Origin of the sequence: Aromatoleum sp., assembly GCF_032027225.1 — a bacterium.
GTDB lineage: Bacteria > Pseudomonadota > Gammaproteobacteria > Burkholderiales > Rhodocyclaceae > Aromatoleum.
Genome location: NZ_JAVSMM010000005.1, coordinates 1 through 57,671 on the forward strand (window position 1 = coordinate 1; position 57,671 = coordinate 57,671).

Below are 57,671 nucleotides of genomic sequence, written 5' to 3' on the forward strand. Positions count from 1 at the left end.
CTACGGACGGTCGGATGCGACGCTGAACCCGGGCGGCGTGCGCATCGGCACCGCCGAGATCTACCGCCAGGTCGAGAAGCTGCCGGAAGTGCTCGAATCGATCGTCATCGGCCAGGACTGGCCGCCCACGGACCCGACCGATGTGCGCGTCGTGCTGTTCGTGCGCCTGCGCGAAGGGCTCACGCTCGACGACGCGCTCGTCGCGCGGATCAAGCAGGCGATCCGCGACAACGCGACGCCGCGCCACGTGCCGGCCCGCGTCGTCCAGGTCACCGACATCCCGCGCACGAAGAGCGGCAAGCTCGTCGAACTCGCGGTGCGCAACGTCGTGCATGGGCGGCCGGTGAAGAACATCGAGGCGCTCGCGAACCCGGAGGCGCTCGCGCAGTTCGAGCGGCGGGAAGAACTGGCGAGCTGAAGGCGGCGGCGCGAGGGCGGTTTCCCAGCCGCCCTCGACCGCGCGGGGGCGTCCGCGCAGTGTCGGGTGATATCGGACGGGTAATGCGGACCCGACAGGCGTGAACGGGCCCGCCCGTCCCCGGATCACTGCGCAGGGGTCACGCAGTCGCGTCGGGAAAGTCCGCGAGCGGCGCGATGTCGTGGCTGCGTTCCATATCGCTCAGGCGGTCGCGGATCGATTGAATCGCGCCGGTATAGGCTTGCCGGCCGAGGATCAGGCGCAGCGGCGGATCGTCGGCCAGCACGGTGTCGACGATGAGCGCCGCGGCGCGCTTCGGGTCGCCGGCCTGTTTTCCGTCGAGGCTGCCCGAGTACGCACGCATCTGGACGGCACTTTCGTAGGCGTCGATCGGCGTTGCCGGCGCGGCGATCGAGCGCCCGGAGAAGTCGGTGCGGAACGGCCCCGGCTCGACGATCAGCACGCGGATGCCGAAGGGCGCGACCTCCTTCGGCAGCGCCTCCGACATTCCTTCGACGGCGAACTTGGACGCTGCGTAGTAGCCCACGCCGGCGCTTCCGCGCGTGCCGGCGGTCGACGACAGATTGACGATGCAGCCGCTGCCGTCCGCCCGCATCGCGGGCAGCACCGCGCGGGTCACGGCCGCGAGCCCGAACACGTTGACGTCGAACTGCCGCCGCACCTCCGCGTCGCTCGCTTCCTCGATCGCGGCGAGGAAGCCGTAGCCGGCGTTGTTCACCAGGACATCGATGCGCCCGAAGCGCTTGCGCGCGTCGTCCACGGCGGCGCGGACCTCGTCCTCGCGCGTCACGTCGAGTTTCGGCGCGAACACGCGCTCCGGCGCGCGCGCGACGAGATCGCCGACGCTCTCCGGATTGCGGGCCGACGCGACGACTCGTCCGCCGCGCGCCAGGACCTCCTCGGCGATCGCGCGCCCGAACCCGGACCCCGTGCCGGTAATGAACCATGTCTTGCCAGTCAGATCGCTCATCCGCTTCGTTCTCCGTTGGTCGTTGCGGTTGGCCGGGCAGGGCGGTGGGTGTGGCATCCTGGCCGCCGCCTCTCCCGGCTTGCTGCGCACAGGCGTGCGCAGGCGTCACTTCAGATAGCGGCGCCCGAGCACGGACAGTTGCAGTTCGGTTGCGCCGGCCCAGATCCGCTGCAGCCGCGCAGCGGTGAACATCTGCGCGATCGGGTGCTCCTCCATCCAGCCGCTGCCGCCCCAGAACTGCAGGCAGGTGTCGATGACGCGGCCTTCCATTTCCGGCAGCCAGATCTTGAGCATCGCCCCGTCCGCGATGCCGAATTCGCCGCTGCGGTAGGCGTCGATGCAGCGGTCGATGAAGGAGCGGGCGACGGCGAGCTCCGTCTCGACCATGCCGAGCCTGAACTGCGTGTTCTGCATGTCGATCAGGCGCTGGCCGAACATCCGCCGTTCGCGCGCGTGTTCGAGCGTCATCTCGAACGCGGTGCGCGAGGCGGTCCACGAGCGCGACGCGATGTGGAAGCGGTCGAGCGTGACGGCGGTGTCGAAGAGCTTGAACGCCTGGCCTTCCTCGCCGACGCGGTCGCCGACGGGCACGCGCACGTTGTCGAGGAAGAGCTCCCCGGTGTCGCCGCCGCGGTAGCCGAGCGTCGTGTGCTTGCGCCGCGTCAGGCCCGGTGCGTCGGCGGGGACGATGAAGGCGGTCATGCCGCGCGTGCGCTCGCTGCCTTCGGTTTTCGCGATCACGTAGATGACGTCGGCGATCGTGCCGTTGGAGATGAAGCACTTCGTCCCGTTCAGCACGTAATGGTCGCCGTCGCGCCGCGCGCTGGTCAGGATCGCGCCGGCGTCGCTGCCCGCGCCCGGTTCCGTCATCGCCAGCGCCTGGATCGCTTCGCCGGCGAGGATTTTCGGGAACCACTTGCGCTTCTGCTCCTCGCTTCCGGCGTCGATCAGCACCGAGGTCGCGATGTCCGACGTCAGCGACGGGCCGGCCACCGCGCCGGCCGGCAGGCGCCCGAGTTCTTCGGCGAGCACGACGATAGACAGGCGGTCGAGGCCGGGTCCGCCGTATTCCTCCGGAATCGCCGCGCCGAGGAGCCCGAGCGCGCCGGCTTCGCGCCAGAACGCGCGCAGCTCCGCGTCGGTCGCGAATGCGCCGCCGCGCGGCACCAGCTCCCGGGCGAGAAACTTCCGCACGGTATCCCTGAACATTTCCAGTTCTTCGCCGAACCTCGAGCCCATCCTTGTCTCCTTGTGGTGTTGTTTGGCCGTGGTAGGCCAGTCGAGATGAACTTTGAAGCGGCCGCTGTCGCATCCCTTCGACGTTCGCGCTGCGCGGGCTGCGCAGCGCGAACGGTGGGGCCGCTCAACGGCCGAGAAGGCAAAAATCCGTTCGACCGGACCCTGTCGAAGGACGGGTGGGATTTGCCCGGTGCAACGGCTGTTTTCGGAATCGATCGAGCCCCGACCCGCGCGTCGCTAACCCCCTCCGCAGCCGCAGCCGCGCCATTGGCCGATGTCGAAAAGTGCGTTCAACTCGTCGTCGGGCGAGAGTCCCTGCTGGAACGCCGCGAGGTGTCCTTCCTTGCGCGGCGAGACGAGCCACGACAGGCCGCGCTCGCCGGCGATGCGTTCGAGCTCGTCGCACCACGCGTCGAAATCGTGTTCGTTCGTCACCTGCCGATCTCCCGGGAGCGGAGGACAAAGGAGTCGAGAGGAACTCCGCCCCGCGCCCCCTGTGATCCGCCACCCGGGGGCTCAGACGACGCAAGGCGTCGCGGCGCCGTCCAGCGTGATGTTCGTGCCGGTCAGGTAGCGTCCGCGCGGTGATGCGGCGAACGCGACGATGTCGGCGATTTCCTCGGGTTCGGCGAAGCGTCCGAGCGGCAGCGGCGCGACCATGTGGGCGAGCGCTTCCTGTTCGCCGATTCCAAGCCGCCGCGCTTCGGCCTGGATGCCGTGTGCGATCCGTTCGGTATTCGTCGCCCCGGGGCTCAGGCCCACCACCCGCACGCCTTGCGCCGCGTAGGTGTTCGCGAGCCCGGCGGTCGCGAGCATCAGCGCCGCGTTCGCCGCACCACCGGCGAGATGACTGCGACCGGGCACCTTGCCGCCAGTGCCGATGATGTTGACGATCGCGCCGTCGCCGCGCGCCGCCATGCGCCGGATCAGCGGATCGATGACGTTGATATAGGTGAAGTACTTCGCGTCCATCGCCGCGCGCCACTTCTCGGGCGTCAGTTCGTCGGGCGGCGTCATGCGGGCGGCGCCGGCACTGTTCACCAGGACGTCGAGCGGGCCGAACTCGGCCTCGACGCGCTCGACCATCTCCGCCGCCGCCTGGGCATCGGTCAGGTCGGCCGCGATCGTGAACGCTTCGCCGAGCACGCGGCGCGCGTCGTCGAGGTTTTCGCGCGAGCGCGACACGATCGCGACGCGCGCGCCCTCGTCACGAAATACCCGTGCGCAGGCGAGGCCGATGCCTTTGCTGCCGCCGGTGATCAATACGTTCTTGTTGCGCAGTCCGAGATCCATGTCCGTTCTCCCCTCAGGTTTCGACGAGCACGCCCGATTCGAGCAGCGCGTCGATCTCGCTTCCCGAAAATCCGGCGTCGGTGAGCACCGCGCGCGCCGTGCCGATGCCGGCGCGACGCGGCTGCGGCGTCTGTGATGGGGTGCGACTGTAGCGCGGCGCCGGCGCGGGCTGCGTGGTTTCGCCGACGGTGACGAAGGTCTCGCGTGCCGCGTGATGCGGATGCGTCGGCGCTTCGGCGATGCCGAGCACCGGTGCGAAGCAGACGTCGGTGCCTTCGAGCAGGTCGCACCATTGCGCGCGCGTGCGTTCGAGGAAGCGGCGTTCGAGTTTCGCGTGCAGGCTCGGCCAGTGGTCGCGGTTCGAGCGCTCGCGGAATTCCGGATCGTCGATCTCCATCAAGGTCAGGAACGCGTCGTAGAACTGCGGTTCGAGCGGCGCGATCGAGATGAAACCGCCGTCGGCACAGCGGTAAGTCCCGTATTCGGGCGCACCGCCGTCGAGCGTGTTGTCGGCGCGCTGGTCATGCCACGAACCGTTCGCGACCATCGTGTAGAAGGGCGCCATCAGCAGCGCGGCGCCGTCGCTCATCGCGGCGTCGATCACCTGGCCCTTGCCCGAGCGGCCGGCCTCCCACATCGCGGCGACGATGCCGAACGCGAGCATCATGCTGCCGCCGCCGAAGTCGCCGACGAGGTTCAGCGGCGGCAACGGGCGGTCCGGCGCGCCGATCGCGTGCAGCGCGCCGCTGAGCGCGATGTAGTTGATGTCGTGGCCGGCGCTCTGCGCGAGCGGACCGCTTTGGCCCCAGCCGGTCATGCGGCCGTAGACGAGCCGCGGATTCGCCGCGAGGCAGGGTTCGGGGCCGAGCCCGAGCCGTTCCATCACGCCGGGGCGGAAGCCTTCGATCAGCGCATCCGCGCCGGCGACGAGGCGCAGCGCCGCGGCGATGCCGTCCGGATGCTTGAGGTCGAGCGCGATGCAGCGGCGGTTGCGCAGCAGCGGGTCGGCCGCGGGGTCTCGCTTGCCGACGAGCGCCGCCGGCGCCTTGCGCTCGATGCGGATCACGTCGGCGCCGGCGTCCGCGAGCATCATCGCGCAGAACGGCGTCGGGCCGATGCCGGCCATCTCGATCACTCGTGCGCCTTTCAGTGGTCCCATTGCTTTCTTCCCTTGTCGTTTCGTCTTGTCGTCGGGGCGGTCTGCGTCATGCCGTCGTCGTCGCGCGCACGCGGTCGAAGTGCGCGCCGGTCGAGATGCGTGCGATCACGAAGAGCAGCGCGGACGCGATCGCGAAGCCTTGCGCGGCGGTCAGCGCCCACTGCAGGGCGGCGTTGCCGGCGGTGTTCATGAAGGCGTCGCTCATCAGCCCGACCGACAGCGGCAGCGCGCCCTGGCCGACGATCGCGATTGCGACGTTCGACACCGCGGCGCCGGTCGCCCGCAGGTGCGGCTCGCAGACGTTCTGGATCGCGGCCTGATAGGCCGGCGCGAACAGCACGCTGGTCGCCATCGCGATGAAGGTCGCGACCAGCGCGAGCGTCAACGACGGGTGCCACAGCACCAGCAGGTACATCGGGATCAGCGCCAGCGTCGCGCCGATGCAGATCGACACCGGGCTCGCGAGCGAGCGCAGCGCGAGCCGGTTGCCGAGCCAGCCGCCCGCGATCATCCCCGCGCACAGCCCGAGCGCCGCGGCCGGGCCGAACAGCAAGCCCACTTCCTGCACCGACAGCCCGTGCGTGCGGATGAAGAACTGCGGCAGCCACACCATCATGCCGAGGCTGCTGAACGCGCCGAAGGACGCGGCCGCGGCGAGCCACACGAAGGCCGGGTTGCGGACGAGCCGGCCGAGCCCCGCGAGATAGCCGATCTGGCGCGGCGCGGCGATCTCGAAGCGTCCGCGTTGCGGCTCGCCGACGAAGATCACCGTCGCGAGCGCGAGCAGCAGCCCGGGCAGGCCGGCGATCAGGAACACCGCGCGCCAGCCGTAGTGCTCGTTGATCCAGCTCCCGAGCACGAAGCTCAGGAACAGCCCGATCATGCCGCCCGCGGCGAAGATCGCCAGCGCCATCGAGCGCCGCTGCGGCGGAAAGTGATCGCTCAACAGCGACATGCCGGCCGGGTTCGAGCCGCCTTCGCCGACGCCGACGCCGCCGCGCGCGAGCGCGAGGGTCAGGAAGTTCGACGCCGCGCCGCACAGCGCGGTCGTCACGCTCCACAGCCCGACGGCGATCGCGAGCACGTTGCGCCGGCTGCGGCGGTCGGCGAGATAGCCGAAGTACAGGCTCGCGAGCGCATAGACGAGCACGAACACCGGGCCGGTCAGCAGCCCGTACTGCGTGTCGCTGAGACCGAACTCGATCCGTAGCGGCTGCGACACCACGACGACCAGCATGCGGTCGTAGTAGTTGAGGAGGTTGATCAGCGCGAGGATGAACAGCGCCGTGATCGCGCTGCGTTGGCCGGTGGCGGGCGTGGTCGCGGAGAAGGCGCTGTTCATGGGCTCGCTCCGTTCGTCAGGCGACGCGGGCGGTGCCGCGGTCGAGGACCACGAGATCGCGCGCGGGGACGACGGCGCGGAAGCGGATCAGCCCCGGCTCCGGTTGCCAGAAGTCGAAGCGGATGCAGTCGCCGGGCAGCACCGGGCGGCTGAAGCGCAAGGCCATCGACTTCAGCCGCGTCGCGTCGAAGTCGCAGTACGCCTTCAGCAGCGCGTAGCCGGCGAAGCCCTTCGTCGCGAGGCCGTGCAGGATCGGCCGTTCGAAGCCGCCGACTTTCGCGACCGCCGGGTCGATGTGCAGCGGATTGAGGTCGCCGCTCAGGCGATAGATGATCGGCGCGATCTCGAGCGTCTGCACTTCGAGCGAGAGTTCCGGTGCGCCTTCGGGCAGCTTCTGCAGCTCATCCGGCGCGTCGCCCCAGTCGCCGCAGCCGCCGTCGCCGCGCAGCATCAGCGTCGTCACGACGGACGCGATCGGGTTGCCGGTCGCCGCGTCGATGACTTCCTTGCGCTGGTGCAGGAACGCGCCCGACTCCTTGCCCTTGTCGCGCACGCCCATCACGTCGTGCCGGCCGATGACCTTGCCTTCGGCCGGCAACGGGCGGTGCAGCGTCAGCCGCTGCTCGGCGTGCAGCAGCTTGCGCCAGTCGATCGCGTAGTCCGGATCGCGTGCCCAGAAGCCCGGGTGGCCCAGCACGTTGGCGTACGTCGGCGCGGCGATCAGGCCTTCCTCGAAGAGAAAGCGCAGGTGCTTGGGATCGAGCGGTTCGGCGCCGAAGCCGACGCCGAGCGCGTAGAGGATCGTGTCCTTGAAGTTGTAGCTCGCTTCCGTGTCGGGAAAGCGGCGATTGACGACCTTCTCCAGATTCATCGTGGTCTCTCTGCGGGATTGTTTTTTTCAGGCACGCGCCGACAGCGCGACGATCTTTTGCGCCTGCACGAGGTGCGGCATGTCGAGCATCTGGCCGTCGAGGCCGAGCGTGCCGACGCCGGGATTCGCGCGGAACAGCTCGATCACGCGGTTCGCATGCGCGACCTCGTCGTCCGACGGCGTGAAGGCCTCGTTGATGACTTCCACCTGGGCGGGGTGGATCGCGATCTTGCCGCCGAAGCCGTCGCGACGGGCGCGACGCGACGCCGCAGCGAGGCCCGGGCCGTCGCGGAAGTCGGCGTACAGCGTGTCGATCGCTGCGACTTTCGCGGCGGACGCGGCGAACAGGCACAGCGAGCGGGCGAGGGCGTAGGGCTCGCTCCAGTAACCGTCGTCGCCCTTGTTGCTGATCGCGCCGATCGCGGCGGCGAGATCTTCCGCGCCCCAGGTGATGCCGGCGAGGCGCTCGCCGACTTGCGAATAGCCGCCGAGCGCGAACAGCGCTTCGGGTACTTCGGTCGCGACCGGCACGATGCGGGTCGCGCCGCGCGGAAGTCCGTGCTGCGCCTCCAGCGCGTCGAGGTAGTGCGCGAGGCGCTGCACTTCGAGCGGCGACGCGGCCTTCGGCTGGACGATGCCGTCGGGCGCTTCGGCCATCACGGCGGCGAGATCGTCGAGCGCTTCGGGCGTCGACAGCGGGTTGATGCGGACGAACAGCGCCGCACGGCGGTTCCCGCGCGTCGCCTTCAGGTAGCTCGCGACGAGCTTGCGCGCAGCGGCCTTGTTCGCCGGCGCGACGGCATCCTCGAGGTCGAGGATTACCGCGTCGGGGCGCACTTGCTCGGACTTGGCGATCTTCTTCTCGTTGTCGCCGGGCACAAACAGCATCGAACGATACATTTCGGGTCTCCGGTTTGCGCGCCGCCCGGGTCGGGGGCCGGGCGGAAGTCGAACCTCATCGAACGCGGCCGATTGCCCGGGCCACGTCCAAGAAGGGTCGTCAGTCGTTGTGACGGCCGACGATCGTGACCGCGGACACGCCGTTGAACGGCACGCCGCCGAGGTTGTGGCTGAGGCCAAAGCGCACGTTCTTGAGCTGGCGCTCGCCGGCGCGGCCCTGCAGCTGCAGATAGTTCTCGTACACCATCCGCAGCCCGGACGCGCCGATCGGGTGGCCGAAGCACTTCAGGCCGCCGTCGATCTGGCACGGCACCTTGCCGTCGGCGTCGTAGAAGCCGTCGAGGATGTCCTTGACCGCCTCGCCGTCCTTCGAGATGCCGAGATCCTCCATCGTCACCAGCTCGGTGATCGAGAAGCAGTCGTGCACCTCAATCAGGCTCAGCTCCTCGCGGGGATTCCGGATGCCGGCTTCCTCGTACGCGCGCCGCGACGCGTTGCGCGTGTTCGGCACGTAGCTGCCGTCCCACTGGTTCGTGCCCGATTCGCGACCGGCGCTGATCGACAGCTGCATCGACTTGATCGTGACGAAGTCGGTCTTGCCGAGCGCGCGGGCGATCTCCGGGGTCGTCACGATCGCGCACGCGGCGCCGTCGGACACGCCGCAGCAGTCGAACAGGCCGAGCGGCTCGGCGATCATCGGCGCGTTCAGGATGGTCTCAAGCGAGACTTCCTTGCGGAGATGAGCCTTCGGGCTCTTCACGCCGTTGACGTGGCTCTTCCAGGATACGTGCGCCATCGCGGCCTTGAGGTCGCCCTGCGAGATGCGGTACTTCGCCCGGTACGACGACGCGAGCTGCGCGAACCCCGCGGGTGCGGAGCCGAGCGGCATCCAGGCGCTGTTCAGCGTGCCCTTGAACGGCACCGGCAGACCGCCGTATCCGGTGTCCTTCAGTTTCTCGGCACCGATCGCGAGCGCGAAGTCGACCGCGCCCGCCGCGACCGCGTACGCGGCCCCGCGCAGTGCTTCGGTGCCGGTCGCGCACATGTTCTCGACCCGGCTCACCGGGATACCTTCGAGGCGCAGCGCCATCGCGGCGGGGATCGCAGAGTTGCCGACGTTGACCCCGTCCATGCAGGAGCCATACCACGCCGCGCCGATCTGGCTGCGCTCGATGCCGGCGTCCGCGAGGGCCTCGCGGAAGGCTTCGACGAGCAGGTGTTCCGTACCCGCATCCCAGCGCTCGCCGAACTTCGTGCAGCCCATGCCGATGATCGCGACCTTGTCTCTGATTCCAGTGGCCATGCTCAAGCTCCTTGCACCGTGGCGGGTGTTGCTTTCCAGAAATAACGGACGTTGTGGCGTTCCTTGTCCTTGCTCTTGATGCGGAACACCATGCGCAGCGGCGTGCCGACGTCGAGCTGGCCCGGTTCGACATCGACGATCTCCATCATCACGCGTGCGCCGCTGTCGAACTGCACGAGGCCGAAGTGAAGCGGCGGGGACGGCGAGAACTGGAGCCAGTCGGCGGTGTAGCTCGCGACTTTCGCCGCCTCGTCGACGAGCGGATGCGGTGTCAGCGTCTCGAACGAGCCGCAATTGACGCAGCTCGCGAGCTGCGGGAACTGCACCGTGCCGCAGCTCGGGCACTCGCCGGCGACGAAGTGCGCGAGCTGTTCGCGTGCCCGGTACTGCTGCGTCAGCGGGATCTTCTCGCTGCCTTCGGCGCGCATGCCCCAGTCGAGCTGGAGCTCGCCCTGGAAGGACAGCAGCTTGGTGTAATGCGCTTCGGCGCGACCGCCGGCGACCGCGGCGGCGACGGACAGACGCGGCTTGTAGTTCGCGAGTTCGGGCGTCGCCTCGAACACCAGCACGTCGCAGCCGGTGCCGAAAGCCGCGACCACGATCCGGTCGCCCGGCTCCGCCCGCTCCAGCGCGGAGGCGAACATCATCAGCGGGTGCGCGGTGCCGGTGTCGCCGCAGCGCGCATGCAGGTTATCGACGACGGCCTCGGCGGCGATGCCCGACTTCTTCGCCATCGCCGCGGCGATGCCCGACATCGTGCCGGGGAGGCAGAAGTGCCTCACATCGGCGGCGTCGATTCCCGCGTCGGCGAGCGCCGCCTTGATCGCGGCGGGGACGATCTTGCCGTAGCCCTCGTCGCGCACCCAGCGCTCTTCCCAGTAGTAGTCGTAGCTTTCGCCGCTCGCGCGGAAGTGGTCGATGAACGCGTCGGAGCGGCTGGCCGTGCCGATCAGCTTCGCGATCACCTTGCCGCTGCCGACAGTCATCGCGACTGCGCCGGCCCCGTACTGCAGTTCCTGCGCGCTGCCGGGCTTGGTGTGCCGCGCGTCGGACGCGACGATGAGCGTCGGCGTGTGGACGGTGCTGCGCAGCGCGCTCAGTAACGCCGACACGCCGGCGCGCAACGAGCCGCCGTTGTCGCTGGTAGCGACGGTTTCGGGCAGTCCGAGCGCCGCGGCGACGAGGGTCGCGTTCTGCAGGTCGGCGAAGGGCGGCGTCGTCGACGCGAAGATCAGCGCGCCGACGCCGTCGGTCGACACGCCGCGCGCGGCTTCGACGCTCATCGTCACGGCGTCTTCGTCCCAGTTGGCGAGTGCGCGGACGCCTTTGGCGCGCGCCTTGAGCTCGGGGAAGGCCCAGCCGTGCGCGTCGGCGATCGCCGAGCGCTCGATCCGGAGGTTCGGGACGTAGGCCCCGAACGAGATAATGCCGCGTTCAGTCATGGTTTTCCTTGCAGCGGAAGCGGCCGCGGGCGGCCGCATGTCGATGGGAGCGGATTCGGATTCGGACGGAGGCCGCGCGTTACGCGAACACCTTGCGGCTGATGATTTCGCGCATCACTTCGGACGAGCCGCCGGCGATGCGACGGATGCGCGCGTCGAGATACGCGTGCGCGATCTGGTACTCCATCATGTAGCCGTAACCGCCATAGAACTGCAGGCATTCGTCGGCGACCTTGCACTGCAGCTCGCCGGCGATCATCTTCGCCATCGCCGCGACGGTCGAATCCAGCTTCTTTTCGACCGCGAGTTCGATGCAGCGATCCACGAACACGCGCGCCGCCTGCACGTGCGCGGTCAGCTCGGCGATCTTGAAGCGCGTGTTCTGGAAGTCGGCGACCGTCTGGCCGAAGACCTTGCGCTCCTTCGTGTAGGCGACCGTGTATTCGAGGATGCCTTCGCACGCCCCGACCGCCGACACGGCGATGCTCAGCCGTTCTTCGGCGAGGTTGTGCATCGCGATCGAGAAACCCTGGCCTTCCTCGCCGATGCGGTTCGACACCGGCACGCGGACGTTGCTGAAGAAGAGCTCCGACGTGTCCTGCGCCTTCAGGCCGAGCTTCTCGAGGTTGCGGCCGCGCTCGAAGCCCGGGCGGTCGGACTCGACGATGATGAAGGTCATGCCTTTCGCGCCGGCCTCGCGGTCGGTCTTGCACGCGAGGATCACGATGTCGCACAGCTGGCCGTTCGAGATGTAGACCTTCTGGCCGTTGATGACGTAGTCGTCGCCATCGCGCACCGCCATCGTCGAGATCGCCTTCAGGTCGCTGCCGGCACCGGGTTCGGTGAGGCCGATCGCGGCGATGACTTCGCCGGAGGCCATTTTCGGCAGCCACTTGCGCTTCTGCTCCTGGGAGCCGAAGTTCGTCAGGTAGGTCGCGGCCATGTCCGAGTGCACCGAGAAGCCCGGACCCGTCGCGCCGGCACGGCCGAGTTCTTCGGTGAAGATTGCGTTGTACTTGAAGTCGGCCCCCACGCCGCCGAATTCCTCGGGGACGTTCGAGCACAGGAAACCCGCGGCGCCGGCCTTCAGCCACACGTCGCGCGACACCTTGCCGTCCTTCTCCCATTGACGATGGTAGGGCGTGATTTCCGTCGCAATGAAGCGGCGCACCGAGTCGCGGAACTGCTCGTGCTCCTCGGAAAAGATATTTCTCGGGACCATCTTGTCTCCACTCCGGTTATTGCAATGGTTATTCTGGGTCGCAACGCTCGCCGCCGCGAAGGACCCGCGCTGCGTAGGTATTTAAAACATACCTTATCCTATAATACGATCTAGTCGATCCGCAAGCTCCCCACAACCGAGAACGCCGATGCCGATACTCAAACGCCTCGCCGAAGCCCATCGCGACAAGGTCGCGATTCGCATGGCCGATTCAGGCGAACAATTCACTTACGCCGAGCTCGATGCACGCGCTGACCGTGTCGCGCGCTGGCTACTGTCGATGGACCTGGCCGCGGGCGACGTTGTCGCGCTGCTGCTCGAAAACCATCCCCGCAGTTTCGAACTGTGGTGGGGCGTGCGCCGCGCGGGCCTGTACTACACGCCGATCAGTGTGCACGCGTCGGCGGACGAAGCGGCGTACCTGCTCGAAGACTGCGGCGCCAAAGTGCTGGTCACGAGCCGTGCGCAGGAGGAAGTCGCCGCGCGCGTGCGTGATCGCCTGCCGGCGTCGCGGCGATTCATGCTCGACGGCGCGGCAGAGGGGTTCGACGCTTACGAGGATGCGGTTGCTGCAGCCGATCCGTCGGCCGTTTTGCCGGAGCGGCCGATCGGCCGCGAGTTCTTCTACTCGTCGGGGACGACCGGGCGCCCGAAAGGGATCCGGCGGCCGATGCAGGCTTTCGACCAGCGCTACGAAGTCCCCGCGCTCGAACGGCAGCTGCGCTCGATCTTCCGTTTCGATGCCGACACCGTCTACCTCTCGCCGTCGCCGCTGTACCACGCGACCTCGCGTTTCATCATCCGCGCGGTCGAGTGCGGCGGCACGGCCGTCGTGATGGACAAGTTCGACGCGGAGAAGGCGCTCGAAGCGATCGACCGGTATCGCGTCACGCACTCGCACTGGGTGCCGACGATGATGATCCGCATGCTCGCGCTGCCCGACGAGGTGCGCGCGCGCTACGACGTTTCGAGCATGCGCTGCGCGCTGCACGCCGCGGCGCCGTGCCCGCCGCAGGTCAAGGACCGGATGATCGAATGGTGGGGGCCGGTGATCGAGGAGTACTACGGCGGCTCGGAGAACGCCGGGGTCACCTACATCGACTCGCGCGACTGGCAGGCGCACCGCGGATCGGTCGGCCGCCCGATCTGGGGCGCGGTGCATATCCTCGGCGACGACGGCGAAGAGCTGCCGCCGGGCGAAGTGGGTGCGATCTACTTCTCCGGCTCGGGCGACTTCCGTTACCACAACGATCCGGACAAGACCGCGTCGGCGTTCTCGCGCCAGGGCTGGAGCACGTACGGCGATATGGGGCACGTCGACGCGGAAGGCTACCTGTATCTGAGCGACCGCCGCGCCGACCTGATCATCTCCGGCGGCGTGAATATCTATCCGGCCGAGATCGAGAATGCGCTGAGCCTGCACGAAGCGGTCGAGGACGTCGCGGTGATCGGGGTGCCGCACGAGGAGTTCGGCCAGGAAGTGAAGGCCGTCGTGCAATTGCGGGAGCCGCTGCGCCCGTCGCCGGAACTCGAGCAGGCGTTGATCGAGCATTGTCGCGAGCGGATTTCGCGCATCAAGTGTCCGCGCAGCATCGACTTCGTCGACACGCTGCCGCGCAGCGAGAACGGCAAGCTTCTGCGACGGGTGCTGAAGGAGCGCTACCGCAGGCGGAAGCAGCCTGATACCGGGTGAGGCGGTCGTCGCGCGGGCCGCGTCCTGGTGGCGACCCGCGCGAACGACAGGATTCGCGCCGGGCGCTATGCCTTCGATTCGGTGCGCGGCAGCCCGGCGAGATCGGTGAAGTAGTGGATGTAGGTCATCGTGTCGCGGCCGGCCGGCCCGGAGGCGATGACCGTCTGCTGGATCGCGGAGATCGCGTCGGCGACCGGCGTGCCCGCGCCGAGGCGCTGGGCCTCCTCGATGAAGAGCTTGACGTCCTTCGCGCCGATTTCCATCGTCCCCGTGCCGCCGAGCCGCCCTTTAAGCATGTAGTTCGGCGCGACGCGCTGCGAGAAGAAGTTCGCGCCGCTGCCCTGGTTGATGATGTCGAGCGTCGTGCCCATGTCGATTCCGGCCTTCATGCCCATCGCGACCGCCTCGCAGGTCGATAGCAGGCAGGCGTAGGACACCGCGTTGCTCATGACCTTGCCCACCTGTCCCATGCCGGCCTGGTCGCCGAGGTGGAACAGCCGGCCGGCGAAGGTCGCGAGCATCGGTTCGACCCGCTCGAACGCGTCGCGCGGGCCTGACGCGAGCACCCCGAGCGTGCCGGCCTCGAGCGCCATGATCGCGCCGACCACGGGCGCGTCGATCAGCATGATGCCGCGCGCCGCAAGACCTTCGGCGATCTCGACGGCGGCAGGTCCGCCGATCGTCGATGTCTCGACGTAGATCTTCACTTTCCTGCCGTCGACGACGCCGTCCGGACCGAGCGCGACCGTCCTGCAGATGTCCACGGTCGGCAGGCACGCGATCACGATTTCGCATTCGTCCACGATCTCCCGGCTCGACGAGGCGACCGCGCAGCCGCGTCGGCCGGCCTCCGCGAGGGCTTCCGAGTTGCGGTCGTAGGCGAGCACCGGAATGCCGCGTTCGACCATTCGAGCCGCGATCGGTCCCCCCATCGCGCCGACGCCAATGAATCCCACTCTCTGCATTTCTCTCTCCCTAGGGGTTATCGCCGCTTTCGCGTACCGGGTCCGAAAACTACCCGTTTGTGACTAGCAAAAATAATCACTATCCGTTATCGTCGCTTCGTATGCGTTTCACTAGCATACGATCTCATACAATAACAATCCAGCGCGACTGATCACGCGCTAAGCCGTTTCACTTGCGGCAGCGAGCCGCACATTCTGCGCCGGAAATCCGGCGCTCACCGACGGCGGCTTCCGCTGTGCGGCCACCGGCAAGGTTGCCGCAGCGGCGGAACCAAAAGAACTCGTACCTAACGAGACACACCAGTGACAGGAGACAGCGGCATGCATTCGATCAACAAAGCCCTTATTCCGCTCGCCATTGCAGCGGCAGGCGCCAACGGCGCGTTCGCCGCGGTGTCGGCCGAAGAGGCGGCGCAACTCGGAAAGACCCTGACGCCCTGGGGCGCCGAAGCGGCCGGCAATGCCGACGGCTCGATTCCTGCCTACACCGGGGGATTGACGACGCCGCCGCCGAACTTCGACAAGGGCAAGCCGACCTGGCGACCCGATCCCTTCGCCAACGAGAAACCGCTGTTCCGCATCGACGCGAAGAACTTCCAGCAGTACAAGAATCGACTCACGCCGGGCACGATCGCGCTGCTCGAAAAACACCCCAACACCTTCTTCATCGACGTCTACAAGACGCACCGCAGCGCGTCGTACCCGCAGGAATGGCTCGACAACAGCGTGAAGAACGCGACGCGCTGCAACCTGATCAACGACGGCGAGGGCGTCGATGTCGCCAACGGCTGCGGCGGCGGCATGGTGTTCCCGATCCCGAAAAGCGGCCTCGAGATGCTGTGGAACAAGGAGGCGACGTACCGCGGGCCGGCCTTCTCGACGCTCGACCTGACCGGGCGGTACGTGAAGCCCTCCGGCGAGGTCGTGCTGACCTCGGGCCCGTCGACCAAGCTCGCTGCTTACCCGCTCGGCGATCCGGCGGCGACGTCGCGCGACATTTCCTACGCCTACCGCATCGAATGGCGCGCGCCGACGCGGCTCAACGGCTCGGCGTCGATGCTGATCGACAAGACCGCGGATCTCGAACGCCGCGCCTGGAACTATCAGCCTTCGACGCGGCGGGTGCGGCTCGCGCCCGACTACGCAGCCGACACCCCGATCAGTTCGGCCGGCGGCGCCATCGTCTATGACGACGACGTGCTCTTCACCGGCAAGCGCGACCGCTACGACTGGAAGCTCGTCGGCAAGAAGGAGGTCTACCTGCCTTACAACACCTATCGCATCTCGTATCCGGAAGCGAACGGCGGCTGCAGCGACAACGCGCTGCTGACGCCGAACCACCCCAAGTCCGAGTGCGTGCGCTGGGAGCTGCACCGCGTGTGGGTGGTCGAGGCGACGCTGAAGGACAACAAGCGTCACGTCTATCACAAGCGGGTGCTGTTCCTCGATGAGGACATTCCGTCGAACGGCGTTGCCGACAACTACGACCAGGCCGGCGATCTGTGGCGGGTCAACTGGAACGCCCCGATTCCGGCGTATGAGGCGAAGGTTCCCGGGCTCGGCGAGCAGTTTTCGATGGATCTGCTGACCGGCATCTACTTCAACATCACGGCCTTGAAGGGGACGCGCATCGAGCCGGAATTCGACCGCTCGGTGCTCAACTCCGCAAACCTTCAGTCGCACATCCTTCGCTGAGCGGGCGGCGAAGACGCTCCACGGCGCGCGCCTCGTCGGATTGGACATTCCGACTGGGCGAATCGGCGCCCGCTACGTCATGGCGGGCGGGCGGCGATCCTGCGCCGACCGCCTCGACAACAACACAAGGAGACAGCGATGTTGGCGACCCAGCCGAGAAAGGTTTTCACCCCCGAGCACGAGCAGTTCCGCAAGACGGTCAAGCGATTCTTCCGCGACGAAGTCGAGCCGCACATCAAGGAATGGGAGAAGGCCGGAGCATTCGACCCGGCGATTTTCCGCAAGGCGGGCCAGTACGGGCTGCTGCAGGCCGGCATTCCCACCGAGTACGGCGGCATGGGCGGCGACTTCATGCACCACGCGATCCTGCATGAGGAGCACGGCTACTCGCTCGGCGGCGCGAGCATGGGCGGCGGCTTCGGCACCGACGGCTCGAGCTATCTGATTTACGCCGGCGGTACCGAGCAGCAGAAGAAGGACTGGCTGCCGCGCTACGCGTCGGGCGAGCTGATCGCGGAAGTGTGCTTCACCGAGCCGCACTGCGGCAGCGACCTCGGCGCGATACGCACCGTCGCTAAGCAGTCCGGCGGTGACTACATCATCAACGGCTCGAAGATGTGGGTGACGAACGGCTCCCTGTGCACGATGCTGCCGGTCTTCGCCAAGATCGACCGCCCCGACGGCAAGCCCGCGACCGGCATCTTCCTCGTCGACGCGGACATGCCGGGCGTGCAGAAATCGAAGCCGATCCGCACCATCCACCAGGGCTGCGCGGTCGAGGCGGAAGTCTTCTTCGAGGACGTGCGCGTGCCCGCCGATCGCCTGCTCGGCGAAGACCCGAACGGCAACGCGCTGAAGAACATCGTGCCGGTGCTGATCAACATGCGCGCCGCGCAGGCGCTGCGCTTTCAGGCCGCCGCCGAGACCGGCTTCGACCTGACCGTCGAGTATGTGAAGAACCGGCCCGCGTTCGGACAGACGGTGTTCGACTTTCAGAACACCCAGTTCCAGCTCGCGGACGTGAAGACCGAGCTGACGGTGATGCGCGCCTTCCTCGACCAGTGCCTGCTGAAGATGCGCGAAGGCACGTTGACGGCCGAGGAGTCGGCGATGGCGAAGCTCGCCGCGTCGGAGACCGAGTTCAGGGCGCTCGACCGCTGCCTGCAGCTTTACGGCGGCATGGGCGTCGCCCACGAAATGCCGATCTCGCAGTTGTGGACGGCGGCGCGCATCCACCGGATCTATCTCGGCACCTCGGAGATCCAGCGGCAGGTCATCGCCCGCACGATCTGATACGCAACGCGCCTCCTGCAACCCGAACCGGCCCGCGGGACTCCGGGCCGGACTCCTCGTCACGCCAACACGCCCGCGCGCATTTCTCGCATGCGCGCGGCTGCGATCACTTCGACCATCGGGAGAGACCATGCTGCTGAATACCCACGACGATCTGCCGCATCCCGTACCGCCGGCAGCCTTTCTGCGTTACAAGGAAAACTATTTCTTCATCCTGTTCTCGCCCGCGACCGGCGTGTTCGGGCTGTCGCATCTGAACTTCGAGCCGGGATTCGACCGCGGGCGCTTCTCGTGCACGCTGTCGGTGCGCGGCAAGCTGATCAAATACGCGAACCAGATCCCGTTTCCGCAGGACTTCGCGCTCACGCGCGAAATCGGCGACGGAAGGCTGTCGGTCGCGTTCGTCGAACCGCACGGGCGCTTCGACATGCGGCTGGAATCCGACGACGTCGAGCTCGACGTCGTGTTCACGCGCCGCCAATCGACCTTCGATTTCGGTGCCTGCCGCAGCGCCGCGCCCGACATGCCGACCTTCCAGGAAGTCATGACGCTCGGCCTGAACCTGCCGTACAACCACCATCAGCAGGGCCTGTCGGTGAAGGGCAGGCTGCGGCTGAAGGACGGCGGCGAGACGATCGCGATCGAAGGCTACGGCTACCGCGACCACAGCTGGTCGATGCGCTCCGACAACCTCGTCAAGGAGCACACCTGGTGCGGCTTCAACTTCCCGAGCCTGACGATCGGCTCGAAGACGATCCAGACGCTGCACCGTCCGGGCCTCGTCGCGCGCGAAGGCTACGTCGCCGATGCCGACGGGCCGCGGGCCTTCCGCGCGATCGCGACACGCGCCGTCGGGGACGGACCGGACGGGCTGCCGGCGAAGCTCGTGCATGAGCTCGTCGACGTATTCGGCCGTGCCTACACGATCGAAAGCGACGTCGCCGAGCGGCTCGCGCACGTGCCGCTGTATTCCGAAGTGCCGTCCTCGAACGGCGACGTCTATCACGTCGTCGAGAACTTCTGCCGCTGCCGCCTCAAGGAGACCGGCGAGGAAGGCATCGCGCTGATCGAGCTCGGCCGCAGCTCGCGTGTCGGAGGAGCGTTCCAATGAGCAGCACCGCAAACCGCACGCCGATCGACCTCGTCCGCCAGACCTGCGCCGCAATCCGGGCAACGCTCGACGACGACCGGGCGATCGCGCTCGATCGCGTCGACAGCGTGCTCGCACTGCTTGCGGCCGAACAGCGCGAGCTGCGCACGCTCGGCGAACAGACGGCGCACCGCTACTACGGTCTGCAGGAGAGGCCCGAGCCGCTGCCGTTCGACCAGGCGCTTCGCGCGGTGAACGACCGCATCGCGTCGGGGCCCGCGTTGTCGACGCCTGCGGCCCACGCGGCGGCGTCGCGCGCGCTCGCGATCGAAACCGACTACTGGCGGCACTACACGGATCTCGTGCACGCGCAGGTGCGCAAGTCGGCGGCGAAGCGCGAGGGGCCGAAGGACGATGGGTTCGACGTCGCGCGGCTGCAGCGCTACCTGCGGGAGACGTTCGGCGAACCCGAGCTCGAGATCGAGGCGACGTCGCTCGCGTCGCGCGGCTTCTCGAAGAAGACCTACTTCGCGTCGTTGCGCCACGCGCCCGGCCTGCCGCGCGAGCTCGCGCTGCGCGTCGACCAGCCGTTCAACTATCTCGGCACGACGGTCCGCGACGAGTTTCCGGTGCTGTGCCACCTGTGGGAGCACGGCGTCAAGGTGCCGCAGCCGCTCGCGCTCGAGTCGAGCGGCGACGTCCTACGCCAGCCGTTCATCGTCTTCCCGCGTGTCGGCGGGGTGCTCGTCGGCAACAACTTCGACTACCCGAAGCCTAACGACGCGCTGATCGAAGACATCGCCCGTCATTTCGCCGCGCTGCACGCGGTGCCGATCGCCGGCAAGCCCGGGGCCGACGAACACCTGGTTGCGGCAAACCTCTCGCGCCTGGTCGACAAGTTCTACGCCGACTGGAAGGCGACCGGGGCGGCGTCGCCGATCGTCGAGGCGGCGTTCAAGTGGATCCGCGAAAACCTGCACCTCGGCATCACCACGCCGAGCTACGTGCATAGCGACATGAACTTCAACAACATGCTGATCGACGGCGACCGGGTCGAGGCCATCGTCGATTGGGAGTTCGTGCACGTTGGCTCGGCGGCGTGCGACCTCGGCTACTTCCACTATGCGGCCGAGGCCGTCGCCGGCTTCGACCGCTTCCTCGCCGCATACGAACGCGCGGGCGGCCGGCGCTTTCCGCGCGAGACGCTCGATTTCTACATCCTGTGGGGCCAGTTGAAGCTGACGATCATGTCGTTCCAGGTCGTCACGGGCTTCAACGCCGGGCAGTTCGACGACATCCGCTACGGCCTAGCCGGCATTCACTTCCTACCGGTCACGCAGCTGCGTGTCGGCAACAAGCTCGCGGAACTGCTCGGTAGCGCGGAGTAGGGCGGTCGGCCGGGAACGGAGCAGGGGCGGCGGCGGCGGGCGTCGCTCCTGCCGGCGCCGATCGTTTGCAGCAGCGCACGCAGCGCATCGCGTGGATGGAACGCTGTCCCGCTGCGGGCCGACACGCGCCTTTTCCCCGTCCTCACAACGATACGAATTCCACTAGGGGTGTGGCATGACCGATTCAGTGAAGTTGCTCGAAGGCATCGTCGCGGTCGACCTCGGCGCGGGCATGGCGCCCGCGCTGGTCGCGAAGTTCCTCGCCGACAACGGCGCGCGCGTGATTCGCGTTGAGCCCGCGGGGGGCGATCCCTTTTACGCGCATTACCCCGCCTATGAAGTGTGGCGCCGCGGCGCCGAACGCAACGACGAGGCGGGGCGCGATCCGGCGGCCCTCGACCAACTGCTCGCGGGCGCGGACCTGTGCATTACCGGCGGCGAGGACTTTCCGGGGCTCGAACACCGCCGCGACGCCGACGCGCTCGCTGCCGCGCATCCGCGGCTCGTGCTGCTCGACCTCGGCGGCAACCCGCATGGCGTGGCTGGTGCGGAGCGGCCGTCGACCGATCTGCTCGCGCAGGCGAGGACCGGCCTGTGCTACGAGCAGTACAGCGACCGGCCGCTGGCGATGAGCTTCGAGCCGGCGACTTACGGCGCCGCGCTGCAAGGGCTGTGTGCGCTGCTCGCAGCGCTTTACGAGCGCGAGTCGAGCGGGCGCGGGCAGATCGCGCGCACCTCGCTGTTCGAGGGCGCTCTGTCGTGGCTCACGATGTACTGGGGAGAGTTCGAGCGGCCGACGCCGGGGTGCGGAGTGAACCCGAAGGATCCGTATCCGCTGATCTTCCGCTGCGCCGACGGACAATACATCCACCTCGTGATGGGCGGCGCAAACTCGAAATACAAGCTGTATCAGCTCCTCGGGATCGATGATCCGTCCGTAAAACCCGGCGACAACGGCCTGCCGAACCCGGCGGCCGAGCCGCGCAATTTCTACGGCGACATCGATCTGCTGTCCGAGCACGTCGGCCGGCACGACAGCGCGTCGCTGCTCGCCGCGCTGTGGGATGCGGGCATTCCCGCGGAGCCGGTGCTGCAGCCCGGCGAATGCTGGGACCACCCGCAGGTCGAGCACAACGGCATCGTGGGGCGCGGCGCCGACGGCACGCGCCACCTCGCCAGCCCGATCATCGCGCGCCGGAACAAGGCGCGCGGAAAGTCCGAGTCGCGCGCCGGCAGCCGTCCGCTTGAAGGGGTGCGCATCGTCGATCTCGGCGCGTTCATGGCCGGTCCGCTGGCGTCGCTGGTGCTGTCGGACCTCGGCGCCGACGTCGTCAAGGTCGAGCCGATCGGCGGGGAAGCGAGCCGTGCGCTGGTGCGCGGCTACCTCGCGCCGAACCGCGGCAAGCGCGGCGTCGCGATCGACCTGAAGTCGCCGAAGGGGCTGGAGATCGTGCAGGCGATGGCGAAGGGCGCCGACGTAGTAGCAAGCAACTTCCGCAGCGGGGTCTCGACGCGCCTCGGCGTCGATCCGGCGTCGCTGCATGCGCTGCGGCCGGACCTCGTGGTACTCGAAAGTCCGGGCTACGGCGCCGAAGGGCCGCTCGCGCAGCGCGGCGCGTTCGACCTCGTGATGCAGGCGCTGTGCGGCCACGAGGCGCGGGGAGCCGGGCCGGGGAACGACCCGTTCTGGAACCGGACCTTCATGGTGGACGCGACCGGCGGACTCCTCGGCGCGATCGGTCTGCTCGCGGCGCTGATCTACCGCCGGCGCAGCGGCAACGGCGTCGGACTGACCGTGCCGCTGCTCAACGCCGGCATCTTCCTGCTTTCCGAACTGGTGCAGCGGCCCGATGGGCGCTTCGAAGGCGCGGACCCGGTCAATGCGACGCGCACCGGCTACCGCCCGACCGAAGCGATGTACGAGGCGAGCGACGGCTGGCTCGCGATCGTTGCACGCGACGACGCGCAGAGGCGGGCGCTGGTCGAAGTGCTCGGCATCTCCGGCCGGGTGGCGCCGGATGCGCAGGCGTGGGGCGAGACCGAAGCGTCGCTGATCGCGGCGGTGGTGTCGGGGCGCAAGGTCGCGGAGCTTGCCGCGGCGCTCGAAGCGTTCGGTGTTTGGGCCGAGCCGTGCAGAAAGGACGGCGGGGCCGCCGTGATTGCGGACCCCGCGTTCGAGACACGCGGCACCGTGCGCGTCAGCACGCATCCGCGGTTCGGCCGCATCCGCGAACTCGGCAGCCTGTACACGCTGTCGCGCTCCCGGGTCGGCAACGCCCGACCCCTGCACGAGATTGGCGAGCACACGGGCGAAGTGCTGCGCGAGTTGGGTTTCGATGATGCGGCGATCGACGCGTTGCTCGCCGAGGGCGTCGTCAGCGACGGCCAGCCGGCGAGGGCCGAAGCGTCGTAACGCACCTTCCCGTCCCCCCCGTTTGAACCGGCGGCGCGGAAATCCAGCGTCAATAAATAGTCAGGAGGAAACGATGAGCTTGGAATTTTCGGCGGACGATCGCGCGTTGCAGGATGTCTTGAGGCGATTTCTCAACAAGGCGTGCCCGACGAGCCGCGTGCATGCGGTGCTCGACGGCAGCGCGGGCGAAGCGCGCGCGCTGACGTCCGCGCTCTCGGAAGGTGGCTGGATGGCGGCGGCACTGCCCGAGGAATATGGTGGGCAGGGCTTGGGATATTCCGCGCTGTGCACGATCGCCGAGGAACTCGGCAGGACGCTCGCGCCGACATCGTTCGGCTCGACGGTGTTCCTCGCCGCCGAGGCGATCCTGCACGGTGGCAGCGACGCGCAGAAGCAGCGGCTGCTGCCGGGACTGGGCGCCGGAACCCTCGGCGGGGCGCTGGCGCTGTGTGAGCGCGACGGCCCGATCGTCGAGCGGGCAACGCAATGCACGGTGCGGGACGGAAAGCTGTCGGGCACCAAGACGCCGGTCGTGGACGGGGGCGAAGCCGACGTTGCAGTCGTCTCGGCACGCTCGGAGGCCGGCGTTCGGCTCTACGTCGTGGACCTGGCGCAGACCGGTGTGACGCGGACCGCGCTGACGAGCATGGATCCGACGCGGCCCCTGGCGGCGATCCGCTTCGAAGACGCTGAAGCTGAGCTGCTCGGCGACGGCTGCGACTGGGATTTCGTCGAACGGCTGCTCGACCGCGCCGCGGTGCTCTTCGCATTCGAGCAGGTCGGCGGCGCCGACGCCGCGCTCGCGATGGCGCGTGATTATGCGTTGAGCCGCTACGCCTTCGGTCGGCCGATCGGCTCGTTCCAGGCGATCAAGCACAAGCTCGCCGATGTGTACATCGCCAACTCACTGGCGCGCGCGAATGCCGAGGAGGCGGCATGGGCGCTGACGATCGGTTCTCCCGATCTTCCGCTCGCCGCCGCCACCGCGCGCGTAGCCGCGTCTGAAGCCTACGAGCGGGCCGCGCGCGAAAACATGCAGACCCACGGCGGCGTCTCGGCGACGTGGATCCACGACTGCCATCTGCATTACCGCCGCGCCCGGCACCTGAACACCTGCATCGGAGCGCTGCCCCAGTGGCGCAACCGTGTGGCCGAACGGCTCATCACCCAATCCGCAGCGTGAGAGGAGATACGAGTGAATACCTTCGATCAACCAGAAGCCGAAGCCTTTCGCGCCGAAGTGAAACAGTGGCTGGCGCAGAACGCGCCTGCCTACATCTGGGGGCCGGGTACCTCGGACGAGGAGCGCTTCCGCCTGTGCCGCGGCTGGATGGCGGCGAAGGCCGCGGCCGGCTACGCGGGCATCACGCTGCCGAAGAAGTACGGCGGGCGCGGCGGCACGCCGCTTGAGGACGTCATCTTCCGCGAGGAGGAGATGAAGGTCATGAACGGCAGTTGCGACGAGTCGTTCGGCGGCAACCTCGTCGGCATGGCGGTGCCGACGATCCTCGAGCACGGCCAGCCCGGCTGGGCCGAAAAGCTCATTCCGAAGACGCTGAGCGGCGAGTACCTGTGGTGCCAGCTGTTCTCGGAGCCCGGCGCCGGCTCGGACATGGCGGGCTTTCGCACGCAGGCCGTGCGCGACGGTGACGCATGGGTCGTCAATGGCCAGAAGATCTGGACGTCCGGCGCCCGCCATGCCGATTGGGGGCTGCTGCTCGCGCGAACCGACCCGTCGCTGCCGAAACACAAGGGGCTGACGTTCTTTCTCGTCGACATGAAGACGCCGGGTATGGAGGTGCGTCCGCTGAAGCAGATCTCCGGCCGCGCGGACTTCAACGAGGTGTTCTTTACCGATGTGCGCATTCCCGACAGCGCCCGCGTCGGCGAGGTGAATGGCGGCTGGAAGGTCGCGCTGACGACGATGATGAACGAGCGCCTGACGCTGTTGAGCGACCCGTCGACCTGCCGCGACGTTCTCGAACCGCTGATCCGCCTCGGCAAGCGCATCGAGGGCGTCGCCGGGGGCACCGTCGCCGACGAGTCGGCGTTCCGCGAGAAGATCGCCGGCTACTACGTGGTCATCGCCGGGATGCGCCGCATCCGCGCCCGCCTGCGGGAGGCGCTCGGCAAGGGCAACGATCCCGGCCCCGAACCGACGATCGGCAAGGTGACGGTCGCCCGCTGGCTGCAGGAGATCGCCGCTTACGCGATGGACCTCGCAGGACCGTCGGGGCAGGCGATCGACGTCGAAGGCAAGCACGACCTCGCAATCATTCAGGAAGCCTACTTCCTCGTCATCGGCTACAGGATCGGCGGCGGCACCGAGGAAATCGCGAAGAACATCATCGCCGAACGCCTGCTCGGCCTGCCGCAGGATCCGCGGCCGGACAAGGAGGTGCCGTTCAACCAGGTGCCGTCCGGCGAAAGTTCGCGCGGGCGGGCTCCCGCGCACTAGCGGTACGGCGACGGAGCGGCCGGGGCGCACGGCCGCAGCGCCGACGCACGGCCCGTAACTCATTACGACAACGACTGGAGAATCGAATGCCTTCTGAAAGCATCCTGTTCGACAAGCGCGACGGCATCGCACGCCTTCGCTTCAACCGGCCCGAGGCCAAGAACGCGCTCACGCTCGCGATGTGCGACCGACTGGTCGAGGTCGCCGACGAACTGCGCGCCGATCGCCGGGTACGCGCGCTGCTGATCGAGGCCGCGGGCCCGGACTTCTGCACCGGCGCCGACATGGGCGACCTCGCGACGATGACGGGCGGCACGCCCGCCGACCGCGCCGGGCTCGTCCGGCAGTCCGCGCTCACGTACTCGGAGGGCATTTTTCTGTCGCTCGCGACGCTCGACATTCCGATCGTCGCGGCGGTGCGGGGTTACGCGGTCGGCGCCGGTTTCCAGTTCGCGCTCATGGCCGACCTCGTCGTCGCGTCGGAAAACGCGCGCTTCTTCGCGCCGATGGTCAACCTCGCCCACTCGCCCGACCACGGCGAATCCTGTCTGCTGCCTCGCAAGGTGGGCGAAGCCCGCGCCGCGCAGATCCTCCTGCTCGGCGAGCGCCTCGCCGCCGCCGAGGCCGAGAAGTGGGGAATCGTGAATTGGGTCGTGCCGGACGGCGAGCTCGAGGTGAAAGCGGATGAGATTGCAACGCGCCTGGCGTCGCTTGCCCCGCTGGCCGTGCGCAACACGAAAGCGCTGCTGCGCAAGTCCCGCTCGAACGACATCGCGTCGCAGTTCGAAGCCGAGCGCGATTGCGTCGCCGAGTGTGCCGCGAGCGCCGATTTCGTCGAAGCGATCATGGCCTTCACGGAGCGCCGTAAACCGGTGTTCGGCGGGTAGGGGGAAGAGGGAACGCACCAGGCCTTGAACGAGCAATCCGGATATCGATGTGGCGACAGGAGACAGCGGTATGAAAATGACAAGAAAGGCGGGTCTCTCGGCGGCGCTGTTTGCGGCCGGCCTCAACAGCGCGTTTGCCGCGGCATCCGCCGAAGAGGCGAAGCAGCTCGGCACGACGCTGACCCCGTGGGGCGCGGAGATCGCCGGCAACGGGGACGGGTCGATTCCCGCCTATACGGGAGGGCTGACGAAGCCGCCGGCGAGCTATGACCGGAACAGGCCCGATTGGCGCCCGGATCCGTTCGCGGACGAGAAGCCGCTCTTCCGGATCGACGCCAAGAACTACCGGCAGCACAAGGACCGGCTGACCCCCGGCACGATCGCCCTGATCGAGCGCTACCCGGAAACCTTCTTCCTCGACGTATTCAAGACGCACCGCACTGCTGCGTACCCGAAGGACTGGCAGGAAAACAGCGTCAAGAACGCGGGCCGTTGCACGCTCACCAATGACGGTGACGGGCTCGATACGAGCACCGGCTGCGGCGGGGGATTGCTGTTCCCGATTCCGAAGACGGGCCTCGAGGTGATGTGGAACAAGCTGTCCGCCTACAAATCGACGGGCATTCTGGTCAAGGACACCATCGCGGAATACATCAAACCCAGCGGCGAGGTCGTCACGACCGCACACGTGGCGTCGTCGTTCTTCTATCCGCTCGGCGACCCGAACTCGACCGTCAAGAATCTCTCCTTCGCGCAGCGCGCCGAATACAAGGGGCCGACGCGGACGAAGGGCAACACGGTCGTCTATTACGACGACGTCGAGGCCACGAACCGCACTTCCTACACCTACCTGCCATCGACCCGCCGCGTGCGGCTGTCGCCCGACACCGCTGCGGACACGCCGATCGCCGGCATGGGCGGCGCCTCGACCTATGACGACGACAGCCTGTTCTCGGGCAAGCGCGACCGCTACGAGTGGACGCTGATCGGCAAGAAGGAAATCTATCTGCCGTACAACAACTACAAGTTCTCGTATCCGGATCCGGCCGGCGGCTGCACGCCGGAGAAATACACGACGCCCAAACACCCCAAGTCCGACTGCCTGCGCTGGGAACTGCACCGCGTCTGGCATGTGCAGGCGACCCTGAAGGAAGGCAAGCGCCACATCTATGCCAAGCGCGATTTCTTCTTCGACGAGGACGCCTGGTCGGCGGGGCTCGCCGAGAACTACGACCACGCCGGCAACCTGTACCGCTACAACGTCGCTGCGGCGATTCCGATGTACGACGCGCTGATCCCGGGCTTCACCGAGATGATCAACATCGACCTGATCTCGGGCGTATATGTCGTCAAGCGCAACATGACCGGCATCAAGACGATGGCGCTCAAGCCGCAACTCCTGATCCCCGAGTCGACCACGCGGCTATTGCTCGAATGACGGTTCGCCTTGCCCGCTCCGCCCCGCGGGAACACAGCGCGGGTGCGGTGTCGGCGGGCGGCGTTCGAGAGGCGGGCTTGCCCGGCCCAACGCTGCGGGCAATAACAAACGCGAGCTGAAACTCGCGCAACCGCAAACCAAAAGGAACAGGAGCAGACCATGAACTCGTATCAGGGACCGTTGAAGGGATTGCGGATCGTCGAACTTGCCGGCATCGGGCCGGGGCCGTACTGCGGCATGCTCCTGTCCGATCTCGGCGCCGAGGTCGTGCAGGTCGACCGCCCCGGTGGGGCGGCTGCCGCGTACGGCCTCGATCCGTCGCGCGACATTCTCAATCGGGGGCGGCGGTCGATCGTGCTCGACCTGCGAAACCCCGAATCGCGCGACGAACTCCTGGCGCTGGTCGATCACGCCGACGGCTTCATCGAAGCCAACCGGCCCGGCGTCGCCGAGCGGCTCGGGATCGGGCCGGAGGCGTGTCTCGCACGCAATCCGCGCCTGGTCTATGGGCGCGTCACCGGCTGGGGACAGACCGGGCCGCTGGCCGACCGGGTCGGGCACGACATCAACTACATCGCGCTCGCCGGCGCGCTTGCGCTGTGCGGCCGACCCGGCGAGCCGCCGGTGATCCCGCAGAACCTGATCGGCGACATGGCCGGCGGCGGATTGCTGCTCGCGTTCGGCATGGTCAGCGCGTTGCTCGAAGCGACCCGCTCCGGAAAGGGGCAGATCGTCGATGCGGCGATGATCGACGGTGTCGCGTCGCTGCTGGCCGCGATGCTCACGATGCGCGCGCAGGGGCGGTTCGACGGCGAGCCGGGGACGCATTTCGGCGACGGCGGCGCGCATTTCTACCAGACGTATCGCGCCGCGGACGGCAAATATCTCTCGGTCGGCGCGATCGAGCCGGCGTTCTACGCCGCGTTCCGCGACGGGGCCGGTTTGACCGATTCCGAGTTCGACGCGCAGTTCGACGAATCCCGCTGGCCGGATCTGAAGCAGAAAGTCGCGCGCCGGATCGCCGAGAAGACGCGCGACGAGTGGATGGAACGGTTCAGCCCCGACGCCTGCGTCGCGCCGGTGCTGACCCTGGCCGAAGTCGAACACCATCCGCACAACGCGGCACGCGCGAACTTCCTCCGCGACGGCGATGTGTTGCAGCCCGCTCCGGTGCCGAGGTTCAGCCGGACGCCGGGGGCGATCGCGAGCCGGCCGAACGAGCACCGCACCGACGCCGCCACTGTCCTGCGCGACTGGGCAGCGCGCGGCTGAGTCGCTGCGCAAAGCCACTCACCGCCTGGGCACCTCCTGCGACGGCAATGCGCAGCGCCGTCCCGCTCCCCGCCCACGCACCGGATCGCCGGGCGGGGGGCCGCTAGTTCGGGTTGCGGGAACGCGGCCTCCGGACTGCATCTCTGCGAGCTTTCATCGGGTCGGCGCCTGGAGGCGTCACCGCTCCCCGCATTCTGCTCCGCCTCGATCAGCCCGAATCGGGGAACGCGGCGACCCATGACGCCCGCGCGCTCGCTTTCCCCGCTTGACTCCGGTTCGGTCAAAGGTGATACGATCGTATGCTACAAGACGGTGTGAAACAGAAAAGACCGTTGGGCGTGCGAGAGGGCCGAAAAGCGTCCCGGGAGGGTGCGCGAACCCGGAGCCGAATCGCGGATTCGGGCTGATTCCGGCCCCGGTATCCGTCGCGCGCGAAGGGCGGCGTCTCGCTGCACCGCAGCACGCGTGATCTCCGTAAGTCCCTGTCGCCGCAGGCTTTCCAAACCGTGGCATGGAAGCCGGCACAGGGCAAAAAAATTTTGAAATTGATATGGTCACGATGATTATCTTTGTATAGCATACGGTATGTCTCGCGAACTTATCGGAGCCCGGCCTGATCTCCGGTGCGATGAAACAGGGAGACGGGGTGCGTGTAGCCGGCATCAACAAAGCGAGATCAAAAAAATCAACCGCGTCAAAGGTCAGGAGACAAGTTAATGCGAAACAACACGGGAATTCCCCTGAACGAAGTCCGTCCGCTGCGGAGCGCCAAGATCCTTGCACTGGCGGTCGCTGCGCTCGGTTCGACGGGAGCGTTCGCGTTCCAGATCGATACGGGCAACCCGGACCTGACGGTGACCTGGGGCAACACGGTGCGCTACAACGCGGGCTGGCGGATGGACGACCGGAGCCGGCGGATTGCGAACAGCAACACCAGCGACGAAGGCACGTTCTCGTACGACAAGGGGGCGAACGTCACCAATCGCTTCGACCTGCTGACCGAGCTCGACGTCGACTTCCGCCGCGAGATGGGCTTTCGCGTCAGTGCGGCGGCCTGGAAGGATTTCGCTTTCAACGAGAAGGTCCGCTTCAATCGCCGCCTGTTTTCGCAAAGCAGTTATCGCGGCGACCATTTTTCCGACACGACGGAGCATTTCCACAAGGAAGGCGGAGAGTTTCTCGATGCCTACGTGTACAAGAACTTCTCGCTCGGCGACATGAGCGGCGACATCAAGGTCGGCCGTCATACCGTGCTGTGGGGCGAGGCCCTGATTCTTTCTCCGTTCAGCGTCTCGCATAACCAGGCGCCGACCGACGCGATCAAGGCCCTGAACACCCCGGGGGTCGACGCGAAAGAGATCATGCTGCCGATCGGCCAGGTCAGCGCAAACCTGCAGGTCACCCCTACGCTGTCGCTCGCCGCGCAGTACTACTACGAGTGGCGCAATTCGCGTGCGCCGCAGGGCGGGACCTACCTGGGTTCCACCGACTTCGTGCTCGACGGACCGCACCGCGCGCATATCGGGCCCTTCACGCTCGCGAGTCGTGACTTCGACAAGCCCGAGGATCGCGGCGACTTCGGTATCGCTGCCCGTTGGTCGCCCGATTGGCTCGGCGGCACGCTCGGTCTCTACTACCGGGACTTCACCGAAAAATCGGCGGTCGCGAGCCTCGCGGTGCGGCCGGGCGGTTACTACGAGTACTTCTTCCCCGAGAATCAGAAGCTGATCGGTTTGAGTCTGGCGAAGTCGATCGGGGGGGTCAGTGTCGGCGCGGAAGTCGTCCGTCGCGAAGATGCCGTCCTCAACTCGACGATCACCGACGGAACTCACAATGCCGCGCGCGGCGACGCATGGACGGCGCTGCTGAACGGCATGGTGCTGTTCGGACCGAACAAGGTGTGGAGCTCGGCGTCGTTCGTCGCCGAACTCGGTTACAGCTACCTCGAGAAGGTCACCAAGAACGAGGCGTACTTCAATCGGTGCAGAGGTATTCGCGACGAGGAGGCGGGCTGCAGCTCGCGCGACAACTCGATGATCGCGCTGCGCTTCACGCCTACCTGGACGGCGGTGGTGCCGGGCTGGGACGCATCGGTCAACATGGCGCTCACGTACGGCCTGCACGGCAACAGTGCGCTCGTTTTGCCGGATCACGGCCAGGAGAAGGCCGGAAGCTGGTCGATCGGCACGACTTGGACCTACAACGCGCGTCATGACTTCACGCTCGCGTACATCGACTATCTGGCGACCAACGTGGACGACCCGACATCGGCCAACCCGTTTAGCCGCTGGACCAACGGCTCCCAGCGTCAGGACCGCGGCTGGTTGTCCTTCACGTATAAAGGCTCGTTCTAGACGAGTGCATCAGCAGTCAGAGGAGACATGACATGCATCTGCTCAAAAAATCGCTTCTCTCCGTCGTGCTTGCCGCGGCGGGCATGAACGGAGCCTTTGCGGCGGTTTCGGCGGACGAGGCGAAGCAGCTGGGCACGACGCTCACGCCGTGGGGCGCGGTGGTGGCCGGCAACGCGGACGGCACGATTCCCGCCTACACCGGCGGGCTGACGACGCCGCCGCCGAACTACGACAAGAGCAAGCCGGGCTGGCGCCCCGATCCGTTCGCGGCGGAGAAGCCGCTGTTCCGCATCGATGCGAAGAACGCCGAGCAGTACAAGGACCGGCTGACCCCGGGGACGATCGCGCTGATGAAGAAATATCCGACCTTCTTCATCGACGTGTACAAGACGCACCGCACGGCGGCCTATCCGCAGAAATGGCTCGACAACAGCATCAAGAACGCGACGCTGTGCAAGCTCAGCGAGAACGGCCTGTCTGTCGACACGAGCAACGGCTGTGGTGGCGGCGCGCTCTTCCCGATTCCGAAGACCGGCCAGGAGGTGATGTGGAACAAGCTGTCGTCCTACATCTCGTCGGGCATCATCAAGCGCGGCACGAAGATCGAATACGTGAAGCCGACCGGCGAGGTCGTGCAGACTGCCGATGCGACGATCTCGTTCATGCGCCCGCTGGGTGATCCGGACTACGACGGCAAGGAGATCAGCTACCTGAACCGCACGGAGTACAAGGGGCCGACGCGGGTTGTGGGGCAGACGACCCTGTATTTCGACGACCACTCGATGAGCCGCACCGCGTATTCCTACGTGCCGGCGACGCGTCGCGTGCGTCTCGCGCCGGACTTCGCCGCCGACACGCCGATCTCCACGATGGGCGGCGCCGCAACGTACGACGACGACATGCTCTTCAGCGGCAAGCTCGACCGCTACGACTGGAAGCTGGTCGGGAAGAAGGAGGTCTATCTCCCATACAACAACTACAAGTTCACGTACCCCGACCCCAACGGGGGCTGCACCGTCAAGGAATACCTGACGCCGAGCCACCCGAAGGCCGACTGTATCCGTTGGGAGCCGCATCGCGTCTGGCACGTGCAGGCGACCCTTAAGGAAGGCGCGCGCCACATCTACGCGAAGCGCGACTTCTTCATCGACGAGGATTCGCTCGCCGCGGGTCTGGCCGAGAACTACGATCAGTCGAATCAGCTGTACCGCTACCAGCTGGGCGCGGCGATCCCGATGTACGACGTCAAGATCCCGGGCTTCACCGAGCTCGTGAACATCGACCTGATCTCGGGGGTGTACGTGGTCAACCGTACCGACACCGGCATCGAGCCGTTCAAGTTCACGCCGGCGATGCTGACGGGCGAGTCCACGCGCAACCACCTCGTCCGCTAAGCACGCAGGACCACGCATCCGCTCCGCTCGGGGAGCGGATGCGTCCATAAGCAGAACAAGCAAGTGCGCGCCCGGCGTTGGTGAAATCTGCCGGACAGCCCACAACAGGAGACAGAACGGTGACGGAACAAGAAGTCCAGCAACTCGTCGATCGCGTCGAAACGTTCATGATCGAGCGCGTGCTCCCCGCCGAGGAGCTCAACCACGAGCAACTGACGAAGGGCGAGCGCTGGGATTACAGCCCCATCGTCGCGCAGCTTCGCCGCGAAGCGAAGGAGCAGGGCCTGCGGCTGTTTCCGGTCGATCCGAGCCTCGGCGGCCTCGGCCTCAACCTGGTCGAATTTGCGCCGATCGCGGAGCGGATCAACTGGTCGAACATGGGCCCGGACATCTTCAACTGCTACTCGGGCACCATTTCGAACATCAACACGCTGTCGCGCTACGGGTCGGAGGCGGTCAAGGAGCAGTTCCTGCGACCGCTTCTCGCCGGCGAGGCGCGCTCGACGATCAGCATCACCGAGCGCGACGTGCCCTCGTCCGATCCCACCGAGCTGAAATTCAGCATCCGCCGCGACGGCGACCACTATGTGCTGAACGGTCGCAAGTCGTGGGCGACCGGCGCGATGCACGCGAAATGCACCGCGATCCTCGTCCTCGGCGCGACCGATCCGGATGCCCCGCGCCATCAGCGGCATTCGCTCGTCGTCGTGCCCAAGGGCGCGCCGGGTCTGACGCTCGAGCGCCTCGAGACGGTGATGGGTTTCGACGACGCGCCGTTCGGTCACTGCGACCTGATTTTCGATGACGTCCGCGTGCCGGTCGAAAACCGCCTCGGGGACGAGGGCGCCGGCTTCGCGATCATCCAGGAGACGCTCGGCCTCGGCCGCATCCAGCTTGGCATGGGCGCGGTGGGTGCCGCGGAACGGGCAATGATGGAAATGTGCTCGTGGGTCGAGAAGCGCGTCATCGGCGGCCGACCGCTGGTCGAGCGCGGCGTCGTCACCGACGCGATCGCCCGCTCGCGCATCGAGATCGACCAGGCGCGTGCGTTCATCATGCATACCGCTCGGCTCATCCAGGAAAAGGGCGCCCGCGGTGCCCGCAGCGAAGTCGCCCAGGCCAAAGTGCTCGCCCCCGACATGGCGCTGCGCGTGATCGACCGCGCGATGCAGTTCCACGGCGGCGCCGGCCTGAGCTGGAGCACGCCGCTCGCGGAATTGTGGGCGCACCAGCGCGCAGTGCGGATCGGCGAAGGCGCCGACGAAGTGCACCGCGAGGTCGTCGCGCGGCTCGAGCTGGAAAGCCAGCGTCGGCGACGCAAGGCGTACCAGGACTGAAACGGCTGCGGCGCCGCACGGCTTTCCGTGAGCGCCGCGGCGATCCTCGCGCAAGGGGTGCGAGCCCCAGCGCGGAAACGATGCGGCTTGCTCGGGCGAGCGCGGCGAACGTCGCCCGCCGCTCCGGCAGTCGGCTCCCCAGGCCCGTCCCGCCCGCTTCGGGTGACGACGGCCAGGGTTGCGAACACGGCGCCGCGACCGGACCGGGACGGGATTTTCGCTTGTCACGTCTGCCCGGATCGGGGTGCCATCAGAACCACAGGCTTAGGGAGGAGATCTCGTGTTCCCGCTGAAACTCCGGCACTTCGTCCTCGCGCTGGCGTGCCAGACCGTCACATTCGCCGGCCATGGCGCAGAGTTCAAGGATCCCCTCGAGCGACCTTCGCCGGCGGTGGGCAGTCTCGACAACCCGGTACGCATGAGCGCGGTGAGCCGCGCCGACGGGCGGCTGGTGGTCGTCGGGCCGCGTGGCCTCGTGCTGCTGTCCGACGACGGCGGCAAGCGCTGGCAGCAGTCGCAAATTCCGCTCAGGTCCGATCTCGTCGCGGTGCGCTTTCGCTCCGACAAGCTCGGCTGGGCGGTCGGCCACGACGGAGTGATCCTGCATACCGCTGACGGCGGGAAGACCTGGGCCAAGCAGCTCGACGGCTTTCAGGCCGCGGAGCGCGTCCAGCAGCATTACGACCTGGCCGGGGCGGGCGGGGCGGCGCTTTCCGAAGAGCTCCGTGCCGAGCTCGAGCGCATGGTCGCCGACGGGGCCGACAAGCCCTTCCTCGACGTGCTGTTCGTCTCCGACACCGAGGGCTTCGCGGTCGGCGCGTTCAACCTCGCGATGCGCACCATCGACGGCGGCAAGACGTGGACGCCGATCGTCGACAAGACCGCGAACCCGATGGGCTATCACCTCTACAGCCTGACGACGGCCGGCGACGACCTGTACCTCGCCGGCGAGCGCGGTCTGCTGCGCCGCTGGAACAAGGCGGCGGAGACCTTCGAGGTCGTCGAAACCCCGTACGAAGGCAGCTACTTCGGTGTGCTCGGGAAGGGCGCGAACACGCTGTTCGCGTTCGGTCTGCAAGGCACGGTGTTCCGCAGCCTCGACCGCGGGCAGACCTGGAAGCAGCTCCAGGGAACCGGCAAGGCGTCGATTACCGGCGGCACGGTGCTGCCGGACGGGCGGGTCGCGCTCGTGAATCTGGGCGGCAAGGTGCTCGTGACCGCGGACGACGGCGAGACGTTCAAGCAGCTGTCGGGAACGCGGGCGATGCCGTACTTCGGGGTTGCGCCGACGAACGGCAACGAGATTCTGGTCGTCGGCCGCAACGGCGAAGACAACATCCTGATCCCGTAACCAGCCGGACAGCATTTCGAGAGAAGGTATTCCAAAATGGCCATCCCAACCGGTTCCTCCAGCGACGCATTGCCCGAGCTCGGTAGATTCGACGTCAATTCGGGCAACACCGTCGAACGCGTGATCTTCAACCACCGCGGGATCTTCATCGCGATCTGCCTGATCCTGACCGCGGTGCTCGGTCTCTTCGCGGCGCGCGTGGTGGTGAACGCGAGCTTCGACAGCGTCATTCCGCAGAACCATCCGTACATCAAGAACTACTTCGAGAACCGCGACAAGCTCGGCGGGCTCGGCAACGTCGTGCGCATCGTCGTCGAGAACCGCGACGGGGACATCTTTGACCCCGCGTTCCTGCAGGCGACCAAGGCGATCAACGACGAGATCTTCCTGATGCCCGGCGTCGATCGCGCGTGGATGAAGTCGGTCTGGATGTCATCGGTGCGCTGGACCGAGGTCACCGAGCAAGGCTTCCGCGGCGGACCCGTGATGCCGGAAATCGGCACCGGCTTCACGCCGGAGGCGATCGAGCAGCTCAAGCAGAACATCCGCTCGGCCGGGATCGTCGGAAACCTCGTCGGCACCGACTACAAGTCGATCATGCTGGTCGTGCCCTTGCTCGAATTCAACCCGCAGACGAACGAGCGGCTCGACTACGGCAAGTTCGCGTCCGGACTGGAGGACCTGCGGCAGAAGTACGTCGGGAGTACCGACGCGAACGTGGACATCAAGATCATCGGCTTCGCGAAGCTCGTCGGCGACCTGATCGACGGACTGATCCAGGTGATGATGTATTTCGCCGTCGCGGCGGTCGTGTCCGCGATCGCGATCTATCTGTACGCGCGTTGCATCCGCAGCACGCTGCTCGTGATCGGCTGCTCGATCGTCGCGGTCGTCTGGCTGCTTGGCTGCATCCGGCTGCTCGGCTACGAGATCGACCCGTACTCGATCCTCGTGCCCTTCCTCGTGTTCGCGATCGGCGTGAGCCACGGCGCGCAGAAGATGAACGGCATCATGCAGGACGTGGGGCGGGGCACCGACAAGTACGTCGCGGCGCGCTTCACGTTCCGCCGCCTGTTCCTCGCCGGGCTCACCGCGCTGCTCGCCGACGCGGTCGGCTTCGCGGTGCTGATGGTCATCGACATCCCGTCGATCAAGGTGCTCGCGACGACGGCGAGCATCGGCGTCGGCATCCTGATCTTCACGAACCTGCTGCTGCTGCCGGTGATGCTGTCGTACGTCGGGGTCAGCGACGAGGCGGCGAAGCGCAGTTTGTCCGAAGAGGGCAAGCGCGGCGGGCTGGCTTACCTGTGGGCGTTCCTCAACAAGTTCACGACCGCGAGATGGGCATGGGGTGCGATCGCGGTGTCGGCGGTGCTGTTGGTCGTCGGTTACATCGGTAGCCTGCAGCTGAAGATCGGCGACCTCGACCCGGGTGCGCCGGAGCTGCGGCAGGAATCGCGCTACAACCAGGACATCTTCTACGTCAACGCGCACTACACGGTCTCGAACGACCAGTTCGTCGTCATCGCCAAGACGCCCGAGCAGCGCTGCGCAGACTTCAGCGTGCTGAAGAAGATCGAGGATCTGACGTACGAACTGCGGCAGGTGCCGGGCGTGCTCGACACGATGGCGTTCTCCGACAACATCAAGACGACCGTGGCGGGCTTCCAGGAAGGCAACCCAAAGTGGCACACCGTGTCGCGCAGCCAGGCAGCGCTCGGCAGCGCCGCGCAGTGGGTCAGCAGCGACTTCCCGGACGTCGTCGACACCGCGTGCTCGACGGTGCCGGTGTTCGCCTACCTCGCCGATCACAAGGCTGAGACGCTGCAGCGCGTCGTCGACAAGGTCGAGGAATTCGCGGCCGAGAACGACGGCGAGGACGTGCGCTTCCTCCTCGCGGCGGGGCCGGCGGGGATCGAGGCGGTCACCAACATCATCGTCTCGCAGTCGATGCGCACGATGCTGTACTGGGTGTATGGCGCCGTCGCCGTGCTGTGCATGGTCACGTTCCGCAGCTGGCGCGCAACGCTGGTCGCCCTCGTGCCGCTGGTGGTCACGTCGATCCTGGCCGAAGGCCTGATGGCGCTGCTCGGCATCGGCGTCAAGGTCGCGACGCTGCCGGTCATCGCGCTCGGTGTCGGCATCGGCGTCGACTACGCGCTGTACCTGCTGTCGGTGCAGCTCGCGAACCAGCGAGCCGGCCTGCCGCTGTCCGAAGCGTACATGCGCGCGCTCGGCTTCACCGGCAAGGTCGTCGCGCTGATCGGCATCACGCTCGCCGCCGGCGTCGTCACCTGGATCTGGTCGCCGATCAAGTTCCAGGCCGACATGGGCATCCTGCTGACCTTCATGTTCCTGTGGAACATGATCGGCGCGCTGATCATGATTCCGGCGCTGTCGTACGTCTTTCTGCGCCAGCCGAGCGCGCGCAGAGTGAAATCCGCCGCCGCAGCCGCAGCTGCCGCCACCGCCGCCGCTTCCGCCACCAACGCAGCGGACGCGGGCGGCACGGGCACCCGGGAAGCGATGCGCGGGACCGCGTGAACAACAACCGAGAGGAGAAGACAGCAATGAAACTGTTCGACGAATGGCGGCGGAACTCGCCGTACTACGACGAGACGCACGAAGCGCTCGCGACGAGCCTGCGCCGCTTCATCGAGCGCGAGGCGGTCCCGCATGTCGATGAATGGGAAAAGGCGTGCATCGTGCCGCGCGAGTTTCATCGCAAGGCGGCCGCAGCAGGCATCCTCGGCCTCGGCTTTCCGGAGGAGTTCGGCGGCACGCTCGAAGGGGTGAACAGTTTTCACCAGCTGGTGAAGATCGAGGAGCTCGCCGGTGCCGCGGCGGGCGGCGTGATGTCGGGACTGCTGACGCACGCCGTCGCGCTGCCGCCGCTGATGACCCTGGGCTCGGAGGACGTGCGCAAGCGCATCGTGCCGGCGATCCTGTCCGGCGAGAAGATCATCGCGCTCGCGGTTACCGAACCCTCCGGCGGATCGGACGTCGCGCAGCTCAAGACCCGCGCCGAGCGCCGCGGTGACGAGTACATCGTCAATGGCTCGAAGACCTTCATCTCGAACGGCATGCGCGCGGATGTGTTCCTCGTCGCGGTGCGCACCGGCGGCGCGGGCATGGGCGGCATTTCGATACTTCTGATCGAAGCGCCGACACCGGGATTCGACCGCACCAAGCTCGACAAGATGGGCTGGCACAGTTCGGATACCGCGACGCTGTACTTCGACAACGTGCGCGTGCCGGTCGAAAACCTGATCGGGCCGGAGAACGAAGGCTTCAAGCACGTCCTGAACAACTTCAACAGCGAACGCCTCGGTGCCGCGCAGCAGGCGCTCGCCTATTCGCGCGTGTGCCTCGAGGAAGCGGGCATCTGGGCCGGTGAGCGCGACACCTTCGGCAAGAAGCTCGGCCAGCATCCGGTGATTCGCAGCAAGCTCGCCGACATGGTGCGGGCGATCAACACGACCCAGGCGTGGACCGACCTGTGCGCGTGGCAGTTCGACCGCGGCTGCGCGTCGGCGTCCGACATCGCGCTGCTGAAGGTGCAGGCGACGCGCACGTTCGAGCTCGTCGCGCGCGAATCCGCACAGGTGCTCGGCGGCGCGTCGTACATCACCGGATCGAAGATCGAGCGGCTGTACCGCGAAGTGCGCGTGCTCGCGATTGGCGGCGGTTCGGAGGAAATCCTCCTCGATCTCGCGGGCCGCCAGATGGGCTTCGGTGCCGGTTTCGGCATCGAGGACACGCGGGCACGTGCGACCGCTTGAGCGGACGCCGGCGTCCCAGGGCAATCCAGTCGGTAAGGGAAGAACGATGAAAGCTGTGCGGTATCACGATTATGGCGGCCCCGAAGTGATGCGCGTCGAGGACGTTTCAGTGCCGGCGGTGGGCGCCGGCGAAGTCCTCGTCCGCGTCGAGGCGAGCAGCGTCAATCCGGTCGACTGGAAGGTGCGCAGCGGCGCCGCCCGCGCGATCCTCCAGTTCCCGTTTCCGATCGTGCCGGGCGGGGACATCGCCGGCGTCGTCGAAGCGGTGGGCGAAGGCGTGACCGGGTTCGGCAAGGGCGACGAAGTATTCGGGCTGGTCGGCATGGTCGGCGCCTGCGCCGAGTTCGTCGCGGTCGACGCCGCGAAGCTCGCGCGCAAGCCCGCGTCGCTGAGCTTCGAGGAGGCCGCGTCGCTGCCGCTCGTTGCGCTGACGGCGTGGCAGGGTTTTTTCGCCGACGGGCGCGATGTCTCGGGCAAGAAAGTCCTGGTGCATAACGCCGCCGGCGGGGTCGGCAGCGCGGCGGTGCAGATTGCGAAGGCGAAGGGCGCGCGTGTGGTCGCGACGGCGTCGCCGAAGAACGCGGAGTTCGTGCGCTTTCTTGGGGCCGACGAGGTCGTCGACTTCCGCACCACGCCGGTTTCGCGCTGCGCGCAGGACATCGACGTGCTGCTGGACCTCGTCGGCGACCCGAAGGCGATCGAGCTGTGGGCCTTGGTGAAGCCGGGCGGCGTGGTGATCCGCATCGCGGGTGGCGCCGATGCCGCCGCGCTGGCGGAAGAAGGCGGACTCACGATCGTCAAGACCCGCGTGAAGCCGGACGGCGCGCAGCTCGCCCAAATCGCCGCGCTCGTCGATGCCGGCAAAGTTCGCCCGGTGGTGGCGACGACGCTCCCGCTTTCCGAAATTGCCGCGGCCCACGAGCTGAGTCGGGGTGGACACGTGCGCGGCAAGGTCGTGCTGCGCGTCGCCGATTGATCGAAAAATAATTCCGCCGCCGCGGGTACGTTCCCGCGGCGCACCCTCAACCTCAACACCGGCAGACGAGAGAGACGGAGACAGGCATGCTCACTAAAGAAAAGGCCGCGAAGGTCCAGTCATACGAAAGTCCCTACGGCGAGGACATGGAGATGTTCCGCAGGACGGTGCGGACCTTCTTCGAACGCGAGGTCGAGCCGCGCGCGAAGGAATTCGAAGCCAACGGCGCCGACTACGCGATCTGGCGCAAGGCCGGCGAGTACGGAATCCTCGGCACGACGATTCCCGAGGAGTACGGCGGCGCGGGCGCGGACCGCATGGCGATCATGGTGGCCGCGGAGGAGCTGGGCTACGCCCCGTCGGGCGCCACGGTCGGCTCGTTCATCGGCACCGACATCTGCACGAACTTCCTCGTCGACCACGGCACCGAGGAGCAGAAGAAGCAGTGGTTCCCCTGCATCCTCAGCGGCGAAGTGGTGCAGGCGATGGCGCTGACCGAGCCGGAGTCCGGCAGCGACGCGACGTCGATCCGTACGACCGCGGTGCGCGAAGGCGACCATTACGTCATCAACGGGATGAAGCATTTCATCTCGAACGGCGCGAAGGCGAACCTGATCTACGCGATCGTCAAGACCGATCCGCCGGCGAAGGGGCGCGGCATGAGCGTCATCATCGTCCCGGGTGGCACGCCGGGTCTGACGCAGCGCCGCATGATCACCCAGGGCTACAAGGGCGGCGATACCGGCGAAATCTACTTCGACAACGTGCGCGTGCCGGTGACGAACCTCGTCGGCGAAGAGAACAGGGCGATGTCGATGTTCATCCCGACGATCTCGCTCGACCGCATGCAGATCGTCGCCCGCTCGATCGGCGCCGCGCAGCGCGCATTCGAATTGACGCTGGAGCACTGCCGCAACCGCCGCATCTTCGGCCAGCGCCTGGTCGAGTTCCAGAACACCCAGTTCGAACTCGCGAAGATCGAGACCGAGGTCAACGTCGGGCGGGCCTATCTCGACTCGCTGGTGCGCAAGATGCGGGCCGGGACGTTCACCGACGCCGACTCGTCGATGGCCAAGATCTGGCTCACCGAACTCGAATTCCGCACCCTCGACGCCTGCGTGCAACTGTGGGGCGGCAGCGGCTGGATGGACGAGAACCCGATCTCGCGGATGTTCACCGCCGCGCGCGTGCAGCGCATCTTCGCCGGCGCGACCGAGCTGATGAAGTCGCTGCTCGGCCGCCGCTATCTCGCGGAAGGCGCGCTGTAACGCTCGTCGCCGGCGGGGCTTCGGCCCCGCGCGCACGAGTGATGACATCGGAGGGGACTGGAAATGCAGGATGTGAAGTTGCTCGGCGGCCTGAAGGTCGTCGATCTGGGCGTCGGCATGGCGCCCGCGCTGGTCGCGAAATTCCTCGCCGACGCCGGCGCGCAGGTCACGCGCGTGCCGCCCGCCGGCGGCGATCCTTTCGCGGGCCATTACGCGGCGTATGAAGTCTGGCGGCGCGGCGCGAGCGTCGATGCCTCCGCATCGGACTCGGCGGAGCGGCTCGAGCAGTTGCTCGCCGACGCCGACGTGTGCGTGATCGGTGGCGAGGACCACCCGGAAATCGCGCGCCGCCGCGACGCGGGCGAGATCGCCGCGCGACATCCGCGGCTCGTCGTGCTCGACATCACCGACGGGCCGGAGGGCACCGACTACGCCGGCCGCCCGCTGACCGAGCTGACGGCGCAGGCGCGCTCCGGCCTGTCGTGGGAGCAGGACCCGGAACGCCCGATCGTCAACGCGTTCGAGCCGGGCAACTACGGCGCCGCGCTGCAGGGGCTGATCGGCGTGCTCGCGGCGCTCTACGAGCGCGAGGGCAGCGGAAAGGGACAGCTCGTCACGACCTCGCTCTTCGAAGGCGCGCTGGCGTGGATCGGCACCTACTGGGCGCAGCTCGAAAAGCCGACGCCGGCAGCGGACTACGTGATTCCGCGCGGCGTCTGGCCGCTTGTTTTCCGCGCGAAAGACGGCGTCTATATCCACCTCGTCATCGGCGCGCCCGGGTCGAAGTACGGCATGTACAAGGCGCTCGAAATCGACGATCCGACGGTCAAGCCGACCGACGTCAGCATGCCGCAGCCGGGCGCGGGCGCGAAGAACTTCTTCGGCGACTTCGACCTGCTCGCCGAGCATGTCGCGAAGAAGGACAGCAAGGAACTGCTCGAAGCGATCTGGGCGCTGGGGCTGCCGGCCGAACCGGTGCTGGCGCCGGGCGAATGCTGGAGCGAAGCGCAGATCGAGCGCAACGGCGTGCTGGTCAAAAATGCGGACGGCACCCGCCACGTCGGGCTGCCGTTCCTATACCGGACGACGCCGGCCGACGTCGCGAGGAAGGCGCCGGGCAAGGAGCGGCCGCTCGAGGGCGTCAAGGTCGTCGACTGCGGCGCGTTCGTCGCCGGGCCGCTCGCAAGCGTGATCCTCGCCGACCTCGGCGCCGAGGTCGTCAAGGTCGAGGCGAAGGCGGGCGATCCGAACCGCGCGATCTTCAAGTCGTTCACGATGGCCAACCGCGGCAAGAAGGGCCTCGCCGCCGACCTCAAGGACCCCGACGGCAACGCGGTCGTGCAGTCGCTGTGCCGGGACGCCGACGTCGTCATGAGCAACTTCCGGCCCGGCGTCGCCGAGCGGCTCGGCATCGGCGCGGAGCGGCTGCGCGCGCAGAATCCGGGACTGATCGTGCTCGAAAGCCCGGCCTACGGGTCGGAGGGCCCGCTCGCCGAGAAATCGGGCTTCGACATGGTCATGCAGGCGTGGTGCGGCCACGAGGCAAAGGCGGCCGGCCGCGGCAACCCGCCGCGCTGGAACCGCACCAACCTCGCCGACATCGCCGCCGGCATGATCGGCGCGGTTGCGCTGCTCTCGGCGCTGGTGCACCGGGCGCGCACCGGCAACGCAGTGACCCTCGAATCGCCGCTCGTCAATGCCGGCCTCTTCACGCTGTCGGAATTGATCCAGCGCCCCGACGGCACCTTCGCCGGCGTGCCGACGCTGAGCAGCACGCTCGCCGGCTACCACCCCGCGGAGGCGCTGTACCGGACCAAGAACGGGTGGGTCGCGCTCGTCGCACGTGGCGAAAAGGCTGCGCTGCGCCTGCGTAGCTTGCTGAAGCTCGACGACGTGCTGAGCGCGTCCGTCTCCACTTGGGACGAGGCGGCCGAGAAGGCGATCGCGGCGGCGGTGGCGCACTTCACCGCCGACGAACTCGCCGCCTTCCTCGAACCGGAAGGCATCTGGGTGGAGGTCTGCCGCGAGGACCGCGAGAAGGCGATCCTGAACGACCGGAAGCTCCTCGCGCGCGGCACGGTGCGCGCGGTCGAGCATCCGAAGTTCGGCGTCATCCGCGAGCTGGCGGCGATGTTCAAGCTGTCGCGCTCGGCCACCGGCAATGTGCGGCCTGCGCCGCTGCTCGGCGGCGCGACGCGCGAAATCCTCGCCGCGCAAGGCTATGACGATGCCCGCATCGAGGACTTGATGGCTCGGGGAGTCACGCTGCAGGCGTAAGCGCCTGCGGGGCGGACTGTTTCGGCCGCGCGGCAGCGACCGCGACCGTGCACTGGGGCGGTGCGGGCGCCCCGCCGCCTCCCGCCCCGTGACTTCACGGATTTCGAGAAGGGCGGCGGCGCGCGCGGTGCAGCGTCCGTCGCCGAATAAAAAAACGATACTCAAGCGAGACGAGAATGACCCAACTTTCCCACCTGTTTTCGCCGATCCGGATCGGCCGAATGGAAGTCAGGAACCGCATCATGATGCCCGGCATGTCGGCCGGGCAGATGCTGGATGCGGACCTCAACGTGACGCCGGAAATGATCGCGTACTTCGTCGAACGGGCGAAGGCCGAGCCCGGCCTGATGGCGGTCGGCGCGTCCGAAGTCGTGCCGCCGCCGGCGACCGACAAGCCGCGCTTTCCGGTTTCGCTCTACGACGACAAATGGATTCCGTCGCTGAAGCGGCTGGTCGACGCGGTGCATGAGTACGACACCAAGTTCGGCATCCAGCTGTGGACCGGTGGCACGCAGAGCAGCGGCTCGGTGCATCTGTCGCCGTCGGGCATCCCGGCGATGGCAGCCGCGGTCGCGGACAGCCGCTACGCGCCGAAGCTCAAGACGCTGACGGTCGAGGAAATAGCCGGCGTGGTGCGCAACTTCGCCGACGCCGCGCGCCGCTGCAAGGCCGCCGGCTTCGACTTCGTCGAGATCCACGCCGGCCACGGTTATCTGATCAGCGCGTTCCTGACGCCGTACTTCAACCGCCGCACCGACGAATACGGCGGCAGCCTCGAGAACCGCTCGCGCTTCCTTATCCAGATCCTGCGCGCGGTGCGCGAGGCGGTCGGCGACGAGATGGGCGTCGGCGTGAAGATCAACGGCGAGGATTTCCTCGCCGGCGAGGGCGGCTGGACGGTCGCCGACGCGGTCGAGCTCGCGCCGCTGCTCGAACGCGAGGGCGCGGACTACATCTCGGTGACGGCCGGCGTCATGGGTGGCACGCGCCTGACGATCCCGCCGATGTACGAGAAGCAGGGCTGTTTCACGGATCTCGCCGACGCGGTAAAGAAGGTCGTGTCGATCCCGGTCGCGACGATCGGCCGCATCAAGAACCCGGTGATGGGCGACGAGCTGGTCGCCGAGGGCAGGGCGGACATCGTGTGCATGGGCCGCGCGATGATCGTGGATTCCGAGGTCGTGTCGAAGGCGCGCCGCGGCGACATCGACGACATCCGCAAGTGCCTCGCCGACTGCCGCGGCTGTGCGGACCACGAGATGCGGTCGATCCGGCGCGGGTCGCCCGGTCAGGTGAGCTGTGTGCTGAACCCGCGCATGCAGCGCGAGTCGGTGTGCATCGACATCGAAGGCTCGGCGAAGGACAACCCGAAGAAAGTGCTCGTCATCGGTGCCGGCTTGTCCGGCCTCGAAGCTGCCCGGCGCACCGCGTTCTCCGGCCACAAGGTCACGCTGTGCGAGAGCCGCGACTGGATCGGCGGGCAGATCCGCTATGCGGCGATGATCCCCGGGCGCCACGAAATCGCCGACATGCTGCCGTGGTACGAGCGCCAGCTTGCGAAGCACGGCGTGGACGTGCGGCTCGGCACGATGGTCGATGCCGATTTGATCAGGGAGCTGGCGCCCGACGTGGTGTTCGTTGCGACCGGCAGCGTCCCGCAGGTGCCGCAGCAGATGCTCGAAAACGTCACGAACGCGCAGAACATCGAGTTCGTGATGATCGACGACCTGCTCGAAGAGCAGCTGGAACTCGACGACCCCGTCCTCGTCGTCGGCGGCGACCAGATCGGCATGCAGGCCGCGGACTACATCTCGGAAGGCGGACGCACCGTGTATGTCGCCGAAGCGCACAAGCACTTCGCGCAGAAGCTCGCCGCGAACGACCGCTGGTATCTGGTCGGCCGGACGATGGCGAAGAACGTTCGCCGGATCAAGAACGTCAGCAACATCGAGATCGACGGCGAAGACCAGATCTGGCTGCACAACGACCAGGGCCGCGAGCACCTGCCGGGGGTGAAGACCGTCGTGTTCGCCAGCGAGCGGCGGTCCGACCGCGGACTCGCCGAGGTCGCGAAGTCGATGGGCCTGGAGACCTACGTGGTCGGCGACGCGTTCGACGCGAGCTCGGAGGACGCGGCGACGATCTTCGCCAACGTCGCGCAGGCGTACGACATCGCGCGCAGGATCTGATCGCGCCGCCATCCCCAGCGGCAATGCGCCCCGGCTCCGGCCGGGGATTTTTTCGTTCGCAGCCGGCGTTTTGATGTGATTCGCGATACCGAAGGGCGACGCCCCGCCGGCGCAAACGCGCTGCGCTCACATGACGAACGCGAACCGGGCCCCAGGGCCGATCATTCTCACCATGGGGAGACACCATGACGCTGAAACTGGATCTGGGCGATCTGGAAAGCAACCTGGGGCGTGACCTGGGCCGTTCCAACTGGCGCCTCATCACTCAGGAGCAAATCCACGAATTCGCCCGCGTGACCGGCGACCATCAGTGGATGCACGTCGACGTCGAACGGGCGACGCGCGAGATCGGCGGACCCATCGCTCACGGGCTGCTGATTGCGAGCCTGATGCCGGAAATGCAGGGCGAAATCGTCGAAGTGACGGGCTACACCGGAGGCTTCAGCTACGGCTTCGACAAGCTCCGTTTCACCGCGACGGTCAAGCCGGGACAGCGGGTGCGACTGCAGCAGACGCTGAAGAGCCTGGAGTCCAGAGGTGACGGCGGCCATGTCGTCAATCTTCTCAGCACGGTCGAGATCGAGGGAGTGGAGCGGCCTGCGCTCGTCGCCGACTATCTCGGCCTCTACTACTTTCCGCAGGATCGCGCTGCCTGAGGCGGCTTCCCGGGAATGAAGGCGGCCCCCGGGCCGTTCCGCTGACTCACGAAATCTGCGGCATCGGCGGGGCACTGGATGCGACGACGTAAGACGGCGCAACGACACTCGTCTTGCCGGGCGTGTGCGTCCCTCCAACGTGCTGGCCGCTCAGTGGAGATCTGCGAATGCGTTTTGAACTCGGTGGAAAGACAGCGCTCGTCACGGGTGCCGGTAGTGGTATCGGGCGGGGTGTGGCCGAAGTCCTCGCCGGCCGCGGAATGAAACTGGTGCTCGCCGATATCAACGAAGAGTCCCTGGCGGACACGGTTGCGAGCCTCAACGCTGCCGGCGCGACCGCGATTGCGGCGCGCCTGGATATCCGCGACGCGGCCGCCTGGGAGGCCCTGCTCGACCGCGCCGAGCAGCAGCTGGGCCCCGTCCAGTTGCTGTGCAACGTCGCCGGTGTCACCGCAGCGCCGGGGCCGTTGCTCGACATGCCGTCCCAGGCGTGGCACTGGGTGATCGAGACCAACCTCAACGGCACGTACAACGGCGTGATGGCGGTTGCGAGACGCCTCAAGGCGCAGCACTTGCCCGGTCACATCGTCAACACGTCTTCGACCCAGGGATTGTTCGGCGCGCCGGGGTTCGCCGCGTACAACGCGTCCAAGTTCGCGCTCATGGGATTGTCCGAGACGCTGCGCATCGAACTGGAGCCGGACGGGATCGGCGTCTCGGTCGTCTGTCCGGGCCCCACGCGCGGAAACATCCTCGCCAACTCGGCACGAATCGCTCCGCATCTCGTGAAGACGGATCTGCCGCGGGTTCGGACGGGATTCAGTCATTTCAAGATGCCCGCCGAGGTTGCCGAGGAAATCGTGCGTGGAATCGAGCGCAACCAGCTGTTCATTCTCACCCACCCGGAATACCGCCCGGTTCTCGAGGCGCGCTGGGAGGCCCTGAACGTCGCGTTGGGCAGCGACGCCGATGCCGGCGCCACGAGCAACGTTGTCGAAAATGAGGCCGCCAGCGTGGCGGCCTACCAGAACGCGATGCCGCGGGCGCGAGCCTGAGGCGCTTCGCGTCGCCAGCAACGATCAAAGAAGGGGATGACATGCGTTTCGAAGGAAAGACCGTCGTCGTGACCGGAGCCGGGACCGGCATCGGCGCCGCTGCCGCAGGAATGTTCCTGGACGAGGGCGCCGAAGTGGTCGCGGTGCAGAACGTTTCACCGGCGCCGCACGCCTCGCGACGCGTCTCGATGAGCCTCGGCAATGCCGAGTCCATCGCTTCCGCCTGCGAGCAGATGCCGGGGAAGATCGACATCCTCTGCAACATCGCGGGCATGGGCGCGGACGGCAACACGCCCGAGGCCATCATCGGCGTCAATTTCATCGGCACGCGGATGTTCACCGAACGCCTGATCGAGCGCATCGCTCCGGGCGGCTGCGTGCTGAATACCGCGTCGGTGGCGGGGCGCTTCTGGCGCAGCAAGATCGAGCTGGTACGCGAGATACTGGAGATGCGCCGCTTCGAGGATGTGGCGCCGTTCTGGGCCGCCCACCAGCTCGAACACCAGATGAGCTATGCCCTCGCGAAGTCTGCCGTCGTCGCATGGACGATGAAGCTGGCGCAGACCCATGTCCGGACGGGCCCGCGCTTCAACGTGCTGAGCCCGGGGTTTACCGACACGCCGATGCTCAAGCGTGCGTTCGCCAGTGCCAACGAGTCGGTCAAGCAGCTGGCCAAGTCCAACAACAGCATCAGCGCCCCCGAGGACGTCGCACGGATCGCGGTGTTCCTGTGCTCGGACGAAGCGCGCGTGATCAACGGCGCCGACATCCTGGCCGATGCCGCCCTGATGGCGACGATGAACTGTCGCGAGTACGCGATCTAAGCATTCGTGGACGGGCACGTCATGGCGATCGATCGACAACGACTGTTTTCGGGGACGGAGTCCCCGCCCAAGCATCTCGCGCTCGATGTTCCTGCGCTGGCCGCCTACCTGTCGGACAAGGTCGACGGATTAGGGGCCGCCTTCACGGTGGAGAAGTTCAAGGGCGGGCAGTCGAACCCGACCTACAAGCTGACCAACCCGCAAGCGGATGTCAGCGCGGTTCTGCGCCGCCGCCCGCCCGGTCAGCTACTCGCCTCGGCCCACGACATCCAGCGGGAGTACCGGGTCATCTCCGCACTTGCGCGAACAGGCTTTCCCGTTCCGCATCCCTACCACTACTGTGCCAACGAGAGCGTCATCGGCTCCTCGTTCTACGTGGTCAGCTACAGCGCGGGCAGAATCTTCTGGGAGGCGGATATCCCGGGCACACCGGCGCCGGAGCGAGCGGCGATCCATGACGACATGGTCGCCCGCCTGGCGGAGCTGCACGGCCTCGACTATCGCGCGCTCGGCTTCGAAGACCTGGGTCGCGCCGGCCACTATGCCGAGCGCAATTTCGCGCGGTGGTCGAAGGTGTACGAGCAGTCGAAGCTCGTCGACATCCCCGATATGGACTGGCTGATGCGCCGGCTCCCGGCGCTGATGCCGCGCGAGGAGCGCGTCAGCCTGCTGCACGGCGATTACGGTCTTTACAACATCGTCATCGATCCCCGGCGGCCTCGGGTCAATGCGGTGCTCGACTGGGAGATGTCCACGCTGGGCGATCCCTTCGTCGATCTGGCGCATCACCTGCGCGCCTGGTGGGAACCGGTGGACGAGGTCGGCGGGGCTGCGAGCAGCCTGCGCGGCAAGGATCTGGCTGCCCTCGGCATCCCGACGATGGACGACTACATCGCCAAGTATTGCCGCCGCCTCGGCATCGCGGAGCTTCCCCACCGCGGCTTCTATCTGGGCTACGCCCAGTTCCGCTATGCCGCCATGATTCAGGGCATTCTGAAGCGTGCGGCGATCGGCACGACGTCGAACCGCGCCGTGTTGCACCGGCAGGAGCGGGTGTTCGAAGTCGCCGCGCTCGCGCGTGCGACGCTCGAAGGCCGCACCGCGTGAGCCGCCTCCACCGATGACAATTCCGGAGACTCCCCGATGGGCCTGAGTGCAAGTCCCCGCTCGAAGGCGCTGTGCGAGCGCGTCGCCGCCTTCATGCGCGAGCACGTTTATCCGAACGAAGCGCTCTTCGAGCAGCAGTTGCACGAACTGCCGGACGAGCCGTTCCGCGTGCCGCCGATTCTCGAGACCCTGAAGGCCAAGGCGCGCGCCGAAGGCTTGTGGAATCTCTTCCTGCCGGATTCGGAGCACGGCGCCGGCCTTACCAATCTGGAGTACGCGCCGATCGCCGAAGTCATGGGCCGCGTGATCTGGGCGTCCGAGGTTTTCAACTGCTCGGCGCCCGACAGCGGCAACATCGAAGTGCTCGACCGCTACGGCAGCCCGCTGCAGAAGCGCAAGTACCTGATTCCGCTGCTCGAAGGCCGCATCCGCTCGTCGTACTGCATGACCGAGCCGGACGTCGCGTCGTCCGACGCGACCAACATCGAGACGCGCATCCAGCGCGACGGCGACGATTACGTCATCAACGGCCGCAAATGGTGGATCACCAACGCCTACCACCCCAACAACCGCCTGTACATCGTGATGGGCAAGACCGATCCGTCCGCGCCGCTTCACCGGCAGCAATCACAGATCATCGTCGATCCCGATACGCCGGGAATCACACTCGTGCGCCCGCTCGCGGTGTTCGGCTATCACGACGAGCCGAAAGGCCATGCCGAGATCGTCTTCGAGAACGTCCGCGTGCCGGCGGAGAACCTGATCCTCGGCGAAGGGCGCGGCTTCGAGATCTCGCAGGGGCGGCTCGGGCCGGGCCGCATTCACCACTGCATGCGCATCGTCGGCCAGTGCGAGCGGCTGCTCGAGAAAGTGTGTCGCCGCCTCGTATCACGGACTGCCTTCGGCAAGGCGCTCGCCGAGCAGTCGCTTTGGCAGGAGCGGATCGCCCAGGCCCGCACCGAGCTCAACATGGTCCGTCTGCTGACTCACCACGTCGCGCATCTGATGGACACCGTCGGCAACAAGCAGGCGCGCAGCGAGATCGCGCAGATAAAGGTCGCGGCGACACGGGTCGGCCAGTCGATCGCCGACATGGCGATCCAGGCGTTCGGCGCGGCGGGGCTGTGCGACGACGAAGGGCTCGGATTCGCCTTCGCCCGCATGCGCATGATCCGCATCGCCGACGGGCCCGACGAGGTGCACAACCGGACGATCGCGCGCGAGGAGTTGCGGAAATACCAGGCGGAGCGGGCGGCGGCCGCGGGTTGACCGGGTTCGCTATTTTGATCGCGGCGTGATCCGCGCGGGGGTCGCACAGACGACAACGGAGACAGCGAAGTGGACAAGTTTTTCGATTTCACCGGCAAGGTCGTGCTCGTCACCGGCGGCAGCCGCGGGCTCGGGCGCGCGATGACGCTCGCGTTCGCGGAGCGCGGGGCGGACGTCGTCATCGCGAGCCGCAGGCTCGACGCCTGCAAAGCCCTGGCCGGGGAAGTGCGCGGGATGGGGCGGCGCGCGTTGGCCATCGCGTGCCATGCCGGCAAGTGGAGCGACATCGATGCGCTCGTCGACCGCAGCTATGCGGAGTTCGGCAAGGTCGATGTGCTGATCAACAATGCCGGCATGTCGCCGGTATCCCCGTCGTCGGTGGAAACGTCCGAAGAGCTGGTGGACAAGGTCATCGGGCTTAACTTCAAGGGCCCTTTCCGCCTGTCCGCGCTCGTCGGCAGCCGGATGGCGGCGGGCGCGGGGGGCTGCATCATCAATGTCAGCAGTTACGGCGCGTTCGCGCCGCGGCCCGAGTTCGCTCCGTACGCCGGCGCCAAGGCGGCGCTCAACGTGCTGACCACCGCGCACGCGATCGAATACGCGCCGAAGGTGCGCGTGAACGCCATCCTGCCGGGGAGCTTCCGCACCGATATCGCCAAGCATTGGCCGGCCGACAAGGAGTCGAGGACCGATGCGGTGCTGCGCCGCTTCGGCGAGCCGGACGAGATCGTCACGACGGCCCTGTACCTGGCGAGCCCCGCTTCGAGCTTCACGACCGGAGCGCTGATCCGGGTAGACGGCGGCCGTCCCTGAAAATCGAATCGAATCGAGATCGAGGAGACTGCGATGAAACGCCTGGAAGGAAAGACGATCGTGATTGCCGGCGGCGGAACGGGCATCGGCGCGGCGACCGCGATACGGCTCGCCACCGAAGGCGCGCGGGTCGTGGTCGGCGACCTCTCCGCGGAGCGCGCGGAAAGAGTGGCCGAGCGGATTCGTGCGATGGGCGGCGAGGCGATCGGCCGGGCCTTCGACATGGTGGACGAACCGACGATCGCAGCGCTGATCCAGTCCGCGGTGGACAGCTTCGGCGGGCTCGACGGCATCCATATCAACGCGGCGGATCTCGTCGCGCATCGCCACGATACCGACGCGCTGGACCTGGACATGGCGATCTTCGACCGCGTCATCGCGGTCAACCTGCGCGGCCACCTGCTCTGCACCCGCCACGCCTTGCCGCGCCTGCTCGCGCGCGGTGGCGGCGCGATCGTCTACACCTCGTCCGCGGCGGCTTTCATCGGCGAGCCCAAGCGCGTGTCGTATGCCATGTCGAAAGCGGGAGGACACGCATTGATGCGACATGTCGCCTCCCGCTGGGGAAAGGAGAACATCCGCGCCAATACCGTCGCGCCGGGCATGGTGCCCACGGAAGCCAACTCGAACGCTCCGGCGGAGCGCTTCGAGCGGGCCCTGCGAGGCACTCGAAGCCCTCGACTGGGCATGCCGGAGGATATTGCCGCGATGGTTGCGATGCTGATGTCCGCCGACGGCGAGTGGATCAATGGCCAAGTACTGAGTGTCGACGGCGGTGCCACCATCCGCTAGACGGCATCGGCGGCGCGAACGAACATGAAGCGGCGCGCGCAGGAGAGTCGGAGCACGAGGCCGACCTTCCTGCGAGGTTTGATCAGTATCGTTTGGGAGCGGGCGAGTCCGCGCGAGATCGAAGATCGATACGGTTGCAATGCATACGGTAAGAATGCATACTTAATTCGAGCGCCTGCGGGAGCGGCTGGGAAATGCGGAACGCCGCCGCCGCGGTGGAAAGGCGCCGCGCCATACAGTCTCTGCCAGCGAATCCGTCGTGAGCGACGGTGAATTGCAATCGGGGAATCCAGATGCTGACCGAACTCGACGAAACGCTGCACCACCAGGGCCCGCTGACTTTCGAGCACGTCCTGACGACCGATCACCGCTTCTACGACCGGCAACTGATGGGCGGGTTCCGGCCCGACGGCAGCGCCGCGTTTCTCGCCGGGATCACGTTCTTCAAGAACATGAACGTCGTCGAAGGCTTCGTCGTCGCGCAGTCGCATTCGCGCCGCCAGTACAACCTGCGCCTGTCGAAGCAGTTGCGACCGATGCCCGTCGGCAAGGACGCGGCGATCGGCCCGCTGCGGCTCGAGATCGTCGAGCCGTTCCGCGAGCTGCGCTTTGTGCTCGAACGCGGCGACCACCCGGTCGCGCTCGACATCCGCTTTCACAACGTGCTGCCGCCGCGTCTCGAACAGCCGCATTTCAGCCGGCTCGACGGCCGCGTGACGACGGATTATCTGCGCTACAACCAGATCGGCCGCATGTCCGGCTGGATCGAAATCGACGGCGAGCGCTTCGACGCGGCCGAGTGGTTCGGCTGGCGCGATCATAGCTGGGGCGTGCGGCCCGGCGTCGGCGGGTTCGAGCCGATGACCGGGACGAAGACCGGCGGCGGCGTCGCGTCGGCGTCGCGCACCAATGGCAAGGGCATGTTCCTGCTGCATCAGGGGTTTTCGAACGGGCGCGAAGCCGGTTCGCTGCAGGTCATCGAGGACGGCGACGGACAGCGGATCTACACCGAAGGCGAGGCCGCGCGCGTCGGCGAGGAAGCGGTCCCGATCGCGCGCGTCGATCACGAAATCCAGTTCGTCCCCGGCACGCGCGTCTTCGATCGGCTGTCGGTCGAAATCGGCCTGGAGAGCGGCGAGCAATGGTCGCTGAAGTCGCAGGCGGTCGGGCGGCCCTGGGTCTATCGCGGAGCCGGTTACGAAGGCGGCTTCAACGACGGACAGGGGCAGGGGGTCTGGCGGAGCCAGGATCTGCTCGTCGAAGTCGACAGTTACGACGTCTCCGATCCCGAACTCGTCGTGTTCCCCGACGGCAGCACCGGTCGGCCGAAGCATCGCGAGCAGCTGTCGCGCTGCGAGATCAACGGCGTCCCGGGTTCGGCCTACTCGCCGATGTTCGTCATCGGCGACCATCCCCGCTGGGGGCTGTCCGGCCGGTAACGCGGGCTGCTCGGCGGCGACGTTCAGCACCGCCGGCGCTCGCACTCCACCGGCCCGAACCGTAACCTTGTTCCGACGTTCCGCAAAACGTCGATCTGAGTGAGCACCACATGGACAACAAGCTCCTTTCCGCGAAGCTGCGCAGCGTCGTCTCGGCGCTGCGCGACGACCTCAAACCCGAACTCGGCTCGGCGCAGGCGAAGCTGCGCGCGGAACTGATCGACATGCTGCTGACGCGCCTCGCGGTCGAGATCGAACTCGACGCCGAGAGCGACGCCCACGAACGCGCACTCGGCGGCCTGCTCGCCCAAGTGGCGGCCTCGGGCGACGCGCGCGCCTTCTCGGACGAACTCATCGCCGCCGACCTGCGCGACGCGGGCAAGCGGCGCGAGATCGCCGACCTCGTCGCCGCGGTCGCCGGCTCCGAGCGCAGGTGGCGCTCGGCCGTCGAGGAACAGGTCGTAGCGGTGCAGAACGCGAAGCCGGCCGGGTCGCGGTCGAATGCCGAGCTGGTGGTTCCGCTCGACTCCTTCACCCGCTACCTGAAGAAGCGTTTTCCCGACGACAAGTCGATCGCTGCGGTAAAGCTCACGACCGTCCCCGGCGGCCGGTCGAAAGGCACGATCCTCGCCGAGATCAGCGGCGACGCCGGCCCGCGCTCGGTCGTGCTGCGCAAGGACTTCGGCGTGAATGTCGCCGGCGCGTCGGTGACCTACGAATACCCGATCATCCAGGCCGCGTGGGAGTGTGGGCTGCCGGTGCCGGAGCCGCTGTGGCTGGAGAAAGACCCCGACGCGATCGGCGGGCGCTTCATCGCGTTCTCCCGCGCGCCGGGACGCGCGATGGGAACGCTCTTCGCCAGCGACGCGACGCCTGCGTTCCTGCGCGAGTTCGCCGGCGCGCTCGCCCGCCTGCATTCGCTCGACATCGATGCGACCGGACTCGCCGACCAGCTCTCCCTCGGCCGCGAAGCGCATCCGGTGCGGACGATGATCGAGCAGTTCCGCGAGCGCTACCGCAAGAACGTGCCGCCGACGCCGCTGATGGACGCGGCCTTCGCGTGGCTCGACCTGCAGCTCGATGCGATCGGCAACGAGCGCGCGCTGGTCCACGGCGACGCCGGCCTCCACAACACGATGGGCGAGGGTGACCGCATGACGGCGCTGCTCGACTGGGAGCTCGCGCACGCGGGCGACCCGGCGGAGGATCTCGCCTACTGCAAGTACCTCGTGCAGCGCCTGATGCCGTGGGACGAGTTCATGGCCGCGTATCGCGCGGCCGGCGGCCCGGCGATTTCCGACGAGCGCATCCGCTTCTTCACCGTCTGGCGCACGCTCTACCTGTCGATCCTGACCGGCGGCACGCGGACGCTGTTCGAAAGCGGCGGCGACCAGGACCTGCGCATCGCGGGCATCGGCTATACGACCTTCCCGCGGCAGCTGCGGGATCTCGCCGCAGATCTCGCCGCCTTCACGAGCTGAGCCGGTTCCCGCCATGAAATATTCCGGCCCGACTTCCTACATGTACGGATCGCAGCGGCTGCGCCTGCACTACGTCGATTGGGGCAACCCGGAGGCGCCGCCGCTGATCCTGATCCACGGCTGGCGCGACCACTGCCGCAACTGGGACTGGGTCGCCGAGCAGTTGCGCGACGAATGGCACGTGATCGCCCCCGACTTGCGCGGCCATGGCGACAGCGCGTGGGCGAACGACGGGCAGTATTCGACCACCGGTTACGTGTACGACCTCGCGCAGCTGATCCATCAGCTCCAGCTCGCGCCCGCGAACATCATCGCGCACTCGCTCGGGGGCCACGTCGCGACGCGCTACGCCGGGCTGTATCCCGAGAACGTGCAGCGCCTGATGGTCATCGAGGGCCTCGGCCAGTTGCCGAACAGCCCGGACGAGGGTAAGCCGGAGAAGGTCGTCGACCGCCTGAAAAAGTGGCTCGGGCAGCAGCGCGAGCTGGCGGGACGCGTGGTGAAGCGCTACGCGACGGTCGAAGAGGCGTTCGAGCGCATGCATGCGGAGAACAAGCACCTGGCGCCGGCCCAGGCGCGCCACCTGACGATCCACGGCCTCAATCGCAACGAGGACGGCACGTACAGCTGGAAGTTCGACAACTACGTGCGCGTGTTCCAGCCTAACGACATCCCGTACGCCGAGCTGACCCACCTGTGGAGCCGGATCACGTGTCCGGTCAAGCTGGTGTACGGCAAGGACAGCTGGGCGGGCGACCCGACGCTCGACGGGCGCATGTCCTTCTTCCCGAACGCGACAATCGACCGTTTCGACCACGCCGGCCATTGGGTGCATCACGACCGCACCGAGGACTTCGTCGCGCTCGCGCGGGAGTTTCTCGCGACCCCTGTTTAGAACCATCGCTGCAGCGCGTTCCGGCCGGATCGCGCTGCGACCGGGCGTCCGCCGCCGCACGCCCGCACGCACTACAAGGACGATAAGGAGACATGGCAATGCGCATCGGCTATCTCGAGGAGCACGAGCAGTTCCGTCGCACCGCGCGGGCGTTTTTCGACCGTGAACACGAGCCGCACCTGAAGCGGTTCGAAAAGCAGGGCGGGCTCGACAAGGCGTTCTGGTGCAGCGCAGGGCGTGCCGGGCTGCTCGGCTCGTGCATTCCGCCCGAGTACGGCGGCGCCGGCGGCGATTTCACGTTCCAGGCGATCCTCGCCGAGGAGCTCGGCCGCACGGTCGGGTCCGCGACGACCGGCAGTTCGCTGATGGTCGATATCGCGACCCATCTGCTCGTGCAGTTCGGCAACGAGGAGCAGAAGCGGCGCTACTTCCCGGGCATCCTGAGCGGCGAGATAGCGCAGGCGATGCCGCTGACCGAGCCCAACGCCGGCAGCGACGCCACCGCGATCACAACGCGCGCGGAGCGCGACGGCGACTCCTACGTCATCAACGGCGAGAAGTATTTCATCTCGAACGGCGCGACCGCCGACCTGCTGTACGTCGTCTGCAAGACCGACCCGTCGCAGCGCGCGCGGGGCATGAGCGTGATCATCGTCGACCCGAACACGCCGGGGGTCGAACGGCACAAGATCAAGATGATGGGCTGGGGCTCGGGCGACACCGGCGCGTTGTCGTTCAACGACGTGCGCGTGCCGGTGTCGAACCTGCTCGGCAAGGAAGGGCAGGGGATGGAGATCCTCATGGGCACCTTCCTCGGCGACCGCATGCAGATCGCCGCGCGCTGCGTCGGCGCCGCGAAGGCCGCGCTCGAACTGACGCTCGACTACGTCCGTCAGCGCGTCGTCTCCGGCAAGCGCGTCATCGATTTCCAGAACTCGCAGTTCGCGCTCGCCGAGATCCGGACCGACATCGCCGTCGGCGAAGCCTTCCTCGATACCTGCCTGCTGAAGATGCGGGAGAACAGCCTGACTTTCGACGAGGGCGCGATGCTCAAGCTCTGGACGACCGAGATGGAAGGCCGGGTGATGGACAAGTGCGTGCAGCTCTTCGGCGGCGCGGGCCTGATGGACGACACGCCGATTTCGCGCATGTACACCGCGGCGCGGATCCAGCGCGTGTATGCGGGGACGTCCGAACTGCAGAAAGTCGCGATTTCGAAGGGCATGCTGTAAACACGACGGACCGCGGCCGCCACCGCGGTCCGCCGAATCACCGAATCACCGAATCACCGAATCACCGAATCACCGAATCACCGAATCACTGCCTCCACGGGAAGGTCATGAGTAAGCGCGACGCATTGCTTTTCGAAGGCATCGACAATTTCCGCGACTTCGGCGGTTGCGCGTCACGCCACGGTCGCATCAAGCGCGGGCGGCTGCTGCGCTCGGCGGCGCTCGATCGTGCGAGCGGTGCGGATCTCGAGATTCTCGACGGCTACGGCGTCGAGGTCGTCATCGACCTCCGCGGCACCGCCGAACGGCACGCGTCGCCGTCGCGCCGCTCGCCCGGTTTCGCCGGCAAGGTCATCGAGATGATCGAGACCGAAGGCCACCAGGCACCGCACCTCGGCGTGCTCGAAG

General features: G+C 67.2%; 46 protein-coding genes (1 of these 46 running past the window's edge). 34 read left to right on the top strand and 12 right to left on the bottom strand.

The window, feature by feature from the left end; genetic code table 11:
- The coding region (locus ROZ37_RS07480) for an AMP-binding enzyme (RefSeq protein ID WP_409449942.1) at nucleotides 1-418 on the top strand (418 nt) is incomplete at its 5' end.
- A gap of 139 nt (nucleotides 419-557) precedes the next feature.
- Here ROZ37_RS07480 and ROZ37_RS07485 read toward each other — a convergent pair.
- From ROZ37_RS07485 to ROZ37_RS07535, 11 genes are all read right to left on the bottom strand, one after another.
- On the bottom strand, nucleotides 558-1,409 hold the full coding sequence (locus ROZ37_RS07485) for an oxidoreductase (protein ID WP_312658616.1): 852 nt from the start codon (nucleotides 1,407-1,409) through the stop codon (nucleotides 558-560).
- Between the two features lie 105 nt (nucleotides 1,410-1,514).
- On the bottom strand, nucleotides 1,515-2,648 hold the full coding sequence (locus tag ROZ37_RS07490) for an acyl-CoA dehydrogenase family protein (RefSeq protein WP_312658617.1): 1,134 nt from the start codon (nucleotides 2,646-2,648) through the stop codon (nucleotides 1,515-1,517).
- A gap of 237 nt (nucleotides 2,649-2,885) precedes the next feature.
- Nucleotides 2,886-3,083, bottom strand: a complete 198-nt coding sequence (locus tag ROZ37_RS07495) for a hypothetical protein (protein WP_312658619.1) — start codon at nucleotides 3,081-3,083, stop codon at nucleotides 2,886-2,888.
- Nucleotides 3,084-3,164: 81 nt separating this feature from the next.
- Nucleotides 3,165-3,941 (bottom strand): SDR family oxidoreductase, encoded by a 777-nt coding sequence (locus ROZ37_RS07500; protein ID WP_312658621.1) that lies wholly within the window; start codon nucleotides 3,939-3,941, stop codon nucleotides 3,165-3,167.
- Nucleotides 3,942-3,954: 13 nt separating this feature from the next.
- Complete coding sequence (locus ROZ37_RS07505) at nucleotides 3,955-5,100, bottom strand: CaiB/BaiF CoA-transferase family protein (RefSeq protein WP_312658623.1); 1,146 nt, start codon at nucleotides 5,098-5,100, stop codon at nucleotides 3,955-3,957.
- A gap of 46 nt (nucleotides 5,101-5,146) precedes the next feature.
- Entirely contained in the window at nucleotides 5,147-6,442 is a 1,296-nt protein-coding gene (locus ROZ37_RS07510) for an MFS transporter (RefSeq protein ID WP_312658624.1), read from the bottom strand.
- Between the two features lie 16 nt (nucleotides 6,443-6,458).
- Complete coding sequence (locus ROZ37_RS07515) at nucleotides 6,459-7,313, bottom strand: MaoC/PaaZ C-terminal domain-containing protein (RefSeq protein ID WP_312658625.1); 855 nt, start codon at nucleotides 7,311-7,313, stop codon at nucleotides 6,459-6,461.
- A 27-nt stretch (nucleotides 7,314-7,340) separates the two neighbouring features.
- On the bottom strand, nucleotides 7,341-8,213 hold the full coding sequence (locus ROZ37_RS07520) for a CoA ester lyase (protein WP_312658626.1): 873 nt from the start codon (nucleotides 8,211-8,213) through the stop codon (nucleotides 7,341-7,343).
- Nucleotides 8,214-8,313: 100 nt separating this feature from the next.
- On the bottom strand, nucleotides 8,314-9,516 hold the full coding sequence (locus ROZ37_RS07525; RefSeq protein ID WP_312658628.1) for an acetyl-CoA acetyltransferase: 1,203 nt from the start codon (nucleotides 9,514-9,516) through the stop codon (nucleotides 8,314-8,316).
- Nucleotides 9,517-9,518: 2 nt separating this feature from the next.
- On the bottom strand, nucleotides 9,519-10,958 hold the full coding sequence (locus tag ROZ37_RS07530) for a 3-oxoacyl-[acyl-carrier-protein] synthase III C-terminal domain-containing protein (RefSeq protein WP_312658629.1): 1,440 nt from the start codon (nucleotides 10,956-10,958) through the stop codon (nucleotides 9,519-9,521).
- Between the two features lie 79 nt (nucleotides 10,959-11,037).
- The gene (locus tag ROZ37_RS07535; protein ID WP_312658631.1) at nucleotides 11,038-12,180 is read right to left on the bottom strand and encodes an acyl-CoA dehydrogenase family protein; all 1,143 of its coding nucleotides are present in this window, start codon (nucleotides 12,178-12,180) and stop codon (nucleotides 11,038-11,040) included.
- A gap of 148 nt (nucleotides 12,181-12,328) precedes the next feature.
- On the opposite strand from ROZ37_RS07535, the gene ROZ37_RS07540 reads away from it, so the two are divergent.
- Complete coding sequence (locus ROZ37_RS07540; protein WP_312658633.1) at nucleotides 12,329-13,873, top strand: acyl-CoA synthetase; 1,545 nt, start codon at nucleotides 12,329-12,331, stop codon at nucleotides 13,871-13,873.
- A 65-nt stretch (nucleotides 13,874-13,938) separates the two neighbouring features.
- On the opposite strand, the gene ROZ37_RS07545 is transcribed toward ROZ37_RS07540, so the two are convergent.
- Nucleotides 13,939-14,859, bottom strand: a complete 921-nt coding sequence (locus ROZ37_RS07545) for an NAD(P)-dependent oxidoreductase (protein ID WP_312658873.1) — start codon at nucleotides 14,857-14,859, stop codon at nucleotides 13,939-13,941.
- Between the two features lie 300 nt (nucleotides 14,860-15,159).
- Here ROZ37_RS07545 and ROZ37_RS07550 point away from each other — a divergent pair, with 300 nt between their 5' ends.
- The 32 genes from ROZ37_RS07550 to ROZ37_RS07705 form a co-directional block, all read left to right on the top strand.
- Nucleotides 15,160-16,533: a DUF1329 domain-containing protein gene (locus tag ROZ37_RS07550; protein WP_312658634.1), complete on the top strand. Its 1,374-nt coding sequence runs from the start codon at nucleotides 15,160-15,162 to the stop codon at nucleotides 16,531-16,533.
- Nucleotides 16,534-16,671: 138 nt separating this feature from the next.
- On the top strand, nucleotides 16,672-17,826 hold the full coding sequence (locus ROZ37_RS07555; RefSeq protein WP_312658635.1) for an acyl-CoA dehydrogenase family protein: 1,155 nt from the start codon (nucleotides 16,672-16,674) through the stop codon (nucleotides 17,824-17,826).
- 130 nt (nucleotides 17,827-17,956) lie between these two features.
- Nucleotides 17,957-18,937, top strand: a complete 981-nt coding sequence (locus tag ROZ37_RS07560; protein WP_312658638.1) for a hypothetical protein — start codon at nucleotides 17,957-17,959, stop codon at nucleotides 18,935-18,937.
- Nucleotides 18,934-20,304 (top strand): phosphotransferase family protein, encoded by a 1,371-nt coding sequence (locus ROZ37_RS07565; protein WP_312658640.1) that lies wholly within the window; start codon nucleotides 18,934-18,936, stop codon nucleotides 20,302-20,304. Before ROZ37_RS07560 ends, ROZ37_RS07565 begins: the two co-directional genes overlap by 4 nt.
- A 175-nt stretch (nucleotides 20,305-20,479) precedes the next feature.
- Nucleotides 20,480-22,717, top strand: coding sequence for a CoA transferase (locus tag ROZ37_RS07570; RefSeq protein WP_312658641.1), 2,238 nt, complete (start codon nucleotides 20,480-20,482; stop codon nucleotides 22,715-22,717).
- A 73-nt stretch (nucleotides 22,718-22,790) separates the two neighbouring features.
- Nucleotides 22,791-23,900, top strand: coding sequence for an acyl-CoA dehydrogenase family protein (locus ROZ37_RS07575; RefSeq protein ID WP_312658642.1), 1,110 nt, complete (start codon nucleotides 22,791-22,793; stop codon nucleotides 23,898-23,900).
- A gap of 12 nt (nucleotides 23,901-23,912) precedes the next feature.
- Nucleotides 23,913-25,175 (top strand): acyl-CoA dehydrogenase family protein, encoded by a 1,263-nt coding sequence (locus ROZ37_RS07580; RefSeq protein ID WP_312658643.1) that lies wholly within the window; start codon nucleotides 23,913-23,915, stop codon nucleotides 25,173-25,175.
- An 86-nt stretch (nucleotides 25,176-25,261) separates the two neighbouring features.
- Nucleotides 25,262-26,062 (top strand): enoyl-CoA hydratase-related protein, encoded by an 801-nt coding sequence (locus ROZ37_RS07585; protein WP_312658644.1) that lies wholly within the window; start codon nucleotides 25,262-25,264, stop codon nucleotides 26,060-26,062.
- Nucleotides 26,063-26,132: 70 nt separating this feature from the next.
- Nucleotides 26,133-27,500, top strand: a complete 1,368-nt coding sequence (locus ROZ37_RS07590) for a DUF1329 domain-containing protein (RefSeq protein ID WP_312658646.1) — start codon at nucleotides 26,133-26,135, stop codon at nucleotides 27,498-27,500.
- Between the two features lie 159 nt (nucleotides 27,501-27,659).
- The gene (locus ROZ37_RS07595) at nucleotides 27,660-28,772 is read left to right on the top strand and encodes a CaiB/BaiF CoA-transferase family protein (protein WP_312658648.1); all 1,113 of its coding nucleotides are present in this window, start codon (nucleotides 27,660-27,662) and stop codon (nucleotides 28,770-28,772) included.
- Between the two features lie 716 nt (nucleotides 28,773-29,488).
- A complete protein-coding gene (locus ROZ37_RS07600) occupies nucleotides 29,489-31,126 on the top strand; it encodes a DUF1302 family protein (protein ID WP_312658650.1) in 1,638 nt (545 codons plus the stop codon).
- Nucleotides 31,127-31,158: 32 nt separating this feature from the next.
- The gene (locus ROZ37_RS07605) at nucleotides 31,159-32,520 is read left to right on the top strand and encodes a DUF1329 domain-containing protein (RefSeq protein ID WP_312658652.1); all 1,362 of its coding nucleotides are present in this window, start codon (nucleotides 31,159-31,161) and stop codon (nucleotides 32,518-32,520) included.
- A gap of 119 nt (nucleotides 32,521-32,639) precedes the next feature.
- Nucleotides 32,640-33,857, top strand: coding sequence for an acyl-CoA dehydrogenase family protein (locus tag ROZ37_RS07610; protein WP_312658654.1), 1,218 nt, complete (start codon nucleotides 32,640-32,642; stop codon nucleotides 33,855-33,857).
- A 280-nt stretch (nucleotides 33,858-34,137) separates the two neighbouring features.
- Nucleotides 34,138-35,208 (top strand): YCF48-related protein, encoded by a 1,071-nt coding sequence (locus tag ROZ37_RS07615; RefSeq protein ID WP_312658656.1) that lies wholly within the window; start codon nucleotides 34,138-34,140, stop codon nucleotides 35,206-35,208.
- 36 nt (nucleotides 35,209-35,244) lie between these two features.
- On the top strand, nucleotides 35,245-37,752 hold the full coding sequence (locus ROZ37_RS07620) for an MMPL family transporter (protein WP_312658657.1): 2,508 nt from the start codon (nucleotides 35,245-35,247) through the stop codon (nucleotides 37,750-37,752).
- A gap of 26 nt (nucleotides 37,753-37,778) precedes the next feature.
- Nucleotides 37,779-38,990, top strand: a complete 1,212-nt coding sequence (locus ROZ37_RS07625; protein ID WP_312658658.1) for an acyl-CoA dehydrogenase family protein — start codon at nucleotides 37,779-37,781, stop codon at nucleotides 38,988-38,990.
- A gap of 46 nt (nucleotides 38,991-39,036) precedes the next feature.
- Complete coding sequence (locus tag ROZ37_RS07630; RefSeq protein ID WP_312658659.1) at nucleotides 39,037-39,966, top strand: NADP-dependent oxidoreductase; 930 nt, start codon at nucleotides 39,037-39,039, stop codon at nucleotides 39,964-39,966.
- An 86-nt stretch (nucleotides 39,967-40,052) separates the two neighbouring features.
- The gene (locus ROZ37_RS07635) at nucleotides 40,053-41,234 is read left to right on the top strand and encodes an acyl-CoA dehydrogenase family protein (RefSeq protein ID WP_312658660.1); all 1,182 of its coding nucleotides are present in this window, start codon (nucleotides 40,053-40,055) and stop codon (nucleotides 41,232-41,234) included.
- Nucleotides 41,235-41,297: 63 nt separating this feature from the next.
- A complete protein-coding gene (locus ROZ37_RS07640; RefSeq protein WP_312658662.1) occupies nucleotides 41,298-43,511 on the top strand; it encodes a CoA transferase in 2,214 nt (737 codons plus the stop codon).
- Nucleotides 43,512-43,687: 176 nt separating this feature from the next.
- Complete coding sequence (locus ROZ37_RS07645; RefSeq protein ID WP_312658664.1) at nucleotides 43,688-45,700, top strand: FAD-dependent oxidoreductase; 2,013 nt, start codon at nucleotides 43,688-43,690, stop codon at nucleotides 45,698-45,700.
- A gap of 185 nt (nucleotides 45,701-45,885) precedes the next feature.
- Nucleotides 45,886-46,356 (top strand): MaoC family dehydratase, encoded by a 471-nt coding sequence (locus ROZ37_RS07650; protein ID WP_312658665.1) that lies wholly within the window; start codon nucleotides 45,886-45,888, stop codon nucleotides 46,354-46,356.
- Between the two features lie 167 nt (nucleotides 46,357-46,523).
- Nucleotides 46,524-47,411 (top strand): SDR family NAD(P)-dependent oxidoreductase, encoded by an 888-nt coding sequence (locus ROZ37_RS07655; RefSeq protein WP_312658666.1) that lies wholly within the window; start codon nucleotides 46,524-46,526, stop codon nucleotides 47,409-47,411.
- 41 nt (nucleotides 47,412-47,452) lie between these two features.
- Nucleotides 47,453-48,235 (top strand): SDR family oxidoreductase, encoded by a 783-nt coding sequence (locus ROZ37_RS07660; RefSeq protein WP_312658668.1) that lies wholly within the window; start codon nucleotides 47,453-47,455, stop codon nucleotides 48,233-48,235.
- A 21-nt stretch (nucleotides 48,236-48,256) separates the two neighbouring features.
- Nucleotides 48,257-49,342, top strand: a complete 1,086-nt coding sequence (locus ROZ37_RS07665; RefSeq protein ID WP_312658670.1) for a phosphotransferase family protein — start codon at nucleotides 48,257-48,259, stop codon at nucleotides 49,340-49,342.
- 36 nt (nucleotides 49,343-49,378) lie between these two features.
- Nucleotides 49,379-50,611, top strand: coding sequence for an acyl-CoA dehydrogenase family protein (locus tag ROZ37_RS07670; protein WP_312658671.1), 1,233 nt, complete (start codon nucleotides 49,379-49,381; stop codon nucleotides 50,609-50,611).
- 69 nt (nucleotides 50,612-50,680) lie between these two features.
- Complete coding sequence (locus ROZ37_RS07675; RefSeq protein WP_312658672.1) at nucleotides 50,681-51,424, top strand: glucose 1-dehydrogenase; 744 nt, start codon at nucleotides 50,681-50,683, stop codon at nucleotides 51,422-51,424.
- Between the two features lie 33 nt (nucleotides 51,425-51,457).
- The gene (locus tag ROZ37_RS07680; protein WP_312658673.1) at nucleotides 51,458-52,216 is read left to right on the top strand and encodes an SDR family oxidoreductase; all 759 of its coding nucleotides are present in this window, start codon (nucleotides 51,458-51,460) and stop codon (nucleotides 52,214-52,216) included.
- Nucleotides 52,217-52,509: 293 nt separating this feature from the next.
- On the top strand, nucleotides 52,510-53,655 hold the full coding sequence (locus ROZ37_RS07685; protein WP_312658674.1) for a hypothetical protein: 1,146 nt from the start codon (nucleotides 52,510-52,512) through the stop codon (nucleotides 53,653-53,655).
- Between the two features lie 110 nt (nucleotides 53,656-53,765).
- The gene (locus ROZ37_RS07690; RefSeq protein WP_312658676.1) at nucleotides 53,766-55,136 is read left to right on the top strand and encodes a phosphotransferase family protein; all 1,371 of its coding nucleotides are present in this window, start codon (nucleotides 53,766-53,768) and stop codon (nucleotides 55,134-55,136) included.
- A gap of 13 nt (nucleotides 55,137-55,149) precedes the next feature.
- Nucleotides 55,150-56,031: an alpha/beta hydrolase gene (locus ROZ37_RS07695; protein ID WP_312658677.1), complete on the top strand. Its 882-nt coding sequence runs from the start codon at nucleotides 55,150-55,152 to the stop codon at nucleotides 56,029-56,031.
- 92 nt (nucleotides 56,032-56,123) lie between these two features.
- Nucleotides 56,124-57,263 carry an acyl-CoA dehydrogenase family protein gene (locus ROZ37_RS07700; RefSeq protein WP_312658678.1) on the top strand — a complete coding sequence of 380 codons (1,140 nt, stop codon included), beginning with the start codon at nucleotides 56,124-56,126 and terminating at the stop codon, nucleotides 57,261-57,263.
- A gap of 107 nt (nucleotides 57,264-57,370) precedes the next feature.
- On the top strand, nucleotides 57,371-57,671 hold the start of the coding sequence (locus tag ROZ37_RS07705; protein ID WP_312658680.1) for a tyrosine-protein phosphatase. 476 nt of this gene lie beyond the right edge of the window; only the first 301 of its 777 coding nucleotides appear in the window; its start codon is at nucleotides 57,371-57,373; the stop codon falls past the right edge of the window.

Excerpts from the sequence above, each read along its gene's own strand:
- ROZ37_RS07485 (WP_312658616.1), bottom strand. The coding sequence starts at position 1,409 with ATGAGCGATCTGACTGGCAAGACATGGTTCATTACCGGCACGGGGTCC.
- ROZ37_RS07490 (WP_312658617.1), bottom strand. The coding sequence starts at position 2,648 with ATGGGCTCGAGGTTCGGCGAAGAACTGGAAATGTTCAGGGATACCGTG.
- ROZ37_RS07500 (WP_312658621.1), bottom strand. The coding sequence starts at position 3,941 with ATGGATCTCGGACTGCGCAACAAGAACGTATTGATCACCGGCGGCAGC.
- ROZ37_RS07505 (WP_312658623.1), bottom strand. The coding sequence starts at position 5,100 with ATGGGACCACTGAAAGGCGCACGAGTGATCGAGATGGCCGGCATCGGC.
- ROZ37_RS07510 (WP_312658624.1), bottom strand. The coding sequence starts at position 6,442 with ATGAACAGCGCCTTCTCCGCGACCACGCCCGCCACCGGCCAACGCAGC.
- ROZ37_RS07515 (WP_312658625.1), bottom strand. The coding sequence starts at position 7,313 with ATGAATCTGGAGAAGGTCGTCAATCGCCGCTTTCCCGACACGGAAGCG.
- ROZ37_RS07520 (WP_312658626.1), bottom strand. The coding sequence starts at position 8,213 with ATGTATCGTTCGATGCTGTTTGTGCCCGGCGACAACGAGAAGAAGATC.
- ROZ37_RS07525 (WP_312658628.1), bottom strand. The coding sequence starts at position 9,516 with ATGGCCACTGGAATCAGAGACAAGGTCGCGATCATCGGCATGGGCTGC.
- ROZ37_RS07530 (WP_312658629.1), bottom strand. The coding sequence starts at position 10,958 with ATGACTGAACGCGGCATTATCTCGTTCGGGGCCTACGTCCCGAACCTC.
- ROZ37_RS07535 (WP_312658631.1), bottom strand. The coding sequence starts at position 12,180 with ATGGTCCCGAGAAATATCTTTTCCGAGGAGCACGAGCAGTTCCGCGAC.
- ROZ37_RS07540 (WP_312658633.1), top strand. The coding sequence starts at position 12,329 with ATGCCGATACTCAAACGCCTCGCCGAAGCCCATCGCGACAAGGTCGCG.
- ROZ37_RS07550 (WP_312658634.1), top strand. The coding sequence starts at position 15,160 with ATGCATTCGATCAACAAAGCCCTTATTCCGCTCGCCATTGCAGCGGCA.
- ROZ37_RS07555 (WP_312658635.1), top strand. The coding sequence starts at position 16,672 with ATGTTGGCGACCCAGCCGAGAAAGGTTTTCACCCCCGAGCACGAGCAG.
- ROZ37_RS07560 (WP_312658638.1), top strand. The coding sequence starts at position 17,957 with ATGCTGCTGAATACCCACGACGATCTGCCGCATCCCGTACCGCCGGCA.
- ROZ37_RS07565 (WP_312658640.1), top strand. The coding sequence starts at position 18,934 with ATGAGCAGCACCGCAAACCGCACGCCGATCGACCTCGTCCGCCAGACC.
- ROZ37_RS07570 (WP_312658641.1), top strand. The coding sequence starts at position 20,480 with ATGACCGATTCAGTGAAGTTGCTCGAAGGCATCGTCGCGGTCGACCTC.
- ROZ37_RS07575 (WP_312658642.1), top strand. The coding sequence starts at position 22,791 with ATGAGCTTGGAATTTTCGGCGGACGATCGCGCGTTGCAGGATGTCTTG.
- ROZ37_RS07585 (WP_312658644.1), top strand. The coding sequence starts at position 25,262 with ATGCCTTCTGAAAGCATCCTGTTCGACAAGCGCGACGGCATCGCACGC.
- ROZ37_RS07590 (WP_312658646.1), top strand. The coding sequence starts at position 26,133 with ATGAAAATGACAAGAAAGGCGGGTCTCTCGGCGGCGCTGTTTGCGGCC.
- ROZ37_RS07595 (WP_312658648.1), top strand. The coding sequence starts at position 27,660 with ATGAACTCGTATCAGGGACCGTTGAAGGGATTGCGGATCGTCGAACTT.
- ROZ37_RS07600 (WP_312658650.1), top strand. The coding sequence starts at position 29,489 with ATGCGAAACAACACGGGAATTCCCCTGAACGAAGTCCGTCCGCTGCGG.
- ROZ37_RS07605 (WP_312658652.1), top strand. The coding sequence starts at position 31,159 with ATGCATCTGCTCAAAAAATCGCTTCTCTCCGTCGTGCTTGCCGCGGCG.
- ROZ37_RS07620 (WP_312658657.1), top strand. The coding sequence starts at position 35,245 with ATGGCCATCCCAACCGGTTCCTCCAGCGACGCATTGCCCGAGCTCGGT.
- ROZ37_RS07625 (WP_312658658.1), top strand. The coding sequence starts at position 37,779 with ATGAAACTGTTCGACGAATGGCGGCGGAACTCGCCGTACTACGACGAG.
- ROZ37_RS07630 (WP_312658659.1), top strand. The coding sequence starts at position 39,037 with ATGAAAGCTGTGCGGTATCACGATTATGGCGGCCCCGAAGTGATGCGC.
- ROZ37_RS07635 (WP_312658660.1), top strand. The coding sequence starts at position 40,053 with ATGCTCACTAAAGAAAAGGCCGCGAAGGTCCAGTCATACGAAAGTCCC.
- ROZ37_RS07640 (WP_312658662.1), top strand. The coding sequence starts at position 41,298 with ATGCAGGATGTGAAGTTGCTCGGCGGCCTGAAGGTCGTCGATCTGGGC.
- ROZ37_RS07645 (WP_312658664.1), top strand. The coding sequence starts at position 43,688 with ATGACCCAACTTTCCCACCTGTTTTCGCCGATCCGGATCGGCCGAATG.
- ROZ37_RS07650 (WP_312658665.1), top strand. The coding sequence starts at position 45,886 with ATGACGCTGAAACTGGATCTGGGCGATCTGGAAAGCAACCTGGGGCGT.
- ROZ37_RS07655 (WP_312658666.1), top strand. The coding sequence starts at position 46,524 with ATGCGTTTTGAACTCGGTGGAAAGACAGCGCTCGTCACGGGTGCCGGT.
- ROZ37_RS07660 (WP_312658668.1), top strand. The coding sequence starts at position 47,453 with ATGCGTTTCGAAGGAAAGACCGTCGTCGTGACCGGAGCCGGGACCGGC.
- ROZ37_RS07665 (WP_312658670.1), top strand. The coding sequence starts at position 48,257 with ATGGCGATCGATCGACAACGACTGTTTTCGGGGACGGAGTCCCCGCCC.
- ROZ37_RS07670 (WP_312658671.1), top strand. The coding sequence starts at position 49,379 with ATGGGCCTGAGTGCAAGTCCCCGCTCGAAGGCGCTGTGCGAGCGCGTC.
- ROZ37_RS07680 (WP_312658673.1), top strand. The coding sequence starts at position 51,458 with ATGAAACGCCTGGAAGGAAAGACGATCGTGATTGCCGGCGGCGGAACG.
- ROZ37_RS07685 (WP_312658674.1), top strand. The coding sequence starts at position 52,510 with ATGCTGACCGAACTCGACGAAACGCTGCACCACCAGGGCCCGCTGACT.
- ROZ37_RS07690 (WP_312658676.1), top strand. The coding sequence starts at position 53,766 with ATGGACAACAAGCTCCTTTCCGCGAAGCTGCGCAGCGTCGTCTCGGCG.
- ROZ37_RS07695 (WP_312658677.1), top strand. The coding sequence starts at position 55,150 with ATGAAATATTCCGGCCCGACTTCCTACATGTACGGATCGCAGCGGCTG.
- ROZ37_RS07700 (WP_312658678.1), top strand. The coding sequence starts at position 56,124 with ATGGCAATGCGCATCGGCTATCTCGAGGAGCACGAGCAGTTCCGTCGC.